53 protein-coding genes, 20 tRNA genes, 2 pseudogenes and 1 riboswitch (1 of these 76 running past the window's edge) are annotated in these 57,671 nt (G+C 36.4%); of the genes and pseudogenes, 8 read left to right on the top strand and 67 right to left on the bottom strand.

What is annotated here, in order from left to right; genetic code table 11:
* From CRG87_RS00380 to CRG87_RS00330, 11 genes are all read right to left on the bottom strand, one after another.
* A protein-coding gene (locus tag CRG87_RS00380) for an ABC transporter ATP-binding protein (protein WP_074425664.1) crosses the window boundary here: on the bottom strand, window positions 1-1,057 show its 5' portion. It extends 23 nt beyond the left edge of the window; the window shows 1,057 of its 1,080 coding nt (coding positions 1-1,057); it begins with the start codon at window positions 1,055-1,057; its stop codon lies beyond the left edge, outside the window.
* 8 nt (window positions 1,058-1,065) lie between these two features.
* Window positions 1,066-1,974 (bottom strand): ABC transporter permease, encoded by a 909-nt coding sequence (locus tag CRG87_RS00375; RefSeq protein WP_074425665.1) that lies wholly within the window; start codon window positions 1,972-1,974, stop codon window positions 1,066-1,068.
* Window position 1,975: 1 nt separating this feature from the next.
* A complete protein-coding gene (locus tag CRG87_RS00370) occupies window positions 1,976-2,908 on the bottom strand; it encodes an ABC transporter permease (RefSeq protein ID WP_074425666.1) in 933 nt (310 codons plus the stop codon).
* Between the two features lie 68 nt (window positions 2,909-2,976).
* Complete coding sequence (locus CRG87_RS00365) at window positions 2,977-4,599, bottom strand: peptide ABC transporter substrate-binding protein (protein ID WP_074425667.1); 1,623 nt, start codon at window positions 4,597-4,599, stop codon at window positions 2,977-2,979.
* 286 nt (window positions 4,600-4,885) lie between these two features.
* Complete coding sequence (locus CRG87_RS00360) at window positions 4,886-6,508, bottom strand: peptide ABC transporter substrate-binding protein (RefSeq protein WP_165775953.1); 1,623 nt, start codon at window positions 6,506-6,508, stop codon at window positions 4,886-4,888.
* Between the two features lie 15 nt (window positions 6,509-6,523).
* Window positions 6,524-7,339, bottom strand: a complete 816-nt coding sequence (locus CRG87_RS00355) for a PfkB family carbohydrate kinase (RefSeq protein WP_074425669.1) — start codon at window positions 7,337-7,339, stop codon at window positions 6,524-6,526.
* A 10-nt stretch (window positions 7,340-7,349) separates the two neighbouring features.
* Entirely contained in the window at window positions 7,350-8,327 is a 978-nt protein-coding gene (locus tag CRG87_RS00350) for an SIS domain-containing protein (protein WP_074425670.1), read from the bottom strand.
* 215 nt (window positions 8,328-8,542) lie between these two features.
* Window positions 8,543-9,196, bottom strand: a complete 654-nt coding sequence (locus tag CRG87_RS00345; protein ID WP_046306301.1) for an amino acid ABC transporter permease — start codon at window positions 9,194-9,196, stop codon at window positions 8,543-8,545.
* A 16-nt stretch (window positions 9,197-9,212) separates the two neighbouring features.
* On the bottom strand, window positions 9,213-9,851 hold the full coding sequence (locus CRG87_RS00340; RefSeq protein WP_074425671.1) for an amino acid ABC transporter permease: 639 nt from the start codon (window positions 9,849-9,851) through the stop codon (window positions 9,213-9,215).
* A complete protein-coding gene (locus CRG87_RS00335; RefSeq protein WP_074425672.1) occupies window positions 9,848-10,663 on the bottom strand; it encodes a glutamate ABC transporter substrate-binding protein in 816 nt (271 codons plus the stop codon). Before CRG87_RS00335 ends, CRG87_RS00340 begins: the two co-directional genes overlap by 4 nt.
* 11 nt (window positions 10,664-10,674) lie before the next feature.
* Window positions 10,675-11,412 carry an amino acid ABC transporter ATP-binding protein gene (locus tag CRG87_RS00330; protein WP_046306293.1) on the bottom strand — a complete coding sequence of 246 codons (738 nt, stop codon included), beginning with the start codon at window positions 11,410-11,412 and terminating at the stop codon, window positions 10,675-10,677.
* A 329-nt stretch (window positions 11,413-11,741) separates the two neighbouring features.
* Between CRG87_RS00330 and CRG87_RS00325 the strand changes: the two genes are divergently transcribed.
* Window positions 11,742-12,185 (top strand): GAF domain-containing protein, encoded by a 444-nt coding sequence (locus CRG87_RS00325; RefSeq protein ID WP_074425673.1) that lies wholly within the window; start codon window positions 11,742-11,744, stop codon window positions 12,183-12,185.
* A gap of 97 nt (window positions 12,186-12,282) precedes the next feature.
* Here the strand turns inward: CRG87_RS00325 and CRG87_RS00320 are convergent, their stop codons facing one another.
* The 3 genes from CRG87_RS00320 to CRG87_RS00310 form a co-directional block, all read right to left on the bottom strand.
* Window positions 12,283-14,952, bottom strand: coding sequence for a calcium-translocating P-type ATPase, PMCA-type (locus CRG87_RS00320; protein ID WP_074425674.1), 2,670 nt, complete (start codon window positions 14,950-14,952; stop codon window positions 12,283-12,285).
* Between the two features lie 178 nt (window positions 14,953-15,130).
* Window positions 15,131-16,303, bottom strand: a complete 1,173-nt coding sequence (locus CRG87_RS00315; RefSeq protein ID WP_074425675.1) for a nucleoside transporter C-terminal domain-containing protein — start codon at window positions 16,301-16,303, stop codon at window positions 15,131-15,133.
* Between the two features lie 10 nt (window positions 16,304-16,313).
* On the bottom strand, window positions 16,314-17,507 hold the full coding sequence (locus CRG87_RS00310; protein WP_074425676.1) for a bifunctional metallophosphatase/5'-nucleotidase: 1,194 nt from the start codon (window positions 17,505-17,507) through the stop codon (window positions 16,314-16,316).
* Between the two features lie 207 nt (window positions 17,508-17,714).
* Here CRG87_RS00310 and CRG87_RS00305 point away from each other — a divergent pair, with 207 nt between their 5' ends.
* Window positions 17,715-19,073, top strand: coding sequence for a PTS transporter subunit EIIC (locus CRG87_RS00305; RefSeq protein ID WP_074425677.1), 1,359 nt, complete (start codon window positions 17,715-17,717; stop codon window positions 19,071-19,073).
* 78 nt (window positions 19,074-19,151) lie between these two features.
* On the opposite strand, the gene CRG87_RS00300 is transcribed toward CRG87_RS00305, so the two are convergent.
* Window positions 19,152-21,554, bottom strand: a complete 2,403-nt coding sequence (locus CRG87_RS00300) for a phosphoketolase family protein (protein ID WP_074425678.1) — start codon at window positions 21,552-21,554, stop codon at window positions 19,152-19,154.
* A 285-nt stretch (window positions 21,555-21,839) separates the two neighbouring features.
* Between CRG87_RS00300 and CRG87_RS00295 the strand changes: the two genes are divergently transcribed.
* Both CRG87_RS00295 and CRG87_RS00290 read left to right on the top strand, forming a co-directional pair.
* A complete protein-coding gene (locus CRG87_RS00295) occupies window positions 21,840-22,604 on the top strand; it encodes a DeoR/GlpR family DNA-binding transcription regulator (protein WP_074425679.1) in 765 nt (254 codons plus the stop codon).
* Between the two features lie 4 nt (window positions 22,605-22,608).
* Window positions 22,609-22,985: pseudogene (locus CRG87_RS00290) on the top strand (bacteriocin immunity protein).
* A gap of 60 nt (window positions 22,986-23,045) precedes the next feature.
* Here the strand turns inward: CRG87_RS00290 and CRG87_RS00285 are convergent.
* The 6 genes from CRG87_RS00285 to CRG87_RS00260 form a co-directional block, all read right to left on the bottom strand.
* Entirely contained in the window at window positions 23,046-23,771 is a 726-nt protein-coding gene (locus CRG87_RS00285) for a GntR family transcriptional regulator (protein ID WP_074425681.1), read from the bottom strand.
* 12 nt (window positions 23,772-23,783) lie between these two features.
* A complete protein-coding gene (locus CRG87_RS00280; protein WP_074425682.1) occupies window positions 23,784-24,704 on the bottom strand; it encodes a nucleoside hydrolase in 921 nt (306 codons plus the stop codon).
* Window positions 24,705-24,767: 63 nt separating this feature from the next.
* On the bottom strand, window positions 24,768-25,463 hold the full coding sequence (gene rpiA, locus CRG87_RS00275) for a ribose-5-phosphate isomerase RpiA (RefSeq protein ID WP_074425683.1): 696 nt from the start codon (window positions 25,461-25,463) through the stop codon (window positions 24,768-24,770).
* Window positions 25,464-25,588: 125 nt separating this feature from the next.
* Window positions 25,589-26,059, bottom strand: coding sequence for a Dps family protein (locus CRG87_RS00270; protein WP_046306275.1), 471 nt, complete (start codon window positions 26,057-26,059; stop codon window positions 25,589-25,591).
* Window positions 26,060-26,164: 105 nt separating this feature from the next.
* Window positions 26,165-26,749: a hypothetical protein gene (locus tag CRG87_RS00265; protein ID WP_074425684.1), complete on the bottom strand. Its 585-nt coding sequence runs from the start codon at window positions 26,747-26,749 to the stop codon at window positions 26,165-26,167.
* Between the two features lie 109 nt (window positions 26,750-26,858).
* Window positions 26,859-27,476 (bottom strand): nitroreductase family protein, encoded by a 618-nt coding sequence (locus CRG87_RS00260; RefSeq protein WP_074425685.1) that lies wholly within the window; start codon window positions 27,474-27,476, stop codon window positions 26,859-26,861.
* Window positions 27,477-27,574: 98 nt separating this feature from the next.
* On the opposite strand from CRG87_RS00260, the gene CRG87_RS00255 reads away from it, so the two are divergent.
* Window positions 27,575-27,889 (top strand): winged helix-turn-helix transcriptional regulator, encoded by a 315-nt coding sequence (locus CRG87_RS00255; RefSeq protein ID WP_074425686.1) that lies wholly within the window; start codon window positions 27,575-27,577, stop codon window positions 27,887-27,889.
* Window positions 27,890-27,975: 86 nt separating this feature from the next.
* On the opposite strand, the gene celB is transcribed toward CRG87_RS00255, so the two are convergent.
* Entirely contained in the window at window positions 27,976-29,337 is a 1,362-nt protein-coding gene (celB, locus tag CRG87_RS00250) for a PTS cellobiose transporter subunit IIC (protein ID WP_046306266.1), read from the bottom strand.
* Window positions 29,338-29,422: 85 nt separating this feature from the next.
* On the bottom strand, window positions 29,423-29,923 hold the full coding sequence (locus CRG87_RS00245) for a PTS cellobiose transporter subunit IIA (RefSeq protein WP_228150039.1): 501 nt from the start codon (window positions 29,921-29,923) through the stop codon (window positions 29,423-29,425).
* Between the two features lie 152 nt (window positions 29,924-30,075).
* Between CRG87_RS00245 and CRG87_RS00240 the strand changes: the two genes are divergently transcribed.
* The gene (locus CRG87_RS00240; RefSeq protein WP_074425688.1) at window positions 30,076-31,521 is read left to right on the top strand and encodes a 6-phospho-beta-glucosidase; all 1,446 of its coding nucleotides are present in this window, start codon (window positions 30,076-30,078) and stop codon (window positions 31,519-31,521) included.
* Between the two features lie 180 nt (window positions 31,522-31,701).
* Here the strand turns inward: CRG87_RS00240 and CRG87_RS00235 are convergent, their stop codons facing one another.
* From CRG87_RS00235 to CRG87_RS00180, 11 genes and pseudogenes are all read right to left on the bottom strand, one after another.
* The gene (locus tag CRG87_RS00235) at window positions 31,702-32,061 is read right to left on the bottom strand and encodes a PTS lactose/cellobiose transporter subunit IIA (protein WP_046306262.1); all 360 of its coding nucleotides are present in this window, start codon (window positions 32,059-32,061) and stop codon (window positions 31,702-31,704) included.
* 14 nt (window positions 32,062-32,075) lie between these two features.
* Window positions 32,076-32,411 carry a PTS sugar transporter subunit IIB gene (locus tag CRG87_RS00230; RefSeq protein ID WP_046306261.1) on the bottom strand — a complete coding sequence of 112 codons (336 nt, stop codon included), beginning with the start codon at window positions 32,409-32,411 and terminating at the stop codon, window positions 32,076-32,078.
* Between the two features lie 127 nt (window positions 32,412-32,538).
* Window positions 32,539-32,775 carry a hypothetical protein gene (locus tag CRG87_RS00225; protein ID WP_074425689.1) on the bottom strand — a complete coding sequence of 79 codons (237 nt, stop codon included), beginning with the start codon at window positions 32,773-32,775 and terminating at the stop codon, window positions 32,539-32,541.
* Window positions 32,776-32,974: 199 nt separating this feature from the next.
* A complete protein-coding gene (locus CRG87_RS00220; RefSeq protein WP_074425690.1) occupies window positions 32,975-33,388 on the bottom strand; it encodes a PTS sugar transporter subunit IIA in 414 nt (137 codons plus the stop codon).
* Window positions 33,389-33,406: 18 nt separating this feature from the next.
* On the bottom strand, window positions 33,407-34,402 hold the full coding sequence (locus CRG87_RS00215) for an SIS domain-containing protein (RefSeq protein ID WP_074425691.1): 996 nt from the start codon (window positions 34,400-34,402) through the stop codon (window positions 33,407-33,409).
* A 28-nt stretch (window positions 34,403-34,430) separates the two neighbouring features.
* A complete protein-coding gene (locus tag CRG87_RS00210) occupies window positions 34,431-35,501 on the bottom strand; it encodes an SIS domain-containing protein (RefSeq protein ID WP_074425692.1) in 1,071 nt (356 codons plus the stop codon).
* Window positions 35,502-35,520: 19 nt separating this feature from the next.
* Entirely contained in the window at window positions 35,521-36,342 is an 822-nt protein-coding gene (locus CRG87_RS00205; protein WP_074425693.1) for a PTS system mannose/fructose/sorbose family transporter subunit IID, read from the bottom strand.
* Window positions 36,323-37,239: pseudogene (locus tag CRG87_RS00200) on the bottom strand (PTS mannose/fructose/sorbose/N-acetylgalactosamine transporter subunit IIC). Before CRG87_RS00200 ends, CRG87_RS00205 begins: the two are co-directional and overlap by 20 nt.
* A gap of 10 nt (window positions 37,240-37,249) precedes the next feature.
* A complete protein-coding gene (locus tag CRG87_RS00190; protein ID WP_074425695.1) occupies window positions 37,250-37,717 on the bottom strand; it encodes a PTS sugar transporter subunit IIB in 468 nt (155 codons plus the stop codon).
* A 13-nt stretch (window positions 37,718-37,730) separates the two neighbouring features.
* Complete coding sequence (locus CRG87_RS00185; protein WP_074425696.1) at window positions 37,731-38,420, bottom strand: GntR family transcriptional regulator; 690 nt, start codon at window positions 38,418-38,420, stop codon at window positions 37,731-37,733.
* Window positions 38,420-39,142, bottom strand: coding sequence for a GntR family transcriptional regulator (locus CRG87_RS00180; protein ID WP_074425697.1), 723 nt, complete (start codon window positions 39,140-39,142; stop codon window positions 38,420-38,422). Before CRG87_RS00180 ends, CRG87_RS00185 begins: the two co-directional genes overlap by 1 nt.
* 322 nt (window positions 39,143-39,464) lie before the next feature.
* Here CRG87_RS00180 and udk point away from each other — a divergent pair, with 322 nt between their 5' ends.
* Window positions 39,465-40,106 carry a uridine kinase gene (gene udk / locus CRG87_RS00175; protein WP_074425698.1) on the top strand — a complete coding sequence of 214 codons (642 nt, stop codon included), beginning with the start codon at window positions 39,465-39,467 and terminating at the stop codon, window positions 40,104-40,106.
* A 42-nt stretch (window positions 40,107-40,148) separates the two neighbouring features.
* Here udk and CRG87_RS00170 read toward each other — a convergent pair whose 3' ends face one another.
* The 4 genes from CRG87_RS00170 to CRG87_RS00155 all read right to left on the bottom strand — a co-directional run bounded on the left by CRG87_RS00170 (window position 40,149) and on the right by CRG87_RS00155 (window position 43,415).
* Window positions 40,149-40,655, bottom strand: coding sequence for a cupin domain-containing protein (locus CRG87_RS00170; RefSeq protein WP_308777023.1), 507 nt, complete (start codon window positions 40,653-40,655; stop codon window positions 40,149-40,151).
* A 24-nt stretch (window positions 40,656-40,679) separates the two neighbouring features.
* A complete protein-coding gene (locus tag CRG87_RS00165; RefSeq protein ID WP_074425700.1) occupies window positions 40,680-41,426 on the bottom strand; it encodes a tyrosine-protein phosphatase in 747 nt (248 codons plus the stop codon).
* A 128-nt stretch (window positions 41,427-41,554) separates the two neighbouring features.
* The gene (locus CRG87_RS00160) at window positions 41,555-42,133 is read right to left on the bottom strand and encodes an ECF transporter S component (protein ID WP_074425701.1); all 579 of its coding nucleotides are present in this window, start codon (window positions 42,131-42,133) and stop codon (window positions 41,555-41,557) included.
* 45 nt (window positions 42,134-42,178) lie between these two features.
* Window positions 42,179-42,270, bottom strand: a riboswitch (TPP riboswitch).
* Window positions 42,271-42,332: 62 nt separating this feature from the next.
* Window positions 42,333-43,415 (bottom strand): M42 family metallopeptidase, encoded by a 1,083-nt coding sequence (locus CRG87_RS00155; protein ID WP_074425702.1) that lies wholly within the window; start codon window positions 43,413-43,415, stop codon window positions 42,333-42,335.
* 243 nt (window positions 43,416-43,658) lie between these two features.
* Here CRG87_RS00155 and hpt point away from each other — a divergent pair, with 243 nt between their 5' ends.
* Entirely contained in the window at window positions 43,659-44,225 is a 567-nt protein-coding gene (hpt, locus tag CRG87_RS00150; protein WP_074425703.1) for a hypoxanthine phosphoribosyltransferase, read from the top strand.
* Window positions 44,226-44,279: 54 nt separating this feature from the next.
* Here hpt and CRG87_RS00145 read toward each other — a convergent pair whose 3' ends face one another.
* From CRG87_RS00145 to CRG87_RS00005, 29 genes are all read right to left on the bottom strand, one after another.
* Window positions 44,280-45,629 (bottom strand): hemolysin family protein, encoded by a 1,350-nt coding sequence (locus CRG87_RS00145; protein WP_074425704.1) that lies wholly within the window; start codon window positions 45,627-45,629, stop codon window positions 44,280-44,282.
* Between the two features lie 76 nt (window positions 45,630-45,705).
* On the bottom strand, window positions 45,706-46,362 hold the full coding sequence (locus CRG87_RS00140) for a nitroreductase (protein WP_074425705.1): 657 nt from the start codon (window positions 46,360-46,362) through the stop codon (window positions 45,706-45,708).
* A 386-nt stretch (window positions 46,363-46,748) separates the two neighbouring features.
* Complete coding sequence (gene smpB / locus CRG87_RS00135; RefSeq protein ID WP_074425706.1) at window positions 46,749-47,207, bottom strand: SsrA-binding protein SmpB; 459 nt, start codon at window positions 47,205-47,207, stop codon at window positions 46,749-46,751.
* A gap of 9 nt (window positions 47,208-47,216) precedes the next feature.
* On the bottom strand, window positions 47,217-49,547 hold the full coding sequence (gene rnr / locus CRG87_RS00130; RefSeq protein WP_074425707.1) for a ribonuclease R: 2,331 nt from the start codon (window positions 49,545-49,547) through the stop codon (window positions 47,217-47,219).
* Window positions 49,548-49,617: 70 nt separating this feature from the next.
* Window positions 49,618-49,851 (bottom strand): preprotein translocase subunit SecG, encoded by a 234-nt coding sequence (gene secG / locus CRG87_RS00125; RefSeq protein WP_046306231.1) that lies wholly within the window; start codon window positions 49,849-49,851, stop codon window positions 49,618-49,620.
* Between the two features lie 70 nt (window positions 49,852-49,921).
* Window positions 49,922-51,985 carry an LTA synthase family protein gene (locus CRG87_RS00120; RefSeq protein ID WP_074425708.1) on the bottom strand — a complete coding sequence of 688 codons (2,064 nt, stop codon included), beginning with the start codon at window positions 51,983-51,985 and terminating at the stop codon, window positions 49,922-49,924.
* 69 nt (window positions 51,986-52,054) lie between these two features.
* Complete coding sequence (locus tag CRG87_RS00115; RefSeq protein WP_074425709.1) at window positions 52,055-53,080, bottom strand: lysylphosphatidylglycerol synthase transmembrane domain-containing protein; 1,026 nt, start codon at window positions 53,078-53,080, stop codon at window positions 52,055-52,057.
* Window positions 53,080-54,123: a glycosyltransferase family 4 protein gene (locus tag CRG87_RS00110; RefSeq protein WP_074425710.1), complete on the bottom strand. Its 1,044-nt coding sequence runs from the start codon at window positions 54,121-54,123 to the stop codon at window positions 53,080-53,082. Before CRG87_RS00110 ends, CRG87_RS00115 begins: the two co-directional genes overlap by 1 nt.
* A complete protein-coding gene (locus CRG87_RS00105) occupies window positions 54,116-55,291 on the bottom strand; it encodes a glycosyltransferase family 4 protein (protein ID WP_074425711.1) in 1,176 nt (391 codons plus the stop codon). The genes CRG87_RS00110 and CRG87_RS00105 overlap by 8 nt, the downstream gene beginning before the upstream one ends.
* Window positions 55,292-55,408: 117 nt before the next feature.
* Window positions 55,409-55,493: transfer RNA gene (locus CRG87_RS00100), tRNA-Leu, on the bottom strand.
* Between the two features lie 43 nt (window positions 55,494-55,536).
* Window positions 55,537-55,607, bottom strand: a tRNA-Cys gene (locus tag CRG87_RS00095).
* A 21-nt stretch (window positions 55,608-55,628) separates the two neighbouring features.
* A tRNA-Gln gene (locus tag CRG87_RS00090) sits at window positions 55,629-55,700 on the bottom strand.
* A gap of 7 nt (window positions 55,701-55,707) precedes the next feature.
* Window positions 55,708-55,780 (bottom strand) — tRNA-His (locus CRG87_RS00085).
* Between the two features lie 13 nt (window positions 55,781-55,793).
* Window positions 55,794-55,864, bottom strand: a tRNA-Trp gene (locus CRG87_RS00080).
* 4 nt (window positions 55,865-55,868) lie between these two features.
* Window positions 55,869-55,950: transfer RNA gene (locus CRG87_RS00075), tRNA-Tyr, on the bottom strand.
* Window positions 55,951-55,957: 7 nt separating this feature from the next.
* Window positions 55,958-56,030: transfer RNA gene (locus CRG87_RS00070), tRNA-Phe, on the bottom strand.
* A gap of 6 nt (window positions 56,031-56,036) precedes the next feature.
* Window positions 56,037-56,110 (bottom strand) — tRNA-Asp (locus CRG87_RS00065).
* Window positions 56,111-56,113: 3 nt separating this feature from the next.
* A tRNA-Met gene (locus CRG87_RS00060) sits at window positions 56,114-56,187 on the bottom strand.
* An 11-nt stretch (window positions 56,188-56,198) separates the two neighbouring features.
* A tRNA-Ser gene (locus tag CRG87_RS00055) sits at window positions 56,199-56,285 on the bottom strand.
* A 29-nt stretch (window positions 56,286-56,314) separates the two neighbouring features.
* Window positions 56,315-56,386: transfer RNA gene (locus tag CRG87_RS00050), tRNA-Glu, on the bottom strand.
* A 429-nt stretch (window positions 56,387-56,815) separates the two neighbouring features.
* Window positions 56,816-56,905: transfer RNA gene (locus CRG87_RS00045), tRNA-Ser, on the bottom strand.
* Window positions 56,906-56,917: 12 nt separating this feature from the next.
* Window positions 56,918-56,991 (bottom strand) — tRNA-Ile (locus tag CRG87_RS00040).
* A gap of 4 nt (window positions 56,992-56,995) precedes the next feature.
* A tRNA-Gly gene (locus tag CRG87_RS00035) sits at window positions 56,996-57,066 on the bottom strand.
* 20 nt (window positions 57,067-57,086) lie between these two features.
* Window positions 57,087-57,159 (bottom strand) — tRNA-Phe (locus CRG87_RS00030).
* Window positions 57,160-57,165: 6 nt separating this feature from the next.
* Window positions 57,166-57,239: transfer RNA gene (locus CRG87_RS00025), tRNA-Asp, on the bottom strand.
* 3 nt (window positions 57,240-57,242) lie between these two features.
* Window positions 57,243-57,316, bottom strand: a tRNA-Met gene (locus CRG87_RS00020).
* Between the two features lie 37 nt (window positions 57,317-57,353).
* Window positions 57,354-57,427 (bottom strand) — tRNA-Ile (locus CRG87_RS00015).
* A 13-nt stretch (window positions 57,428-57,440) separates the two neighbouring features.
* Window positions 57,441-57,514, bottom strand: a tRNA-Met gene (locus CRG87_RS00010).
* 30 nt (window positions 57,515-57,544) lie between these two features.
* Window positions 57,545-57,618: transfer RNA gene (locus CRG87_RS00005), tRNA-Pro, on the bottom strand.
* Window positions 57,619-57,671 lie beyond the last annotated feature (53 nt).

The following is a 57,671-nucleotide window of genomic DNA, read 5'->3' as shown; positions in this document are numbered from 1 at the left end:
CTTTCTTCATTTTTTCAATTCTCCTTTTAAGTACCGTTGGTATTTCTACCTTAGGTGCTCTTTTATCGAGAAGCCAAGTAGCAGCATAATGATGATCATTAACTTCAAACATTGGGGGTTGTTCTTTAAAGTCAATATTTAATGCATACTTGTTTCGTGGTGCAAAAGCATCACCAACAACTGGTTGGGTTAAATCTGGAATTGTCCCAGCAATTGTTGGCAACTCTTTAACCGCTTCATTTACATCAGGTACTGATTCAAGTAGACCCCAAGTGTATGGGTGACGCGGATCAAAGAAAATATCTTCAGTCGTACCAGTTTCGACAATCTTACCAGCATACATAACATTAACATTAGTAGCAATATTGGCCACAACACCTAGGTTGTGTGTAATAAAAATTACTGATAACTTACGGCTTTTTTGAATATCTTTAATTAAATTCAAAATTTTAGCTTGAATTGTAACATCAAGGCCTGTTGTCGGTTCATCACAAATCAATAAACTAGGATTCCCCGACAATGCAATCGCAATAACAATTCTTTGCCGCATCCCTCCTGACAGTTGATGTGGATACTGTTTCTTTACCACGTCAGCATTTTGAATTCCGACTGTCTCAATTAATTCTAGAACACGTTTATTTAATTGTTCCTTATTAATTTGGGGACTCGATGCTTTTACTGCCTCGGCAATCTGCTTTTCAATTTTCATTGTTGGATCAAGTGAAGTCATTGGGTCTTGAAAGACCATGGCAATTTCCTTACCCTTAATCTGACTTTGGACTTCTTTAGGACTTATCTTTAAAAGGTCAACTGTCTTTTGTCCATTTTCAGTTTGGTAGGTAAAGTTAATTTCACCTGATTTAATTACTTGATTGGCTTCCTTTTCACCCATAATCGGTTTAACGCTAGCTGACTTCCCACAACCAGATTCACCAACTAAAGCAACAGTTTCCCCTTTATTTACCTTGTAGTTAATCCCTCTAACTGCTTGTACATCACCGTGTTCGGTATGATACTCAACTTGTAAGTTTTTTATTTCTAGAACTGTTTCAGTCATGGTTTCACCTAGCTTCCTTCAATCGCATCACGTAAGCCATCAGCAATAATATTGAAACTTAACATGATTAGGGCCAAAAATAAGACTGGGAAGAATACCATGTAAGGGTAAACGATTGCCTGCGTATAACCATCATTAATCATTGTTCCCAATGAGGCTAGTGGAGCAGGAACGCCTAAACCAATAAAGGCCAAGAATGCTTCCAAGAAGATTGCATTTGGAATTGATAGCATGAACGTTGTAATAATCTGACCAAGTGTGTTGGGCAAAATTTGCGAGAAAATAATCTTAAAATTAGATTCCCCCATTGTTCTGGCCGACAAAACATATTCACGTGACTTCAATTCAAGTACTTGGGCCCGAACTATTCTACTCATGTTAATCCAACCAACAATCATCATCGCCGTAATAATACTAATTAGACCTGGTTTCATTACCAAAACTAAAAGCGTAACGATAATAATCATTGGAATTGTACTTAAAATTTCAGTAATTCGTTGCATGAATAAATCAATCTTGCCACCAAAATATCCTGAAATAAGTCCGTAGCTCGTACCTATTACTAAGTCGATAGCCATCGCAACCAAGGCAACTCGTAATGAAACGGAGGTTCCGGCTGCTACCCTAACAAAAATATCTCTCCCCAAATTGTCTGTACCAAACCAATGGCCATTTGTACCTGGAGCTAAATTTGATTGATTTGGATAAGGTGTAGTTGGAGAAAACTGGCTAAAATGCGGTGCCAAAAAGGCAATTAACGTAATAATAACCAGTACCACAACACTGACAACTGCTCCCTTATTTCTTAAAAAGCGATGCCAAATTAATTGACCGTATGAATATGACTTACCCGAATAATGGTCCTCGACTTCGGGATTTTGGGCAAATTCAAAATCATTGTTTTTATTATCTGTCATCTTATTCACCCTCATCTAATCTAATCCGTGGATCAATTAAACCGTATAAAATGTCAACAACTAGCATGATACCAATGAACAAAACTGCATAGAAAAATGTGATTCCTAAAACAACATTGTAATCATTAGCTTGAATTGCACTGATGTACAAAGTACCTAAGCCAGGAATAGCAAAGGCTTTTTCAATAACCATACTACCGGCAATTAAATCGATCATTAATGGTGCTAACACAGTAATTACGGAAATCAAAGTGTTCCTAATTACATGGTGCATAATTAATTGATACTTCTTAATTCCCTTTGAATCTGCTAATCGATAATAGTCTGAATCCATAATCGTAATCATGTCATTACGGACATATCGTTCGATACTTGCCATTGTAAATGTACTCAATGCAATTGTTGGCAAAATACTTGAAACAAACGGTTGAGTTTGTTGGTAAGTTCCAGGTAAAACCATTAATTTGTATGAGAAGATTAGCGAGATAATCAAGGCCACAACGAAGTTGGGTAAACTAATTCCTAATACCGAGATTCCTGTCATTAGGTTATCCCAGATGGTGCCTTTTTTAACTGCTGCAAGAACACCCATAAAGAAACCAATAATTGAGCCTAATATAGTTGCTTGTAAACCAATTTGTAATGAAATCTTGAAGTGTTGAAAAATCATTGTTGTTACCGGAGTGTTTACTTGAACTGTGTATGAAACACCAAAATCACCAGTAATCATATTTTTCAAATAATTAAAGAACTGTAGCCAAATAGGTCCATCTAGCCCGTATTTACGGTAAAGGGCAGCAACTTGAGCGTGTGACATTTTTTCATCATTAAATGGAGAACCTGGCATCGCCTTTTCCATTACAAATAAAATTAATGTAATTAAGAATAAGGTTACTACCGCGATTAAAAGTCTTTTTAAGACATATTTCTTCAAGTTCTTCCCTCCCTTTCATCTAATCAAACAGAGCTGAGATTAAATCCCAGTTCTATTTGTTTTCTAATTTATTTTATATATACATATTTAAAGACTAGTGGAACACCAGAGATATGCATTGGCATATCTTTAATGTTTGTTCGTCTTAAGACTGGTGCACCTGCTTGATATAATGGTGGACAAGCTGCGCTATCAACTAAAATATTATTTGCTTTTAATAGTAGTTGATATCTCTTAGAAAGATCAGTTTCTTTGTTTGCTTGTGCAATCAAACGATCGTATTCCGGATCTGACCATTTCGCATAGTTGCTAGCGTTACCAGTAACATACATATTTAATACTGCTGATATATCACCATAGTCTGGTGCCCAACGAGAAATACCCACATCAAAGTTAGATTTGGCCATTTTATCTAACCTAGTTTTCTTTGAAACCTGCTGTAAGTTTACCTTCATTCCAGGTAAGTTTTTCTCAACTTGAGCTTTAATATAAGCAGCAACATTTGAATATGACGGATCACTATCATCATAAAGCAAAGTGAATGATCTTAATTTAGTTTCTGATTTAGCCTTATTCCAATACTTTTTAGCGTCAGCTGGGGAATACTGTGATAAATTAGTTGTTGATTCATCAGCAAAGTCTTTACCAGTTTTTGGATTTTTGCCAAGTTTTCTCATTACCATCGAATGAACAGGAACTGAACCATCTTTCAAAATATGAGTAGTAATTTCTTTCCTATTAAGGCTAACTGAAATTGCTTTACGCAAATTAGCATTATTTATGCCAGGTTCTTTCATATTAAATATTAAGTAGTGGTTGAAGTTGCTAATCTCATCAACAAAGTTCTTATCTTTATGATATTTTGAAACCAGTTGGCCACTCAGACGTACATAGTCAGCATTACCGTTCTCAAAAGCAATCGCTGCTTTTTCTGGATCGGTTATTACATCAAGCTTAATTTCTTTAACCTTAACATTTTTAGCGTCCCAGTATTTTGGATTCTTTACAAGCTGTACTGTATTGTCTCCTAGCTTCCAGTCTTTAATTTTATATGGTCCTGTTGCAATCACGTGACTTGAATCTTGACCAAATTTTTTACCTGTTTTTTCAAAATACTTTTGATTAACAGGAGCAAATGGTGCAAATGCTAAAATTCTGCTCAAAAACGGAACCGGATGATCAAGTTCAACAACCAAAGTCTTTGGTCCGGTAGCTCTCACACCTAAATCACTTGTAGGCTTCTTACCTAGAGTAATTGCATCAGCATTTTTAATTCCCGCAGCACCTAGTTCAAAGTTATATGGTGACGCATTTTTAGGATCTGAAAATCTCCGCCAACCAAATACAAAATCGTTAGCTGTCACTGGATCACCATTTGACCACTTAGCATCTTCACGAATTGTAAATGTTTTTGTCAAACCGTGATTACTTGTTTTAACTTTGGATGCTAATCCAAATTGTGGCTTATCATGTGCATCCATTGTATATAAGCCTTCAGTTGTGTTAGCTACGGTAACGATAGCTGACTCTTGATATGCTACTGCGGGATCCAGAGAATCAACAGGAGTATTTTCTACCACCGTAATTTTACTTTGATTTTGTGTGCCTGAATTCGAACTCTTCTGACAACCAGTCAGTAACATTCCAACGCAGGCAATTGCAGTTGAAACGATTGCTGCACTTCTTTTCATAAATTTCACTCTTTTCTAAATGCTTCAAACTAGGGAGAATTACTTAAAACCAAATGACTTTAATTTGATCAGTTTCAAAGAAATAAAGATCTCTTTTAAATCTACCCAAGATCTTAGTAATTGTTCAGCGCCTTATATGATAAGATAATAAGATATTTTTAATCTGTCAACCTTGTTTCTTAAAATAATTTAATATGTTTATTATATTAGTTGGTGAGAACTAATTATCTCGATCATATTTTGTGAGTAAAAAAGAGGCCTAGGCCTCTTTTTATAGTCATTCAATTTACTTAATCGATGCATACTTGAAGAAGTATGGAACACCCGCAATATGCATTGGTAAGTCTTGGATGTTAGCTCTCTTTAAGACTGGAGCACCATTTTGGTACAATGGCGGACAAGAAGCACTATCAATTAAAATATTATTTGCCTTTAGTAAAAGTTGATATCTTTTAGCTTGATCTGTTGTCTTGTTTGACTCTGCCATTAACTTATCAAATTCAGAGTTAGCCCATTTACCGTAGTTACTATCATTCTTACTTTGGTACATACTTAAAATTGCTGTTGGATCAGCATAATCTGGCCCCCAACGCGTAAGTGTGACGTCGTAAGTTGCTTTTGACATTTTATCAAGTCTAGTCTTCTTGGAAACTTGTTGTAAATCAACTTTCATTCCTGGAAGATTCTTTTCTACTTGTGCCTTCACATATGCAGCAACATTAGCATAAGCGGGATCACTATCGTCGTATAATAAAGTTATTGATCTTAAGTCAGTCTTGGACTTAGCTTTGTTCCAGTACTTCTTTGCATCAGCAGCTGAGTACTCTGACAAATCAGTCGTAGACTCATCGGCAAAGTCCTTACCATTTGAAGGATTCTTAACTAAATTTTTCATTACCATTGAATGAACTGGAATAGAACCGTCTTTCAAAATATGTTTGGTAATTTCCTTACGATTAATGCTACTAGAGATTGCCTTACGTAAATCCTCGTTATCAAGGCCAGGTTTCTTTACATTGAACATAAGGTATTGGGTAAAGTTACCAACTTCATTTTCGTAGTTTTTATCCTTACGGTACTTAGGAACAAGTTGTCCACTAAGGTGAACATAATCAGCACTACCGTTTTCAAAAGCAATGGCTGCTTTTTCAGGATCAATAATCACATCAAGTTTTACTTCGTTAAGCTTAACGTTTTTGGCATCCCAATATTTTGCGTTTTTCACTAATTGGATACTGTTATCACCAAGCTTCCAGTCCTTAATCTTATATGGACCTGAAGCAATCAAGTGATCTGAATCTTGAGCGAATTTTTTACCTGCTTTTTCGAAGTACTTTTGGTTGACTGGTGCAAAGTCACTAAATGCAAGCAGCTTGTTCATATAAGGTACTACATGGTCTAATTCAACAACTAAAGTCTTTTTACCTGTAGCTTTAACGCCTAATGAATTAACTGGTTTCTTTCCCGCGACGATGTCATCCGCATTTTTAATTCCAGCCGCACCTGGTTGGAAGTTGAAAGCTGAGGCGTTCTTAGGATTAGCCAAGCGGCGCCATGCAAAGACAAAATCATTTGCTGTAATTGGGTCGCCGTTTGACCACTTAGCATCTTCACGAATCGTAAAGGTCTTAGTCAAACCATGATTACTTGTCTTCACGTTTGAAGCCAAACCAAGTTGAGGCTTATCGTTTGCATCAATTGTATAAAGACCCTCAGTTGTGTTGGCTACAACTACAGACGAGCTGTTTGAATAGGCCAAGATTGGATCTAGCGAATCCACTGGGGCATTTTGTACAACTGTAATTTTTTCTTGCTTTTTTGAACTAGAATTGCCTTTGTTCTGACAACCAGTCAACAGCATCCCGAAGCATGCAACGGCTGCTGTAGCAAGTACTGCACCTTTTTTCATGTTCATCACTCTTTTCTAAAAAGATTTCTGGTGACCAAAGCCTCCAGATAATTGACAGGTAACTGCAGCGTTTTTGCTTGCAGCTTCTGCCGCTAATACTAAATTATTCTTATCTAAGTAAGAAACTAGAAAACCAGCAATAAAACTGTCACCTGCACCCATCGTGTCGACAACTTTTATTTTTTGCGGTTCTTGGTAATAAGATTCTTGTGAAGTTAGCAAAAATGCAGGTCTTTCTCCCCTTGTAATAACAATAACTTCTGGACCTAAGGTTAAATATTTTTTGGCAAATTCTACAGCTTGGTCATCACTCATGTCTGACCCAGAGAAAAATGCAAAATCAACATTAGGAAGTGTCTTTTTAAAGTAGTCCTTATCCCGAGAAATGGAAAAGTCAAAGGAAACTTTTACTCGTTTATGTAATTCTGGTAGATACTCATCAATTCCAGAATCAATTCCTGCATGAACAACATCGAAACCATCGATTGTTGTAAAGTCATCAGGAGTTAATCGTAAGTTTAATAAGTGTAAGCCTGAATTCTTCGGACCTGCTTCAAAGGTTCGATCCCCTTCAGCAGTTAGGAAAACTCGCGGCTGCGCCGTAGGAGCATAAACTTTACGACAGTTAACTAATTCAACCTGCTCTTCTTTTAATGATTCTTCAATATGGCTAGCACGATCGTCATTACCTAAAATGCCGAGATAAGCAGAAACTTCTGCTCCAGCTTTTTTTGCATCAACAGCAACATTGACACAATTTCCACCAGGAAAATAAACTCTCTGCTTAACATAGGTGTCAGCTACATTATCTCCAATTGAAATTATTTTCATTGGACTAACACTAATAATCTAAATGCCACATGTAACGACGAGCTTCTAGAGAATGACCTCTTTCATATGAAAAGCTTTCAGCAAGTTGACGGAAGACTACACCTGAAAGAATCTGTGAATAATATTCTTTAAAGTCGTCGTCAATTTCGTGCATATCAAAGTCTGCATTATCAATTACATAAACTTTCTCGCTGTGCTTCTTAGCAAAGTCAACCGCACGTTGGTCCATCTTGCGAGTAACACCCATTCCTTCACAGATAATGAAAGGAACATCAAAGTCGGTAATTTCAAAAGGACCATGGAAATATTCAGCTGAATCAATGCAGCTACTGTTAATCCATTGCATTTCTTGGAGCCAGCACGCTGAAAATGAGTATGTCTCACCCAAGTTAATGCCTGAGCCAATTGCGTAAATCAACTTCTCACGCTTTAATTCACTGGTCCACTTCTTAGTTGTATCACCGAATTGTTGGCGAGTTCTTTCAGCAATTGCTTCCAAGTCGTCAAGTGCTTTCAAGCCCTTGTCATACTTAGCATCACCAGTCACAGCCTTTAACAGACCAAAAATAAAGCCATAAAGTACACCGGTGTTTAAATCAGAAGCGTCTGTACCTTTTCCCCAACTGTAATGCAAAGTATAGTCAGAGTTCTTCTCCAAGTCTGAATCAGGTGTGAAGGCAATTCCAATTGTTAAAGCGCCTTTTTCTTTAGCAAATTTGGCAGCTTCATTAGTTTCTGGAGTACTACCTGAGTGAGAACAAGTTACAACTACACTATGCTCGCCCAAGTCATGAGGATCACGTGTGGTAAATTCACGTGATGGCAAAATAGTTGCAGGAATGTCGCACTCGCGGTTAATAATGTACTCTGCTGGTTGCATGAAAGCCATTGAACCACCACATGCCGCAAAATAAATATGATTGATGCCGTCAATCTTTTGACAGGCTTTAATCGCATTTGTTATTTCGTCTTGATATTGTTTCTTCATTGTTTACCTCTTATCTATTAATTGTTATATGATGTTATATAATAAGATAAGTGTATATTTTTAATCTGTCAATACTTTTTCTAAAAAAAATCTAATTAATTGTTTATTTACAATCGGATACTCAGTCATAAAAAGCTTTATATCAACAAAAACACACAAAAAAGGATTTCACAGTGTGAAATCCTTTTTAAGAAAATAAATCAAAATATTTAATTTTAAGTCAAATGTTTTCCAATTACGTTGCCAATCACTGAAAGTGTAAAGCAGACGATGAAGTATAGTACTGCTAAAGCAGCAAACATTGGCAAAATATAATTAGAATTTTGTCCATAAATAACTTGTGCATGCTGCATCATTTCTGGAACAACGATAATTGTTGCTAACGAAGTATCCTTAATTAGCGAAACAAATTGACTAATAATTGTTGGAATCATGTTCTTATATGCCTGTGGCAATACAACATGCCATAATGCTTGAACAAAGGACATTCCCGTTGATCTTGCACCTTCCATTTGTCCGGTAGAAACTGATTGAATTCCTGAACGAACAATTTCTGCAATCATGCTTGATTCAAAGACCGTCATTGCAATAACTGCTGCTGGAATCGTTTCTGGTCTCAACCCAAAGTTTGGCAAGCCAAAGTAGGTAAAGAAGATAATCAAAAGTAACGGTACGTTACGGATAATATCAATTATAAAACCAACGATTTTTGAAACAAACTTGATTTTTGAATATCTAATAATTCCCAAAATTGAGCCAATAATGAAACTCAAAATAACTGAAATTACTGAAATATAGATAGTAACCCAAAGGCCCATTAATAGAAAGTGCACGTTTAGCCATGAAAAGGCGCTAATCCAATTTTGCATTTCACTGAACCTCCTCTCAGGCTAATTTCTTTTCCAAATACTGCATGTAGTAGCTAAGTGGTAATGTAATAATTAAATACAAAACCCCAACTACTAAATAGCTGTTAATCTGGTCAAAAGTAGTCGAAGCAATTGAGTTTGCTTGATACATCAAATCAAATCCTGCAACAAAGGCAAGAACCGATGAGTTTTTGACTAAGTTAACAAACTGGTTTCCAAGTGGTGGAATAACGATCTTGAATGCTTGTGGCAAAATAATGTAACGCATTGCTTGCCAATAAGTCATACCTGTAGAACGAGCACCTTCCATTTGTCCACCAGAAACAGATTGGATACCTGAACGAATCGTTTCAGCAATAAATGCAGAAGTATAAAGCGTTAAACCAATTGTTCCTGCAGTAAAACCATTAATCTTCATCACATATTTTGGAATAACAAGATAGAAGAACATCGTAATTACCAGCAGTGGAATGTTACGCAATATTTCTACGTATGCACGTCCAATAAAGCGAGCTATTTTACTAGGAACAACTTCCATAATTGCAAACACAGTTCCTATAATCAAACTGAAGAATAATGCAATCACACTTGAAAGTATCGTCCAGCCCAAACCAACAAATAATTGACCACTGAATTTTGTAAAAATATCAATCATCGGCGATACAGCTCCTTGTACTTAAATCCTGGAACATCGCCAAACCACTTTTTAATTAAGCGATTGTATTCACCATCATGCTGCATCTCAAGAACTGCCTTGTCAACAGCCTTAGTAAATCCGGTTTGTCCCTTATTAACCGCAACACCATAAGGTTCAACGGTGAAGGTGCCACCACGAACTTCATAGCCTGGGTTCTGAACTGCTAACCCAAATAAGATACCATTGTCAGTAGTCAAAGCATCACCTTGACCTGATTTCAGTGCGTTCATAGCTTGAGCATAGTCTTGAAGTTCAATCACTTTTGCTCTAGGAGCTATCTTTTTAATGTTTTCTACTGAGTTAGCACCAACTACCCCAATAACAGTCTTACCATTTAAATCTTTGGCACTTTTAATTGAGGAATTTTTAGCAACTAATATTGACTGACCAGCATCAAAGTATGAGTGTGAAAATGAAATAATCTTTTTACGCTCTGGAGTAATCGTCATCGTAGCAATTATTGCATCGACATTACCATTCTTCAGAAGCGGTATTCTTGATTGTGACGTAGTTGTGACAAATTCTGCCTTGCCTTTGGGCCCTAAGATACGCTTAGTAATTGCTTTGGCCATGTCAACATCAAAACCTTTTTGTTGACCATCGCGGACATCAATCAAGCCAAAAAGTTTAACATCACCTTTAACACCCCAAGTAATCGTATTAGACTCTTTAACATTATCTAAAACAGATTGATCACTTAGGCTCTTACCACATCCAGTCAGCATCAATACACATGCTAGTAAAGGAAGCAACCAAAATTTCTTTTTCATAATCGGCCTCCTTAGTGAGAGATGATCTTACTCAAGAATTGTTGTGCCCGTACTGTCTTAGGTTGTTCAAAGAAACTTGCGCTATTCTCATCTTCAACAATTTGACCTTGGTCCATGAAGATAACTCGGTTGGCAACCTCTTTAGCAAAGCCCATTTCGTGGGTAACAATCAAGGATGTCATTCCGCTCTCATTTGTAACTTTCTTAATAACTTGCAAAACATCATCAATCATTTCTGGGTCAAGCGCACTAGTTGGTTCATCGTAAAGAATAAGCTTAGGACGCATGGCCAATGTTCGAGCAATGGCAACACGCTGTTTTTGACCACCTGAAATTTGTGAAGGCATATTGTGTGCCCATTTTTCCAGACCAACCATTTCGAGCAGTTCCATTGCTCGTTTTTTGTTTTCTTCTTCTGGAATATGGCTAACAATTCTTGGTGCCAACATAATATTTTCAAGTACATCTTTATTTTTGTACAGATTGAAGTGCTGGAAAACCATCCCAACATCACTTCTAAGAATGTTAAGGTTAGTCTTTGGATCAGACAAATCATGACCGTTAACAATCAATTGACCTTTTTGGATTGTTTCAAGGCCGTTCACGGTACGTACTAAAGTACTCTTACCTGAACCTGATGGTCCAATTAAAACCACCGTCTCCCCTTCATCAATTTCCAAATTAATGTCGTGCAGTGCATGAAAATGGCCATAATATTTTTGCACGTCATGGAACTCTATCATCGACATTGTTATCGCCCCTTTCATTATCTTGCAATAAAATAAGTCATTGAGACCATTTTACTATAGCCGTTAAGATTTTTAAAAATTATACACCTTTTTTAATGAAAATTTATACAATTTTGTGATTTATTTCTTACAAATCACAAAGTTTCTTAGGTACCAAATCATTGCTAAATCTTATGTTAGCAATGATTTTAGCGCTATCACACATTTCATTATAGCTTCTTTTTAACGGCTTGTTCAAGCTTACACATTTGAAATCAAAAAGTAAATACTTTGTTTGACTTTTAAAAGCTACCCACTTAGTTTAGACTTATTCAAAAAGGAGAAAGCAAATGGACAAACTTGAACGTTATCAACTGCTACTTAAGCAAGCACAAAGCCTACTTGAAGATGAGCACGATTTGATTGCCAATATGAGTAATATTAGTGCTCTATTGTTTAATAATTTGCCTAATGTCAGTTACGCTGGTTTTTATCGTTATCAAAATCATGAATTAATTTTGGGACCTTTTCAGGGTCCTGTTGCTTGCATGCACATTGCACTAGGCAAAGGTGTTTGCGGTACGGCCGCTAAAACAAGAGAAACGCAAATTGTTCCTAATGTTCATGAGTTCGCTGGCCATATTGCTTGCGATGCTGCTACTAATTCAGAAATTGTTATCCCAATTATGAAAAATGAAGATTTGATTGCTGTCTTAGACCTTGATAGCAAGGTCTTTGCACGTTTTGATGACATTGATTCCGAATACCTAACTAAAATTGCCAACTGTATTTAAACTAACTTTTTAAAATTAATAAATGCCAAAAGAAAACTGGTAAACTACTACTTTTATAGCGTAATTTACCAGTTTTTCAGTTATATTATTTGCTATTTTATTTTTGTCCAGCTTGACGTTGGAAGAATTTAACAATTTCAACAATGATAATCATACAAGTTCCTGCACCTAAGACAATTAACCATTGCATGCCATTTAATTCTGTAACATCAAAGAACTTAGTCATAAATGGTAATTCTACTGCGGCCATTACTATTGCTGAAATAAGGATAGCCCAGTTAAACCATTTATTTGTAAGTGTATGCTTAGAAAAGATTGATTGATGGATATATTTTGAGTTAATCGCATGGAATAATTGGATTAATCCTAAAGTCAAGAATGCCATAGTCAACGCATCCGCATGCTGTAAGTTAGCACTGTTAACATGAGGACCAAATTTCAAGCCTAATTGATAAGTTGCTAAAACTAAAATACCTTCCAAAATTCCTTGGTAGACGATTGAACTAGAAACGCCACCACTAAAGAAATTGGATTTCCGACCACGTGGTGCCCTCTTCATGATACCTTTTTCCACTGGTTCAAGTCCAAGCGCAATAGCTGGTAGTGTATCAGTAACGAGGTTAATCCAAAGAAGTTGAACGGGTGCTAAAATGTCCCAACCAAGCATTGTCATCATAAACACTGTCAAGACCTCACCAACATTACAACTCATCAAGTACAGAATTGCCTTTTGAATATTGCTGAAAACTTTACGACCTTGCTTAACAGCTTCAACGATTGTGGCAAAGTTATCGTCGGCCAAAATCATATCGCTGGCACCCTTGGAAACTTCAGTACCTGTGATACCCATACCGATACCAATATCAGCTTGCTTCAAACTAGGGGCATCATTAACACCGTCACCGGTCATCGCAACAATTTTACCACGGGCTTGCCATGCCTTAACAATTCGAACCTTGTGCTCTGGCGAAACACGAGCATAAACGCTGTAATCAGGTACATGTTCTTGCAAATACTCATCGCTAACTTCATCAAGTTGAGCACCAGTAACCACGCGTTCATCTTGGCCTGGTTTTAGAATTCCAAGTCGCTCAGCGATTGCTTGTGCAGTCACTTGGAAGTCTCCGGTAATCATAACTGTTCTGATTCCTGCATCATGTGCTTCTGCGATTGCCTTTTTAGCTTCAGGTCTTTCTGGATCAATCATCCCAACCAAGCCAACAAAAATTAAATCTTGTTCAACGTTATCAGTAGAAGGAGCATCGTATAGCTGATCAACTGTCTTATACGCTAACCCTAAGACTCTCAAGGCTCTTCTTGCCATTTTTTGGTTAGAAAGTAAAATTTCTTCTTTTTGTTCAGCAGAAATCGGTTCTACCTTGCCATTAACTTCGATTTTAGTAACTCGTTTAAGTAATTGGTCAGGTGCTCCCTTAACAGCAACAAAATATTGTCCACCATTTTCATTAACCGTACTCATCAACTTACGGCCAGAATCAAAAGGAACTTCTTGAATTCGTTTATGCTGTTCAAGTAACTGATGAACATCAATCTCTTGATCTAAGGCATATTGAATAAGTGCAGTCTCAGTTGGATCTCCCAACAATCTATTTGTGTCATCAAGCTTAGAGTCGTTAGCTAAAACCATTGACAACAACGTAGGGTTATCTTCAGAAATCTTCTGGTCTGCTTGATGAGCTTCATTGTCATAGTAGACCTGCTCAACTGTCATTTTATTTTGAGTTAATGTACCAGTTTTATCTGAACAGATAATATCAGTTGCACCTAAAGTTTCAACTGCAGGCAATTTACGCACAATCGAATTGTGCTTAGCCATTACTTGCGTTCCCAGCGCCAAAATAATGGTAACAATTGCAGGTAATCCTTCTGGGATTGCAGCAACTGCTAACGAAACTGCAACTAAGAACATATCAATTGCTAATTTTTGTGTCGGCTCTGTACCCTGCTTGGTAAAGAAACCGACAACGAAAACAACCGCACAAATCAGCAAGATCATAATTGTTAATGTCTTACCTAATTGGTTAAGGTTGCGCTTAAGTGGTGTATCCGTTTCATCGGTATTATTAAGCATGGTGGCAATTTTACCGACTTCAGTATTCATCCCAATTTCAGTGACAATCCCTTCACCACGACCATAGGTAACGTTGGTGTTGGCAAACGCCATATTATCCTGATCGGCTAAAGCAACTTTATCTTCATTAATTTGGTCGTGCTCTTTATCAACAGGTACTGATTCCCCAGTTAATGCAGACTCCTCAATCTTCAAGCTTTCAGTGATTGTCAAACGCAAGTCTGCGGGAACGACATCTCCAGCTTCAAGTAAAACAATATCACCTTGCACTAATTCGGTACTTGGAATCTCAACCACTTGCCCATTTCTTCGCACATGCGCATTCGGCGTGGCCATTTTTTTCAGAGCATTAATTGCTTCTTCAGAACGAGTTTCTTGGAAAACACCCAAAACAGCGTTCAGGATAACAACAACCATGATAATCGCAGCGTCTGTCCACTCTTGAGCGACAAAACCTGATAAAAGCGCAGCAATGATCAAAACAATGATCATAAAGTCTTTAAATTGTGCAATAAAGCGTTGCAACATACTGGTTTTCTTCTTAGCAGCAAGACTATTAGGACCATATTTTTCCTGAAGCTGCTTTACTTGCTCCGAATTTAAACCATTTTCACGAGATGTTGAAAGCTCTTTTTCAATATCTTTAATTGATTGATTATAAAAATTTTGGGGCATTTTTTCCTCCTAAAAATAAAAAAGAGACTTATATGCTTAACACACACAAGTCTCACTAATTAAGATAAGTCCAGAAGTATATCTTCGGTTGTTGGGCTTATCGCAGGTAATTGCTGTTACTCCCTTATGATGTTTTTATTATAAATAAAAATCTTCAAATTAACAAGGAGAAAGCTAATTAAAATGAATAAAATAGACCAGCCAATGCTCCATTAAGAATGCTGACGGCTGTTGCCACCAAAAATAGTCTTAATGCATGACTTGCAATAGCTTCACCATGCTCTTCATCAACCATTGTATGCATGATACCTAATGTAGTACCCAAGTTTGGTAAGTTAGCAAAAGAAATCAAGAAAACACTAACGATTGCTTGCGTCTTAAGCGGAACTGCGTGCATATTAATTTGGTTTATTGCGACAAAGATATTGGTGAATGCTTTAGTAGCCAGAACTGTACCAGCACTAACAATTGAATGTGGATCTACTCCCATGATAAAAGCTACAGGAGCACAAACATAACCAATTAAGGCCGTTAAGGTTTTACCACAAACTGATTTGAAAATAATGTTGACAAAAGTAATTAACGAAACAAAACCAATAATTGAGATTGAAATGTTAATTGCTAGTTTAAATCCAAGGTTCATGCTGTCAATCAAACGCGTAATCAATGACTTTTGATTAGTGTTCTTAGTCGAAATTTCATAATTAACTTGCGAAATATCGTATGGTGCAACTATTTTAGCAACAATAATCGAAGTGAAGAGGTTAAGTATCAAAGCAACAATAATAAATTCAGATTTAATAATATGCATATATGAAGCAATCATTGTTACTGTAGTATTTGATAAAGTATAAATTGATAGTGTAAATAATTGATTTGGTGACATGTCTTTCATTTGATCCTTGAAAGGAACAAAAACACCATTACTTACAAAAGGATAACTTAAAATCGTAAACGCATTAATTTCATCAATATGGAACAGCTTTTTCAGAACTTTACCAACATATTTAATAATAAAAGGTAAAATACGCAAATACTGCAACAATTCAATCAATGCGCAAATGAAAATCAGCGGTAATAAGACATTTAAGAAAAATTGTGAAGTAGCACCGGGATTTTTTAAATCACCGAAAACGAAGTTTACACCCTTACTACTAGACTGACTGATAATATTTAAACTACCGGATAATCCCTTAATGATCCAGTTACCAATTGTTGTTTTTAAAATCAAAAACAGGATTACTAATTCTGTTACAAAAAGATAAATAAGTGATTTGTAGTCGATGTGCTTGCGATCAAAACTCACCAGATAAAGTAGACCCAACACTATAATAATTCCAATTACTCCCATTACTTTCTCCCTAATTGCGCTGCGTTAAATAGTATGAATATTCATCAAAAATATTATCAACAAATTGGTCCGTCAACCGATATTCTGGTACTTCATAAGAATTCGTCAGAACCAAAAAGTCGTGAGCATTAGAATCATAATTTTCTTGCTTAAGGGCCCAATCTTGTTGACTGAAAACCTGATATTCGGACGAAGTCAGGCGATAAATTCTAACACCATATGGAATGGTAAAAGAATCTATTACTTGCTGCCTAGTTTTCCCTTTTAAGCTAATAAAAATTCCTAAATGTTCGCGAGCAAATTTTTGTTTTAAAAACTCTACTAAATGACTGAGATCAAAATCTTCTGCAAGCCAATTTTGATAATCTTCTTCTGAATAAAAATCGCCTGTTTTGGCTGGCAGAGTCTCAGTTAAGACGATTTCTTCTTGACGTTTTACAATTTTATTTTGATCATTAAATTCAAACGTCATGTGACCAAAGCAATTACCTCGGTATCCACCTTGAACAACAAGGGTATCACCTATTTGACCATGATTAATACGATGCTGGTGACCACAGCTAAAACCATCAATGCCTGGTGTTTGCGATACTAATTTAAAAGTTTCGTCCTCACCCGTTGCATAGTTAGTTTCAGCGTGTGTCTTCAAATCCCGTTCAATTCCACCGTGATAGCCGACTAAAATTAAATCGACTTGATCGCGTAAAGCTGCTACCTGTTTTTGTAATTCAGGTAATGCTTCCTTAACTACTACTCCAGTGGTTACATCAAAGTCACTGATCATTGACATTCTACTTGTCAGTAAACCAATTACTCCCACTTTGATGCCATCAATTTCTTTAATGGTAGACGGTGAAAAAATCCAATTTCCCTCTTCATCAAAAACATTACAACAAACATAGTCAGCATTTAAATGGCTAACCTGACGCTTTAAATAATTCAATCCATGATCAAAATCATGGTTCCCAGGTACCATGACATCAAACCCGACTTTATTGGCATAATCTACCATTGGAGATACTTGCATTTGATCACAAAAATAAGTGGTCAAAGGGTTGCCAACAAAGAAGTCTCCACTATCCATTAACAGAGAGTTAGGATATTTTTCCTTTATTCCTTGCAACGCCAAGGCAGGTGGCTGCCCCTCATTAGAAATAAAGCCATGGATATCTGTCGTAGTTAACACATTTACTAGTTTATTCACTGTTTCCTCCTTTTTTAAATTTGTTAAAAATTGCCAACAATTTAATTTTATACTAAAGGATTTATAAATGGCAATATACTTCTAAAATGTTCTTTTTAAGTTCATTGACAATTGCTATAAAGTTAAATTATAATATTGCTTATTTTTTAAAATATAATGAGATAATCCAAAAGTTATTCTCATTAATTTTTATAAGTGGGAGAATGTATGAATAATATTAATGGTGAATCAGAGGCAATTTTAAAATATGTTGGCGGACCAGATAACGTCAATAATTTGGTCCATTGCGTAACTAGATTGCGCTTTGACTTAAAAGACGATAGTAAAGTCGATAAAGACAAATTGAATTCCTTGCCTTGCGTTTTAAGTGTCGTTAAAAGTGGCGGTCAAGAGCAGGTCGTAATTGGTACTAATGTGGCAGATTATTATGACGTCATTCAGAAAAAACTGAGTGATAACAAGACAGCTAACTCTAAAGAAGAAAAAACAGATAAAAAAGCTAAGTTGTCAATAACTAAAACTATTTCCGGGGCTTTTATGCCACTTCTTTCAGTAATGGCTGGCGCCGGAATGGTAAAGGCTGTTCTAACAGTTTTAGCTAATTTGCATTGGTTATCTGAAACTAGTACAGCCTATCTTGTCTTATCTGCAGCTGGCAACTCAGTATTTTACTTCCTACCTATTTTCGTCGGCATTACTTTAGCTAAAGAATTTAAAGCAGACCCATTTGTCGGTGGAGCTTTGGGGGCAGCACTGTTAGAACCAAATTTTACTCAATTGGTTGGAAAGCACGGTCTTAGTCTTTTTGGCATGCCATTAGACGCAATTGACTATTCCACAACAGTATTCCCAATTTTTGTCATTATCGGGGTTTACGTTTTACTTGACCGCTTATTGAAAAAGATTATTCCACAACAAATTCAGATTTTCCTAAATTCAATGATTTGTTTAATTATCTTAGTACCAGCAACCGTACTAATTTTTGGTCCATTTGGTGACACTGTAGGTAAATGGATTTCAGCTATTATTATGTGGCTATTCGGTAAAAGCAGATTAGTTGCTGGCTTGCTGCTAGGCATGGTCTATCCTTTCTTAACCGTACTTGGTTTACACTGGGGCCTAGTGCCAATCACATTGCAAAACCTCAAAATGTACGGTGGTGATGTAATTGGTGGTGTTGCAGTTGCAGCCGTTTGGGCGCAAATCGGTGTTTCTCTCGGTATCTTTTTATACAGTTTACTCAAAAAGAAAGATGCCAAACTCAAGGGACTATCAGGATCTGTTACAATTACAGGTATTTTTGCCGGTGTAACTGAACCTATTTTGTACGGTTTAATTATGCCCTCAAAGAGATTAATGATCATCACAGCAATTGCAGGTGGAATTGGTGGTGCCATTAATGCCTCACTTCACGTAGTTGTTCGAGCATTCCAAATTGACAACATTTTCTCAATCTTGATGCTAATGTATAAGCCAATTGGCTTTATGATTTTAGGCTCCGCAATATCTCTAATTACGGCAGCAATATTAACCTTCTTTTGGGGAATCGATCCAAAAGATCAATAATAATTTTCAAAGCAAAAAACGTGGTTCCGGGTGGAATCACGTTTTTTATTTATAAGTAAAATGAGATGTACACTTAATTTATTTTAAGCCTGTCCATTTCCATTCTGTTACTTCTGGCATATCTTTACCATTGTCACGAATGTATTGGTGGTGCTTAGCTAATAAGCGATCCATTTCTGCAACAAAGCCTGCGCTCTTTTCAGCGTATTCTGGCATACTCAAGACTGCATCCTTTGCTAAATGGAAACGATCAAGTTCATTAACAACTCTCATGTCAAATGGAGTAGTAATGTCGCCTTCTTCTTCATAGCAGTGAATATGAACATTGCTACGATTACGACCAAACCAGATTGATTGCATCATTGCCTTGTAGCCGTGCCATGCAAAAATTACTGGCACATCAGCAGGGAATAATTCTCCATATTCCTTGTCGGAAATTGCTTCTGGATTATCTGTTGTATTCATTAACTTCATTACATCAATGACGTTAATGTAACGAATTTTCATTTCTGGGAAATTCTTATGCAAAATATCAATAGCAGCTAAAGACTCCATAGTTGGCTCAGTTTCAGTTGAAGCAAAGACAACATCAGGCTTAGCAGTTTGATCAGTTGAAGCCCAATCAATATATGATAAACCATGGTTAGCAATCTTAGTTGCTTCATCGATTGAGAACCATTGTGGACGTTCTTGCTTAGAAGTAACCAAAACGTTGATACATTCACGATCAGTAAATGCTTTTTGAGATACTGCTAATAAAGAGTTCGTATCAGCTGGTAAGTACTCGTGAATCAAATCTGGACGATTCTTTTCATATAAGTGAGTTAAGATACCAGGATCTTGGTGAGTATAACCATTGTGATCTTGTTGGAAAACAGTTGAAGTTGCAACAAAGTTCAAAGATGGGTAATCCTTACGCCAATATTGTTCCTTGGCTTTTCTTAACCACTTCATGTGCTGGGTTAACATTGAGTCAACAACACGTCCAAATGATTCGTAAGTTGCAAAGAAACCATGACGACCAGATAAAACGTAGCCTTCAAGCCAACCTTCGTCTTGGTGCTCGGATAATTGAGAATCAATTAAACGACCACTTGGTGCCAAGTTCTCATCGTTTGGTGTATGAACTGAACCTTCCCATTGACGCTTTTGCTCATCAATAAATTTAAACAAACGATTTGATTTGGTTTCATCAGGTCCAAAGCCACGGAAATTGTCTGGGTTAAGTTCTGCAATTTCATTCAAATATTTTGCCCATTCAGTCATATCTTCTGCTTCAACTGAACCAGGTTGATCAAATTCTAAGGCATATTTACGATAATCTGGAAGGTTGAGGCGCTTAGCTTTGTCGCCACCACCATTTGTAATTGGGTTGACTGCCATTCTGCTATCACCAGTAACATTATCAGCAGTTACCAATTCAGTTGGTACACCATTTTCATCAAACAGTTCTGCTGGTTTATAACTTTCAAGCCAATCAACCAACATATCTTTATGTTCCATGTCATCTTGAGCAACAGGAATTGGAATTTGGTGTGCTCTAAATGAGTTTTCAATAGGATTACCGTCAAGATCAGTTGTAGGTCCTGTCCATCCCTTTGGAACGCGGAAGATAATCATTGGCCAATGTGGTAAAGTCTCATCATTATTTTCACGAGCATTCTTTTGAATGGCTTTAATTTCTTCAATTACAGTATCCATTAATTTTGCCATTTCTTCGTGAACTTGCATGTGATCTTTATAGCCGTCAAATTCACCACCATTATATGCAGAAATAATGTAAGGATGCCAACCCATACCTTCAAAGTACTTGGTTAGTTCTTCATCTGACATTCTTGAAACAATGGTTGGGTTAGAAATTTTAAAACCGTTAATTTGTAAAATTGGTAGTACAGCACCATCTTTGATTGGGTTAATGAACTTATCACTAAACCAACTTGCAGCTAGTGGGCCAGTCTCAGCTTCACCATCACCGATTTCAACTGCTGCAATCACATCAGGATTGTCTAAAATTGCACCGGTACCATGTGAAAGTGAGTAGCCAAGCTCGCCGCCTTCATGCATTGAACCTGGAGTTTCAGGAGCAGCGTGAGAAGCAGAACCACCAGGAAAACTAAAGCGTTTGAATAACTTAGCCATTCCCTTTTCATCTTGTTGAATTTCTGGGTAAAGCTCACTGTATGAACCGTCAAGATATGAGTTAGAAACCATTACTTGACCACCGTGACCGGAGCCTTCGATATAAAACATATCCAAGCCATACTTCTTAATGACACGGTTTAAATGTGCATAAATAAAGTTTTGTGGTGAGATTGTTCCCCAGTGTCCGATTGGTTTAGGCTTAACTTCACTTGCTTTAAGGTCATGCTTTAAAAGTGGGTTGTCCATCAAAAAGAGTTGACCAACTGACAAATAGTTAGCTGCACGCCAATGGGCATCTACGCTCTTTAAAAATTCCTTTGAATCATAATCTACTGCCATATTATTTCTCCTATTTAGAAATTATTTACTTAAACTTTCTTTATACGGTTATTATACCAATTTTATATTCAATATCAACCATTTTAAAAATTGGTTCGTTCCAATTTTAAATAAGCATTTAAGCAAATTCCTTTTTTTAAAATATTGATTTACCAGTCTTTTTAACTTTAAACTTCAGTATAATTTTAGTTAAACACAAACAAACACATAAAATCCAATATGAAATACTGACTATTTGATTCTTAAAAAAATAAAAAATGCTAGATTATTTTTAGGAGAAATATTATGACTCAAGAAGAACGAATTCGCGAAATAAAAAAATTATTAGAACAAAAACATCACTTAGTTACAAAAGATTTAGCAGACTACTTTAATGTTTCGTTTGATACAGCCCGGCGAGATGTTCTTAGATTAACTTCCACAGGTCAAGCGATTCGAGTTCACGGTGGATTACTGGCTAACAGTCACGACAACGTACCTAATTTCATTACCAGGAATCACATCGACTCCCCTATTAAAACGAAAATGGCACAGATGGCTCTCCGCTTTGTTCATCCAAATCAATACGATTTTATTGGTGCTTCAACTACACTGAAAAAGCTATGCGAATTAATTTGTGGTATGGATTTGCAGATTGTGACAAATTCAATTGATAATTCCCTGGAATTGATGCAATCAAGACTACCCGACGTTCGTCTATTAGGTGGAAAAATCGACAAAGAACATCGCTTTAATTATTCAGTCACATCGATTGATACTTTAAAGCGAATGAGCTTTAATACAGCATTTTTTGGCACATCAAACGTCAAAGAAGATGGTGCTTATCTCACAAAGATGAGTGATGCAGAATTAACTCGCGTCGCTGCTTCGAGGGCAAAACAAGTTGTGGTAATCGCAGAAAATTATAAGTTCAACAGTCAAAATACTTCTCCGTTTATGTCAATCCCCTTGAGTCAGATCGATGTACTTATTACTGATGATCCGTTACCCCAAGAACTAAAAGAAAAATTTGCGCCTAAAACACAAATTATTTCTGTACTAAGGAAGTGATGTAATGAGTGTTCACTTAATCGGTGCTTCATCTCCAAAAGAAAAAAAGCTGATTAATGAAACATACAAAGAATTAAATCAATTTTATCGTAGTTTTTTAATAATATTTATAACGAATTAAATATTGCAAAATATCGGCCAATTCGAGATGCAATCGGACTAGTTATGCAAAAATTCGAGTCAAATGATCATCCACTACAATATACTGGTAAATTAGTGCTGTATATTCAGGCTAACATTGCGCTTAATCATTTGCGCTTAACTAATTTTCAGCAAAAGCTCCTACATAGTTTAAGTGACAAAACCAAACAGATAAGTTTAAATTTTGTTTACACTAGTCCCATCACGGACATAAGCCAATTTAAACTTAGTAATATTTAATTTCCTTCTTTTAAATAGAATGTATCCCAAAAAGAGCTAAGCAGTTGCTTAGCTCTTTTTCTATTTATTTAAATTTACGAACGTGTTGAACTTCATGTATTGGTAATGAATACGCATCGTTGATACCTCAAATGGTGTACCGTCATCCAAAAAGAAAATACCCTCAATTACTCCAACAGGCTCTGTTTCTTTTAACTTTAGTTTCTCTTGATCCTCATTACTTGAAGGTTCAACTGTAATATTGAGAAAGGCTTTAGTAACAACCTTATTCTGTGAATCCTCTAAGTAATTAAACAGAGATTTTTTCAAATGTTCAGACTTTAATTCAGGAACAATTTTAATCGGAAGGTAGCCTGTCTCAATTAAAAATGGTTGTTCATCGAGAAATCTTAATCTCTTAAACTCATAAACAAAATCATCTTCATTTAAAAACAGGTCTTGCCGGATCGCTTCAGGAGCTTTGATGACATTATAGTCTAGTAATTTAATGCTCTGCTTTTTGCCAGGGACTTTTAGACTATCGGTTAACCCTAAATTAGAGCCCTCATAGCGAAATAAGGATTGGTTCTTTAAATATAAAGGATTAATGAAAGTCCCACTTCCCCTTTTTTTAAAAACAATTCCTTGCTGAGATAGAAGTTCCATTGCTCGTTTCATTGAAGAACGACTAACCTGATAATGTTCAGCAAGACTTCGCTCGTCTGGGAGACGCATCCCTTCATATTTGTTATCCAATATATTTTGTTTTATATCGTGCATTACTGTGCGATAAACGAAATCTGCCATTTGCTACCTCAATTACTTTGCCTTTTTAATTGCACTAATAAACCAGTCTTCAAAAGCTTGACGATCAACTTTCACACCGACTTCTGCATTAGCAGGCTGATGATAAAAATCGTCAAAATCAATTAGTGAAGCTCCATAAGAGTACATGCTTTTGGTGTCAACTGCAACATATGCAGACTTAAAGGTGTACATTTCTGGCTTGATTAACATTCCAGCTGCAAGGGCATCATATATTTCGCGTCCATCACCTTCTGTTTCATCATGTAGATCAGTCAAGATTTGATATAACATTTCCCCTGTCTGATTCAACGTTTTAATTTGCTTTAGCGTATCAGGTGTAATAAAAGCTTGATGCCCTAGTTCTAGCGGTGCAAGCAAAATTTTTAATCCACTAGAAAAAACAATCTGCGCTGCTTCAGGATCACCAGCAACATTGTACTCACTATACGGACTCCAATTGCCGCGACCTATTGCGCCACCCATTATTACCAGCTGCTCAATATTAGCTAAATCCTCTGGATATTGTCTGAAATACAAGGCAAAATCAGTTGCTGGTCCAATTTGCATTAAAGTTACTTTTTCACTGCTATTTGCAACTACCTCATGAATGGCATCTGCCGCAATCCCAGCTTTTAATAGCGACATATCCGGTTCAGGAAATTCATAGCCACCTAAGCCGCTTTTACCATGAACATCTGAAGCATCAATTTGTTGTCTCAGAAGTGGACATGAAGCGCCTGAAACTACAGGCACATTCGTATTCAAAAAAGCCTCTAATTTCAATGTATTAGTCAATGTTTTTTTTAGTGGCACATTGCCCCAAGTTGCGGCAATTAGCTTAACATCAAGCATATCTGAAAACAGAGCAATTATAATTGCTGCAACATCGTCAATACCAGGATCAGTACTGATAATTAATGGTTTTTTAGTCATTAAAATCCTCTTCTTTAAAGCGAACGCAATTCATCATGCGTAATATGCAGAATTTCACTACATTTACTGCTTCTTTCGATCTTCAATTTGGCCGTTTGAATGCGCAATAATCACTTCATCACACACCTCAAGGAAAAGCCCGTTTTCAACTACACCAACAACTTTATCTAGGTAATCCGCTAAACCGTATGGGTCTGGAATTGGATCAATATTCAAATCAATGATGTAGTTACCATAATGAGTAACAAATCGCTTTTCGCCATTCATACGCCATTGTGGCTTCAAGCCATCTTCTTTAAACAAACGGAAATTCTGCTCGCAAGAAATTGGCAAAACTTCGACAGGTAATGGAAAATCACCCAATTGATCAACGAGTTTTGATTCATCCACAATCCACATGTTTCTTTCCGAATTAACGGCAACGTTTTTTTCTAGTGTCAGTGCACCACCGCCACCCTTAATTCCATCGAAATTACTTGCAAATCGGTCAGCCCCATCAATTGTTAAGTCAAGATGGTCAACTTCAGCCAGTTCACTAACTTTAAAACCACAGCTCTCCAATTGTTTCTTGCTTCTACTTGAAGTTGTCACTACTGTGGCTATGTTTAGACCTTCTTGGTCCTTACGTTTTCCAAGCTCTTCAATCAAAAAGGCAACAGTCGAACCTGTTCCAACGCCTAATTTCATTCCATTTTCTACTAAACTAGCTGCCTTTTCGGCTGCTTTTTGCTTTAATTTGTCCTGTTCCTGCTTATCCATTGTTTTTTGCTTTCTTTTCATCAACTATTTGTCATTGAGTAAGTTAATTTCATTATAGCAAAAATAATTTTAAAAGAAGACAACAAAAAAGGCAGTTCACAAAAACTGCCTTTTAAAACTGTTTTTTATTCGGGATCAATTTCAGGTGCCTTATTTATTTCTCCTGACATCATCCAAATCCGTTTTTCAACATCAGCAAGGAAACCTGTTAGTAAATCATTTGTCGCATAGTCGCCTTCTTCATCACTAACCTTTATTCCTTCACGATAAAGATTTTCAAGGTAGTGGTAGCCATCGATGATTTTAGCGTAACGCTCATCAATTGTTTCATCCCAGTTTCCTTTTTCATCCTTAATATTTGTTTTTGCTGCGATCTCACTTAAAGTAGATACTGGCGAACCGTCTAACGTGATTAAACGTTCAGAAACTTCATCCAGTTGATCTGCTAATTCATCCATTACCTTATCTAAATATGGGTGCAATTTCAAAAAGCGGTTGCCACGCATATACCAATGATGTTGATGAACAATCATGTGTAATTGTGTCAAATCAGCAACTAATTGATTTAAAACTTCTTTAGTCTTTGGATATTTCATATAAAAGTGCCTCCCAAATCTAATAAATTTGTTACACCTTTATTATATCGAGTACACCTTGTTAATACTAAAATATTGATTGTAAATCGTGTTAAAGCAAAAATATTAAGCTAATTGCCTGCCATAGATGCTCTTTTGAATCAAGTCCAGTGCTGCCTTAGTCTTAGCAGTACAAGTTTGCTTGTCATAAACCTTATCACGAGCAGATGAAATATATTTCTTTTGCCCACTATCAAGTTCCAATTCAATTCCATAAGGGTTTTTAATAACAGAAACTTTTGTCAGGAACGGTAAAAAAATAATTGGATCAAACAAAGCAACAGAAGGTAGCTTTTCTACACCACTTTCACCAAAAGTTTTTGCATCTTCAACTTCATCCATGTTTAAGCTCTTCATTGGGGTATTAGGTCCTAAAAAAATCATCTCAAACTTTTTCAGCCGAGTACTAAAGTCATAGTATCTAATTTGGTTAGCAGAAATTTCATAATAACTGTAATCATATTGAAGTGCTGTTGGGTAATAAATCCCTGAAACAAATAGAAAGACTGCCATCGAAACACCTAAAGACCAAATAACTGCATTAACACCAGTTGTCTGGAAAAGAATTAATGCAAATGGAAATACAAAAAGTGCCCAAAAAATTGAGAAAAACAATGGCCAGTAATTCATCTTTTTACCAAAAGTGATCATATAAATCGCTCCCTTCTATTAATTTACCAGTATTCTAGTCCCATTTAATAGAAAGTTAAAGCAGTATAGCAACTTTTTTAAAATAATCCCTATATGTTCTTCAAGGCGATTAAATTATAAACCTAGTAAACTCAGCAACAGGTTTGCGAACCTTTGGCCTTCCAGGCTCATTTGCTTTTCCAAATGGAATAATTAATATTGGCACCCAATCATCAGGAATAGATAAAAGCTCCTTAATTCCAGAAAAGTTTACACCTCTCATTGGGGCGCCATCATAGCCATATGCACGAATGGCGGATAATAAGTTCATTGAGAATAAGCCACAATCTAATTTAAGCGCTTCTGGGCCTTTTTCGATTGGGGACATTTCATAAAATTTCGTCATTTTTTCTTTGAATTTTTCTATTTCTTCAGGAGATAAATGCTCATTACGCGCTTTATAATCTGCTAAATGCTCTACATCATATTCAAGTGGATCACCAAAAACGATAAATATTGCTGCTGCATCTTCAATCTGACTTTGATTAAAAGATAGGGGTACCAATTGTTTTTGTACTTCCTTGTTCATAACTGTAACAACCTTCCAAGGCTGTGTGTTATTTCCTGACGGCGCTGTTGCCGCCAAAGACAGTATTTCTTCTATTTCCTGCTTTGAAATACGATGACTAGTATCAAATTTTCTAATTGATTTTCTCTCAGCTAAAAAATCAATAAAATCTTTCTTCATAGTTTATTCTCCTTATATTCTTTGATATAGTAACTTTAAACTACAGTAAAAAATAAGCAAGTACTAATCTTTTTGTTACTGTAAATGGAGGAATACTAATGAATCAAGTTTCACAGACCAGTTGTGGCATTTCCAAAGTAATGAGTCAGTTAGGTGGAAAATGGAAATTTTTGATAATCTGGCGAATTCATCAGAATGAAGGAATTAGATTTAATCAATTACAACGAGATACTAACGGAATCACTAATGTAATGCTCAATAGATGTCTAAAAGAACTTACTCAAGACGGTTTCGTATTAAGAAAAGACTTTCATTCCGTACCACCACATGTGGAATATTACCTTACCAAACAAGGAAAGAGTTTCATTAAGATAATGGAGACTATGAATGATTGGGGTGAAAATAATCTTTAATAGACTTTGGACTTTTTGATATATCTTTACACACAAAAAACACTCTATTTCATTAAATAGAGTGTTTCTATTAGTTAATATTAATTTTATTCAGCGGTAGCAGTAGCTCCTTCTTTTTCTTGTTTTAGTAAGACATTATCATAGTGTTTAATGAATGGGTACCAAACAAGGAAAGCAACTATCGCACAGACAATTGAAAGGACCCCACCTTGCCAACTAGTTGTTGCAATAAAGCCGCCCAGACCAACAGGTGTTGGCCAAGGTTGTTGAACTCTAATTACAGGTACCAAGTGGGATGCAATTCCAAGGTAAGCCACAATTCCTGAAGCAAGTGGCGCACAGATAAATGGAATCATCAAATTAATATTGTAAACAATTGGCAAACCAAAAATTAACGGTTCATTGATATTGAAGATAGCTGGCACTATTTCAACCTTACCAAGTTCTTTCAATTGAGTAGATCTAGCCCGAAGAACTAACCAAATTGCAACACCAAGCATTGCTCCCGAACCACCAATAGTAATAAATGAGTTTGTTGGGTCTCCTGCAAAGAAGTGTTGTCCACCTCTTTGAGCATTGTCAGCCATATTAGCTAAAACGATTGGAGTCGTAAATGAGCTAATAATAGTCGCGCCATGGATTCCAAACCACCATAAGAAGTGAATTAAGAAGACAATAATCAAGAAGCCCCACCATGTGTCTGCAATATTGCTAATGAATGAGAATGGAATAAACAGCAAATTGAACATGTCAGTGCCGGCCAAGACTAAAGCACCATTAATTGCAGCAACTACAACAGCTACACAAAATGCTGGAATCAAAGCACTAAAAGAGTTTGCGACTCCTGCTGGAACTGAATCTGGCATCTTGATTTGCCAGTTATGCTTAACGGTATAGCGGTAAATTTGAACCGTTAGCCAAGCTATTACCAAACCAACAAAGATACCAACAGCACCTATTCTGTATATACCTGCTGTTGAAGCTTGATAACCACCAACTATCATCTTAGTCTTGGTGATAGATTGCAAAAATTGCATTCTTCCATCTTTCCAGACTAATTGAGCAACGGTGATGAAAAAGCCCATTAAGAACATCATTAATCCGTTCATTGGAACCAAATTGATTTGCTCTTCATCACGATAAATTTTTGTATATGAAAATGCAAAGGTTCCTGAGAAAACTAATGCAATAATACCCATTGTCGCATTATAAACAGACTGAAATAAGTCAGTAAAACGCCCAATTGTATTAGCATAAAAGCTAATAAAGCCATCAACACGAATAACTTGCGGTAACACCGTCAAGATTAAGAAAAATGCACCAACAATTGAAAACGAGATAACACTGTATCCAGCGTCCATGATTGCCCGAACAAATCTTGTAGCAGCAAATTTGCCGGCAACTTCAGCAAACCGATCCTTCAACGGTTTTTTTGTCGTTTCTGCCATAATAATATAACTCCCCTCTATTTCTTAGTTTGTATCCTAACTAAGTTAATATTATTGTAAGCCTTTTCAAAAACAAAATAAATACTTATTTTGTTTTTTTGTATGTTTCAATAAGTTTTTTATACTTATCTTTGCCTATTATAATATTGTGTACTCTTCTTTCGCAAATGTAGGCAAGAATTATTTCTGCAAATAAGAAAGCTAGCATCAAATAAAGCGAGTCTGCATTGGTAACAAATGGAAAAAGTTGTTTTTTTATTGGCATAAATAAACACAACACTAAAATTACATTTAAACCAATTTGTGTCCAAAAATAGTAACGTGTCACTGGAACATCTAGTTTGCGATTATGCATCTTCGTTAGCTGCTCAATTCCAGCTGCAGCCGAAAAAAGCGTTACTAGGCCTGATAACAGAATACCAACCCATGTCCGATACTGAATTAGGATTAAAAACCAAAACAAATTCACGAATAAGAATATAACTACACTATACCGTAGCATTAAATACCGACTAAAATAGAGATATTTAATGCTATCTGCGTGTTTCTTTTGCTCAACCGTTTTTGGTTGCGAATTATCTGACATTACTTTCTCCTTAGATATGCAATATATTCTGTATTATTATAACGCTAAAAAATAAAAAATGATTACATTCATAATAACTTGATTGGATTACCTTATTTGTTTAAAATATATTTGTTAAGCGCTATCAGAAGAATATTAAAAAGGAGATTCAAATGTACTCAGCAAAAATGCCAGATGGCTTTTTATGGGGCGGCGCTGTTGCTGCTCATCAATTAGAAGGTGCTTGGGACGTTGACGGCAAAGGTATGTCAGTTGCCGATGTTATGACTGTTGGTTCAGCCACTAAGCCTCGTGAAATTACAGATGGAGTAATTCCAGGTAAAAACTATCCTAACCACAGTGCCATTGATTTTTATCACCACTACGAAGAAGATATTAAGCTAATGGCTGAAATGGGCTTTAAAGCCTTCAGAACTTCAATTGCTTGGACAAGAATTTTTCCAAACGGTGATGACGAAAAGCCAAATGAAGCAGGTTTGAAGTTTTATGATGATTTATTTGCTACTTGCCATCACTATGGCATCGAGCCGGTTATCACCCTTTCTCACTTTGAAATCCCATACAATTTAGTAAAGAAATATCATGGCTTTACTAACCGCAAGTTGATTGATTACTTTGTACGCTTTGCAACAGTTTGCTTTAACCGCTACAAAGACAGCGTTAAGTACTGGATGACTTTTAACGAAATTGATAATCAAGCAGCCTATAATGAAGACTTCTTAATGGCTACTAACTCAGGACTTATCCTTGATGGTATGACTGATCAAGAAAAAGAAGCAGCAATGTACCAAGCAGCTCATTATGAATTGGTTGCTTCAGCCTTAGCTGTCAAAATCGGACATAAGATTAATCCTGATTTCCAAATTGGCTGTATGATTAATTACTCACCAGTTCGTCCACTAACTCCTTCATCAGATGATGTATTATTAGCTGACAAGTTTGAGCAAAGACGTGACTGGTTCTCAGATGTTCATGTTTTCGGTGAATATCCAAAAGAAGTTGAAGCATACATTACTCGTAATGGTTACCGTCCAGACATCACTGATGAAGATCGTGTTGTTTTAAAAGAAGGTACAGTTGATTACGTTGGCTTCAGCTACTACCAGACAACTACTGTATCGGCCGAAAAGGTTAAACCTGATAAATTAAACGATTTATCAAAAGCAATCGCTAAGAATCCAACTTTGGAACGTAGTGACTGGGGCTGGGAAATTGACCCAGAGGGACTTAGAATTGCATTAAACCACTTAACTGATCGTTACCACATCCCACTATTCATTGTTGAAAATGGCTTGGGTGCATATGATAAAGTTGAAGAAGATGGCTCAATTCATGATGATTACCGTGTTGATTACATGAGAAAGCATATTTCCGAAATGGAAAAAGCCGTTGAAATTGACGGTGTTGACCTGATGGGTTATCTTCCATGGGGACCAATTGACCTAGTTTCTGCAGGAACTGGACAAATGGACAAGCGTTACGGCTTTATCTATGTTGACAAAAATGATGCTGGTGAAGGAACATTGAAGCGTTCACGCAAAGATTCCTTTAACTGGTATAAAAAAGTTATTAGTTCAAATGGTGAAGATCTAGACTAGTAAATTTAAAAATCAATCAAAAAAGCGAAGTTTTTAATAACTTCGCTTTTTTGTATCTTACAAAATAGGGAAAATATTTTTTAGAACTCGATTACTGTTTAATTAAAATAAAAACCAGATAACCTTATTTAAAGGTTATCTGGTTTTTAGAAGATATAAAAGTTTTACTCTTTAGTTATCTTATTTTTTCAAAGTACCGTTTTCATACAATTTTTCGTACAAGTCAACCATTTCACCGGCTAAATCTCTGAAAGTAATTGCATTCATTAAATGGTCTTGTGAGTGAACTACTAACAAGGTGACTTTAGTATGGCCTCCCTGAGCTTCCTTGGTAAGCATACCAGTTTGAGAATTGTGAGCTTCATTTAATGACTCATCTGATTCCTTTAATTTTGCTCTAGCACCTTCAATGTCACCAGTTTTAGCCAAGCGAATTGCTTCAAAAGCTAAACTCTTTGCATTACCACCATTGGCAATTAAACCCATTGCTGATTCTAAAGTAGCTTGTTCTTCTTGTTCAGGTGTCATATTTTCTGCCATCGTATTCCTCCGTTTTAACCGTTAATTAAATCTTCTGCTTGTTGTAAAACTTTTACGCCATCCATCATACCATAAGCGCGCATATCAATTACGGCAAAAGGAATGTCTTTACCATCTTTACCTTGACCTTGTACTTTGTTCTTGAAATCACTTTCCATGTAACGAATTTGTGGCCCAAGTAAAATACAATCTGGATGATCCTGCTCAATATGTTGAGTAGCTTCTGAAGCTGGACAAGCAAAAATATTTGCATCAATTCCTTGATCTTTAGCAGCTTGTTGCATCTTTGTTACTAGTAATGATGTGCTCATTCCTGCACTACAATTCAGCATAATAGTTTGTTCTGCCATAATAATTATTTCCTCCTAAAATGTATCCATAATTTAATCACATTATAACACTTTTAGGTTAGCGCTTACTATCAAAAAGATAATATTTAATTCTCTTTTAGTCTTTAATAAAAAATTGGTTTACTACTTAAAAAGTGGCAACAGCAACACAAATCCCTACAACTAATAAAATCAACCCAAAGAATAACGAAAAGGCCATTGAAGCAGGTGCAAAGCCATTGTTAGTACCATTTTTAATTATTCCCTTGCTATATCTTAGGCTGAAGAGCAATTCAACTACACCTAAGATAATTAAAACAATTCCAACTAAGCGACCAGTAACATTGCCCTTTAATAAGGTTGCCAAACTAGAAGTTAAAAGCATGATTCTGTCCTCCTCAATTAAGTAAGTATCTTTATCTTTAGTAAAAGATTAGTAATTGAAAGTTATTAGACTTGCACTGTCTTTTTCTAAGGAGTGGTACTACATCTATTTATACTTTTATGATAGCACTTCCAGCAAATAATGGCTCATTTTTAGCAAAAAAAAAGCAAAGCATTCATTAGCTTTGCTTTTTGTAATTTTAAAACTCTTCTTCATCGCCTGTTGGCACTACTTCTTGATAATGATAGACACCACTTTTGCCTGCTTCAATTACCATCTTAATCAATTCCTTAGGTGCTAACTGGTTCCGGCTCATAAATAACTCGAGTAACATTGGAATATTGACACCTGTAATGATTTCGATAGCCGGATATTTTTCTTTTAATCCGATTAATGTATTAAAAGGAGTGCCACCTTTCAAATCGACTAAACAAATTACTGTTCCGGACAGGGAAGCAATTTTTTGGTCCATTTCTGCTTTTAGTTCTTCAAGCGCTTCGCCCATTTTAAAAGCGACTGTTTGACAATTATCTTGTTTACCACAGATCATTTCTGCTGTTTTTAATAGTTCTGGGGCAGAATTACCGTGGGTACATATTAAAACTCCTGTCATTGTCTTACACACATCTCTTTAATAGTCTAAAGCACGGTAGTAACGACGAATGTCCATTGGGTGACGATTAATATGTTCAATATGAACATCAATTCGATTATTAATTGCATGAAAAACAAATGGTGACAAAGTGCCGCGGTATTTTTCAGAAAAGCCAGGTAAAGCATAATCCTTGGAGTCAATAATAGTATAATTGCCACAGATTTCTGGTAAAAACTTAGCAACACGCTCACTTAATGGACGTTGACTATCTTCTCCAACATAAACTGTTACAGGAGTATCTCTGTCAACTACCTCAAACATTCCGTGGAAGAATTCACCAGCCTCAATTGCACGTGTTCTAATCCAGTGCTGCTCTTCCCAGTAGCACATTGCATATGAATAAGTTGCTCCCCACTGGTTTCCTGCTCCAACAAAATAATGTATTTCATCATCATGGTGTTTTTCTGCGAATTCCTTAGCAAACTCATCTGAGCCTTCTTCAATATCCGCAATGTCTTGAGCAAAATGCTGGTCCATTTCTTTATAAAAGTCATCGTAATCAGGAAATTCACCGTTCAAGTACATCAAACGATCTCCTACCATGAAAAATTTCAGTTGTTCATTTTCAGGATATGAAATGCAGTAAGTTAAACTTGAAGCAAGCTTTGCTTTAGGGTCATCCATAAAGCCTAAAATAGTAGCTCCTACTTCATTTAACTTTGCAACTGCATCAACCATTTCTTTAGTATTTCCAGTTACAGAAGAAATTACCACTAATGTTTTATCGGTAATTCGTTTGTTTCCAGTAACGTTATATTCAGCTGCATTTTGATAAAAAGTTTCTAACGCACTTTTTTCCTTCATATGAATGTTTGCTTGCATCCCTGAAGCGTAGGTACCACCAATTCCTAACCAGCAAATGTTAGAAATGCCCTTCTTAAATAATGGGTCAATAACATCATTGATTTGACCACGCAGCTTAAGTGCACCATTCATACTATCAATTAATTTTTCTTTATTAAATTTACGCATTTTTTCTTCCTCAGTTTCTTTAAAATCTTTATATCTTTGACGACGTTATTTGATCAAAATCTGGATAGGCAGAGTGTTCTAAATCATGCCCTTTTTCCTTAGACAGACGATAAGCCAGCAAATGAACCGGAATTGTCATATATAGGGCGGCAAATAACTCATCTGCCTCAACTTCAAGACTCAAATCATGCTCTTTTTTACTTTTCGCATCATCAGCATAAATCGTATAAACATGCTCAACATGCTTGTCTAAAAACCTTTTTAATAAATCCTGTCGTTGTTGCAGTTTACCATTTGGTTCTATACAAATAACATAGTCATCTTGCATAAGCCCCAAATATGGGCCATGCATGTACTCTTCCAGCTCTTTGCCCCATGAACTAATTCTTACTGCTTCAGTGGTCTTAGTTTCACCTTCACGGCTAACACCATAAGCTGCACCATAACCAATAAACATAATTCTTTTTGCCTGTGAAAAAGTAGGTAAATTACCTGTCACCCATTTTTCAGCGCGCTCAATTACATCAGGCAGAATCTTTACTATTTCCTCAAGTTGCACAAGGTACTGATCATATTCTTGCTTTGAGATTTTTTGTTCTTTTTTTGCAATTACTAAAGCAATTAAAATCAAGTCTAATATTTCCACACTATAGCCTGCACTAACATAGGGCATTTCTTCAATAGGCATCCCCATAGCTAAAATATTGTCACTTACTTTTGCTACTGGGCTATCAGGTTCACTAGTAAGAGTGAACACAGTATGACCATACTTTTGCAATCGTTCAACTAGTTTAACAACAGAATAACTATGTCCACCTTGAGAAATAGCCAGGCAAAGTGTACTGCCTTTTACGTTTAACAAATAGTTTTCAGAAATTGATGGTTCTTCCACTTGAACTGGCATTTGTAGAACTTTACTCATAAAAGGTAAAGCGCCATAGGCAGCATTTGAACTTGAACCTGTTGCATAAATTATCACGTTATCAATTTTTTCGGTCGAAATTTGGACCAAAGGATTATCAAATAAGTTTTGATAATTATTTAGAACATTTTGATAATATTGCGGCTCTAATTGCACATAATCTTCTATACTCTTCAATAAGTATCTCCTTAAACTTTTAACCAAGTATTCCTGACCAAGCTCCGAAAATACCAATGGCAGCAATTAACAGTAAAATGTATTGTGACTTCCAGCCTTTGCGATCTAGCCAAAATACAAAGAATGTGAATAGCAACGGTAAAATTCCTGGTACAATTCCATCACAAATTTTTTGAACGGTTGTTGCTTCTGCGCCACTGCCAATTTTTAAAGGTATTTTAATTGTAACCATTGAGGCTACCATTGCTCCAACTACAGCTAGTCCTAAGACTGATGCACCATAAGTTAACTTATCCATCAGTCCGGTTTTTTGTACCTTGTCAATAAATGATGACCCTATGTTATATCCAACAAATAGGCCATAATATCTAGCTAATAGTGCTGGAATATTAAAAATCAGCAAGAATAAAATTGGTCCTAAAATATTACCTTGTAATGCCAAGGAGGTACCAATACCTGTTGCAATGACGCGAAGTGTGCCCCAGAAAAATGAATCACCAATTCCACTTAGTGGTCCCATTAAAGCAACTTTAATATTATTAATTGAAGATGAATCAAATTCGGGATCAAGCTCATTTTGCTCTTCCATAGCGATAGAAATTCCCAATGGAAATGTGCTTAGCCAAGGTGTAACATTATAAAATTCGAGATGACGCTTATATGCTTCTCTTAGTTTTTCCTTGTTGTTTCCATAAATTTTCTTTAACGCTGGAACCATTGAATAAGCGTATCCTAGGTTCATTTGCCGTTCATAGTTCCAAGCCCACTCCATTGTGAATGAACGCCAGAAGGTTTTCATTAAATCCTTTTTAGACAGTAATTTAGAATTCTTCATCTTCATAGTCGATTCCTCCATCTTCTGCTTTTGTTTCTGCAGTATTGGCTGTTGTACTTACTATTGGCTTGCCATTAAAGGCAGAGTAACCTGTCAATATTAAAGCTAGGCACGCGCCAAAGATTGCGACACCAGTGACAGAAATCTTTAAATATACTGCTAAAGCAAATCCAATAATGAAAAAAGTTACGTTCTTCTTATTAATCATCATTTTCATTAAAAGTGCAAAACCATATGCTGGTAATAACCCCGTTGCAATACCTAATCCTTTAATTATGAATTGCGGAATTACAGCCAAAATAGCCTTGATTACTGGACTCCCTAGTACATAAGAAATACCTACAACTAATCCAATTGGCAAGTTAATTGAGAAAAATCCTCCCAAAACGTTCATTCTACTTACACCACTGCCATCACCAGCTTCTGCATATTGATCAGCACGGTGAACAAAATACGGCAAAATAAAGAGGAAACACAAATTTTTGATTACTAAAACTAGAGATGCAATCGGTATTCCTAGAGTCAAAGCTACTGCAGTACTTTTTCCTGCTCCAATCGCAAAAGCAGTTCCTAAAACACTTCCAGAAATAATTTNGATGCAATCGGTATTCCTAGAGTCAAAGCTACTGCAGTACTTTTTCCTGCTCCAATCGCAAAAGCAGTTCCTAAAACACTTCCAGAAATAATTTCTGGTGGAATAGCAGCTCCAATTGAAAAGGAACCCACAAAAGCAAGTTCAAGCGTTGCTCCCATAATAATTCCTTGCTGCACATTTCCCAAAACAAGTCCTGTTAACGTACAAGTTACTAATGGTCTAGATAACATTGAAGAGCCTAAGAAATACTCTCCATTTCCTAACATTGCAATTAAAGCTAAAAAAATTGCAGTTATGTATACATTCATAATTTAGCTCCTATTTCTGAAACTCCTGTCGCTCTTCACTAGGTACCTGCTGAATCCAAACTTCCACACCTTTATTTTGTAAATCAGCTAATTTAGTTGCTTCTTCATCTGTTAAATTAATCGTCTTTGAATAATTTTTTGTATTTTCTCGTGGTTTAGTTCCGCCTAGATTCAATCCCTTAATCTTATCGCCTGTGTTGTTGATAAGCTTGACGGCATCATCCACTGATTCAACTACTACCAACATCTTATATTTATCAGTAACACCAGAATTAATTGCCTTAATGCTGTCATCGACTGATTTCATTACTAATTTTGAATTCTCTGGTTTGGCCAAGCGAATAGCTGACTTTCTAAAATCATCCTTTGCCACGTCGTCGTTAACAACAAAAATCGTATTGACATCTAAACTATTAAACCAAGAAACGGCTACCTGCCCATGAACAAGGCGATGATCCACTCGTACAAGTTTAATCATTATTTTTCCTCCATTAACTAAAATCTACTGAGTACCTGGTTGTTAAAGCATCTTGTAGCCTGTACTCAACAGCTACAACTTTGCTATCTTTTGTAGAAAACAAGTTTGTCGTCTTAAATACTGGAACATTCTTTTCAATTTGTAGTTGTTTACTAACCTCTTCTGTTGCTTCAACTAATTGAAAATTCTGAAATAAATCAACTGGTTTTTCTTTTCCAGATTTTACTGCTTCAATAATTGGTACCACTTTTAGACAACTTGCATCAAAATCGGGAAAATTATATAAAGGAAGCAGAACCTGCTCTAATGTCCGTTTCCCCTTTATTGAAGCAATAAACGAGATATTATATAGCAACTCTTGCGGACTAATATCGAAGATTAGTGAATAATACGAGCCAACTAATCTAAAATAACTATCCTTGATCTTGACCATATCCGATGCTGCTAAGTAGGAGGGCTTAATAACTCCTGTCATTTCTAAAATATTTTGCTTTGAAATCTTAGGAGCAATGAATAATCCACTTCCCTTTTTTCTTATCACCTTACCCTGACTTACTAATTGATCAACTGCTTTCCGAATAGTTGTTCTACTCACTTGATACTGACTCTGCAATTCTGCTTCAGTAGGCAAACTAGTTCCCGGTGGATAGTGCCCACCTGATATTTTTGAATCCAAGTCTTTAGATATTTCCTTGAATAACATTACTGTTCCTCACGATAATCATATATATTTTTTGCATTAAAATGATATTTAAATTGACTTCCTACAAGATATTGCGTCGTAGTCTCTAGAGGGATGTCATCGTTATAATAATTAAAGCTTTGTACTCGATAAAGTGGCGTATTTGGTGCTATTTTTAAAATTTTGCTTTGCTTTTCATCAGCTAGGCAACATGAAATGCTTTCTCTACCATAGGTTGGCTCAATCTTATATTGCTTTTCTAAAAACTGATATAAAGGCTTATTAGTAAAATCAATCTCTTCAAGTTGTGGAAACTGATTCTGATCAAAATAAACTACTTCATAGGTTAAAGGAATATTTTGATTTATACGCACACGCCTAATTTTAATTAGTTTAGTAGAAGATGAATTAAAAAAATCATTCAATTCACTTGGCTTAGTAATAACTTCTGTACTCAAATGCTTGATATCAATAGATTTATCTTTTAATTCCGCAGTCATTGACTGCATGTTCAACATATTAATATCGATCTTCGAATTAGGAACAATTCCAGTTCGTTCCTTTACTGAAACAAGTTTTTCACTTTTTAAGCGTTCCAGTGCATGCATTACGGCATTACGGCTAATGTGCAATTGTTCCGCAAGCTCCCGTTGTGATGGTATAGCCTGTTCACTTTTAATTTGTATTAGATATTGCAAATATTCCTGTGCTTTTACTGCAGCAGATCTTTCCTTAAATTCCATCTTATCCTTGGCTCTTTTTATTTTAAAATTATCTTTTTTTAGCTAACAAAATAGCTAAATACAGTGGTAAATTTCTTTATTTGATTATAAATTTAATATTTTTAGTACCAGATAAATAGTAATCGCTTTCATAAAATGTGTCAATACCTAAAATTTAAAAAAAATTACTTTTAGCAAAACATTACGTATAACTTCTTTACAATATTTTTCATATTAAGCAATATTACAAGCTATTTGGAACTAAATTTGATTTTTCCCTTAAGTATTGGTAATTCAAGGAAAAGTAAAGTAAAATGTTTATTGATAAAAAAGGAGTAGCTCTATGTCTAAACTTGAAAAACCTGTTGTGATTGGAATTACTGGTGGTTCTGGTAGTGGAAAAACAACAATTGCCCATAAAATTGTTGATCAAATGCAAGAAAATGAACATGTCTTGATTATGACGCAAGATTCCTACTACAAAGACAACACAGGCATCCCAATGGATATCAGACAGAACATTAATTATGATCATCCCGATGCCTTTGATGTTCCCCTTCTAGAAGAGCAAATTGGTTGTTTGTTAAAGCATCAACCAATTGAGATGCCTGTTTATGATTTTAAGGAACATACAAGAAGCAAGGAAACAATCCATACGGAACCTGTGGATATTATCATTTTGGAAGGTATTCTTGTATTAGCTAGCAAGGAAATCCGCGACTTAATGGATATTAAAGTATATGTTGATACTGATGACGATATTCGTTTTATTAGGCGTCTAGAGCGCGATATTAAGGAACGTGGTCGTTCAATTGATTCAGTAATTGAACAATACCTTGATACTGTTAAGCCGATGTACCACCAATTTATTGAACCAACGAAACGCTATGCGGATATTATCATCCCTGAGGGTGGCGAAAACGACGTTGCAATTGATATGTTGACTACGAAAGTCCATTCAGTCTTAAGTCAAAACACTAAATAACTGTCTAAAAAAGACCAAGTTCATTCGAACTTGGTCTTTTATTTAGTCAATTGCTAGACGTTCAATTACTTCGGCATATTTTGGATATTGCGTTAGCAAGTCTTTTTTCTTAAGCATTTCAAAGTCATGGTAATCAAAACCCGGTGAAACAACACAACTTACTAAACAAAAACTGTCAGGTTTAGTTACTTCAGAAGCAAAAATCGTTTCTTTAGGTACTTTAAATTGCATCACTTCACCCTTGGTAACATCCTTACCTAGTCTAACAGCTTGATACTCTCCTTCTGGTGAAATACAGTGGATGGTGATTGGTTCCCCATCATGGTAATACCACAGTTCATCGTGATTTAAACGGTGAAAATGAGAACAACTGGTATCATCTAGTAAGAAATAAATTGAAGTGTAGTAATAGCGATCGCCTTTACTATCTTCAGCATAAAACTGCTCATCACTAGTATAAATTTGACGAAACCAGCCACCCTCTTGGTGGGGTTCAAGATTTAAATTCTTGATATAATCTTCGCGATTCATTTTTTCTCTTTTCTTCAAATACTATTTATTACAGGCAAAAAACTAAACTAAGTAAATCTTTTGCATCTGCTCCTTAAAATCAGCTGGCAAGTCGAGGCCTTCCACAAAGTATCGGTCAAAGTCACCATAGTTCTTTTTAACTGTTTCAAAGTAACGTTCCAAGTACTGACGTTCAACCGTTAAGGCAATCGCAACATCTTTGATATTTTTAGGATCCATTTTGTCTTTTAAGTAATCCAAAATTTCTTGGTTTGCTTCTTTACGAGCCTCAATTGTTTTCAAGTAATCTTCAAAAATTTGGTCTTCGCTAACATCCAAACTCTTCAAGATTAATGCTGCTGCAACACCAGTCCTGTCTTTCCCAGCAAAACAATGAAATGCAACTGGTACAGGATCGTTAATTAAATCCATTAAAAAGTGGTGATAACCTTCACGTGCAGAATTTGATAAGGCTAACTCTTCGTATGTCTTGAGCATATCAGATTCCACATGACTGTTAGCTGAAACAATTTCATCTACACTTGCCTGATTTGTCCCTGAATCTTTTAAAACATCTAAAATCACATAATCAAGACCTGGCCAAACATAGTCTGGGTATTCTTTTCGTTCATCATCACCACGTAAATCAACAAGTCTCTTAAGTTGATAATGATTTTGAACCAAATCTTTTTGCTCGTCGGTTAAATCAAATAACTGGCCACAACGAAAAAGCATCCCCTCTTTAACCTTTTTACCTTCGGCACCAACATAGCCACCCAATGAACGCCAATTTGTGATATTCTCTGCCATAATTCTCCTTATAGTATCTTTGCACTCTACTTACTCATATAAATATTAATTATAATTTTTCTTCACAATTTAGTCCATTGCTTTTGTAGCATTAAAAAAACGCTAATTATTATTAGCGTTTACCTTATTTAGTCAATCTTAGGCTTTAGTGCTCTATCAAATAAGTTGGTAATTAGTTTAACCAATACCCCATCAAAAAGCAGCGCCGATAGCAGCATTGTCACAAACATAATAATTTGCAGTTTAACGCTGAATTTACTCCAGCCATATAAAAAGTATGTTGGTATAAAACTACCTAGCCCTGCAAAAAAGGCACCCGTCAAAACACTTTGCCAAGAAAATTTTTGATATCTTTCTTTTTTAGGGAAAAAGCCAATTTCATTAGTAGCGCCTTGAATTAGTCCAGAAAGGACCGTTGTAGCGCCCCATTGACCACCAATCACCATTTCCACAATTGCAGCCAAAGTTTCACCAACAACACCAGAGCCTGCTGTAGGTACAAAGTACATTGCAAGTGGTCCTGCAAGTAACCAGAGACCAGAAAAGACTGCATCAGTCACTGGTGCATAACCTGTTGGCAATAACAACATTTTTACTAGGTTAAATGCCCAGTTAAATCCATAGGTATAAATTACCCCTAAAATAATTCCAATTAACGCAAGTAGAATAATCGATTTAACATTCCATTTTGAAGATCTTGTAAACATAAAAATACTCCTAACAAACTTCAACAGTCATTAGGAGCACATGAAAAATCTATTTCAACACTTCCCTAGCGCAGGTATTATCCCGTTCAGGTTCAGAGGGTATTTCTCAGCTAAATGTGGCACCCCTAGTGACTTTATTTTTCCTATTATAACATAGCCAAGTATGCTTGACTTAAAAGATTAGTAATCAACCTTGAATTTAAAATTGACTAAAACTAGCTAATTTCTCTTTGGTTAAATCACGGATAATAGCAACAGTTAAATCAACTGATGCCTTGAAGTCCTGATATGCACTAAAGCAATATGGTGAGTGCTCATAACGTACAGGAATTCCAATAACAATTGTTGGAGCACCATTTTCGTAATAAATTGCTGCACCATCTTGTCCACCACCAGTACGAACTGAACGAGTGTAAGGAATATTGTTTTTATCAGCTATATCACAGGCATATTGTTGGAATTTAGGATTAGGTAAAAACGATGTATCCATGTCACGAAGCATTGGTCCACGCTTTAATCCAGTTTGAGATAACCATTCTGGAGTAAAGGTATCATCAGCGGGACATGATTCAAGAACGATTGCCAAATCAGGCTTAACAGTCTTAGCAGTAACATATGCCCCTCTTAAACCAACCTCTTCTTGACTAGATAAGGCCGCAACTACGTTAAAGTCAACTTGCTCACCATTTAAATTGTCAAGTACATCAGCCATTGCAGCAGCACCAAAACGATCGTCAAAATCTTTACCAAAGAAAAGACCAGTTTTTTCATTGTACTCGCATTTTACATCGACAAAGATTGGGCAGCCAGTATCAATTTGATAATCATTAATCGTTTCTTCACGTGAACTTGAACCAACGTCAATTGACATATCGGCAACATCGGGAGCATTATTACGTTCTTCTTCAGTCATAAAGTGAGGCGGTTTAGTTGCAACAACACCAGGAACATATTCACCAGCACGATTTAAAATTTTAACCCGTAAAGCTGGAATATTATATTTTACCCAACCACCAAGTGGGACAAACTTAATCATTCCGTTTGGTCGAACAGCCTGAGTGATAAAGCCAACGGAATCTGAGTGCGCATCAAGCTGAATAATTGGACGATCTGGTTGATTCTCCTTTTTTGAAGCATATACGTTCAACATTCCATCCACTTTAACATCGGCAATGTCTTTAACAGTTTCAGTAAATAATTTTACAAACTCTTCTTCAAAGCCAGAAGTTGAATTGGCATCTGAAAAAGCCTTTAGCATTTTGATTTCTTGCTCTTTTTTCATACTTTTAATACCTTTCGCTTGATCTAATTACTTCTTCCATTGTAGCAAAAACTGTTAGCCCATAACCATTAAATTAAAAAGCATTTTTAATAATCTTACTATTTTTCATTTAATTTAACTTTTTGTACGTAAAATAGGCAATAAACTGTGAAAAAGTCTAATTTACAGTACTTTTTTATATGAAAAATGATATAATCGGTTTTATCAAGTAATTTTGAGTTTATTTAAGTGAAGGGTAGATAAATGCCGAAAAACGACAATATTGATAATATTATTGATCACAAACTATTTTCTGAAGATGATATTCATCAAATGTGTGTAAGACTAGGTCAACAACTAACTGAAGATTACGCTGGAAAGAATCCATTAATTGTTGGAGCACTTAAAGGTGCAATTTTCTTTTTAACTGATTTGGTTCGTGAAATGGACGTAAAAGAACAAATCGATTTTATGGATGTTTCAAGTTATGGTGATGGGCTTGAGTCTTCAGGCAAAGTTGAGATTGTTTCTGACTTAGCAACTGATGTAAAAGATCGCGATGTCTTAATTGTTGAAGATATTGTTGATACAGGTTTAACTTTACAATTTATGAAGGACTTACTCAAAAAACGTGGCGCTAAAAGCGTAAAATGCTGTGTTCTACTAAATAAGGAAGCTAACCGTAAAAATGATATTAAGATTGAATACTATGGTTCCAAGGTTGGTAATGAGTTTGTAGTCGGCTATGGTCTCGATTTTATGAGCTTTTACCGTAACCTGAGTTACATTGGTGTTTTAAAGCCTGAGGTTATCAAATTAGCTCAAAAATAATTATTTTAAGCACTTAGAAAGGACTTATCTTTTAAGAGATAAGTCCTTTTCTTTTTATTCTTGTTTTTCTTCTGACTTTTGCTTTTTATCTAACTGCTTAACCACAAACCAGCGCATAAAACCTTGCTCAATACTCTCAAGTTTAAATTTAAAGTTTTCTAATTCAACAGTTTCATTCTTCTTCAAATCAGGATAATGTTCCATCATATATCCACCTATAGTGATGATATCACTGTTCTGAAAACTCTTTAAGTCCTTGTGGAAATATCGCGCAAAATCGTATAACGTGGTTTTGCCGGAAACATGAATATTATCATGCTTATCCTTGATAATATAATCATCTGAAACATCGTCAATTTCATCTTTAACCGTTCCAAACAACTCTTCATAAATATCTTTATCAGTTACAATTCCACTAGTTCCACCGTATTCATCCACAATCAGCACAATTGGTGTGTGCTTCTTGATCATCAGATGCAAAATGTCTTGAATCGGCATTGATTCTGGAACAGTAATCATCGTCCTAATAATCCGCGTAACTGGAACATTTTCATCAATTTGACTTTGTTGTACCACGTCGAAGGCATAAATATAGCCAACCACTTCGTCTTTATCATTATCACGAACAACTGGAATTCGGCTAGAGCCTTCATCAAGATACATTTTTAACGCTTGCTTAATCGTGTCTTTAGAATTAATGACAACTAGCCTTGTTCGGTCAGTCATAATATCTTTGGCGACTTTATCATTTAACTCAAAAGCACGTTGCATGTAAGTCAAATCATTCTTGTCAAGCGCACCACCGTGAACAGCCTTACGAGAAAGCTTAATAATCTCCGATTGCGAATAAACTTGATTTTCTTCATCAGCCTGATCAAAACCAAGCAGTTTTAATAAGCCATTAGAACTGGTATTAAGTAACCAAACAAATGGATAGACCAGTGTATGGAAAAGCTGAAGCGGTGTACAAATTGCTAGTAAGATTTTTACCGGCATATCAATTGCGATATTCTTAGGAACAATTTCTGTTACTACCACTTCTAAATATGTTAAGAAAATCACTCCCAAAAGTGCACTAATAGAACGCACAAGAGAACGATTTAGTTGGGTTAAATTGAATAATCTAAAAAATAAAGCCGCAAACGTATCAGCTGAAAACCAACCTAAAACAACACCGACAAGTGTAGTTCCCACCTGTGTTGTTGATAAATACTCATTTAGATTGTGAGTCATATGTAAAGCGCGCTTAACTTTACGCTTGCTTCCCACGTTATTACCCAACATGTCTTCAAGTTGGCTTGATCTCGATTGGACTAAAGCAAATTCTGCAGCAACAAAGAAAGCTGCAAAAACAAAAATTACTAAAGTTGCTATTAAATTAGTAATTATTTGGGTTGTACTCAAAATTTATATCACCTTTTTAAAAATCCTTTGATATATATTTTAGCATTAATAGCACTTTATTTTTGCAAAAGAAGATTTATTTTACAAGTTTATAAATCTTTTCAAATGGTAAGCGGTCTGGAATAAACTTTGGATCATTAATTTCTGCGGTTTTGTCGGAATATCCTAACCCAATAGCCATACCGACCAATTCATTTTCTGGAATTTGAGCATATTTTCTAACCAGTTCAGGATATGAAACCATTGAGTGTGCCGGCATGACTGCCAGGCCTTCATCAATTGCTAAAAGCATAATGCTTTGAGAAAAGATACCAAGGTCATATACAGACCATGCAGGAGAAGCTGTTGGAATTGTTAAAAACACAACATCTTGAGCGTTAAACATTGTATCATTCGCTTTTGTGAATAAATCCATTTTATTATGAAAAAAAAACGGCTGTGATGCTCCAACAACAGCCATACTCTGACTAGGATATGCATCCCATTGAAGAGATAGCATTCGAGCAAAATCTTCATGAGGTTCTGCTCCCTCATCTATTTGCTTTTTAACATCTTTTTTCAGACATTTAAGTGGTTCACCCGTTAGAGCATATGCCTTCCACGGTTGCGAATTAAGTAATGAAGGGGATTGCTGCGCTTTCTTAATAATTTTAGCAAGTAGCTTTTCATTAACTTTTCGGTTTGTAAACTTGCGAGTTACTCGTTCTCGGTCATATACATCGTTAAATTCCATTACAGTTTCAATCCTTACACACTTTATTCTGTGCTGAGCACATATTTCTTTAGTTTAAATAACAAAACTAAACACAAGGCAAAAAGTACAGTTAAAATAGCTTTATTGCTATCCTTGGCTATTATTGCTTCATCTCAATAGTTTATCTTTATATTAATAATATAATAAATATCAGTAAACATTTCAATGCTTAACGCAAAAGAAGTTTAATAAAACACCGCGTTAAAATCACTAAGTAACAATATAGCAGGATTCAAATATAGTAAGGACTGACTGTTTAAAATATACTAAACAACAAAACTTTTAGTACATATCTGAAACAATTTAAAGTAATAAAATACCTAACAAAAAAACAGTTTAATTGGGTAACCAATTAAACTGTTCTTCTAAAATTTATATTGTCGTCGTAATTCACGTTCCTGGTCACGTTTCTTAATCGTTTCACGTTTGTCATACTTTTTCTTTCCCTGGCCCACACCAATAAGAACCTTGGCAAAGCCATGCTTAAGATAGACTTTGAGCGGAATTATTGCAATACCACGCTCTGCTTGTTCTTTAGCCAAGCGTGCAATTTCTTTTTTGTGTAAAAGTAATTGCCTTCTGCGCAGCGGTTCATGATTATAACGATTACCTTCTTTGTATTCACTGATGTGAACATTTTCTAGGTATGCAGAGCCATTAATAATTTGAACATAGCCATCACGAAGATTTATTCGCCTAGCACGTACTGATTTAATTTCTGTACCAGTTAATGCAATACCTGCTTCGAATGTCTCTTTAACGAAATAGTCATGATGCGCTTTTTTGTTTTGAGCAATTAAATTTTCTTGCTTTTCTTTTTTCAATTTTCCGTCCTAATGATTATATTTACTTATATGTGGATGATTACCATTTTTCCGAAAATTGCTACGATTTCTATCATTATTGCGCCGACCGTGGTCATTGTGAAAGCCGCGACTTCCTCGACGACGATTGTTGTTACCACGATCATCGTGTGCCTTTTTAGGTGCGTTAGGGTCATAAATTTCAAAGTCTAGCTGGTGCTGTTCAACATTTGCGTTGGTTAAAGTTACCTTGATTGGCATCCCAACGTGGTACTGCTTATGCGTACCGCGACCAGTTAATGTCATACTCTTTTCATTAAAACTGTAAAAATCATCAGTTAAATTAGAAATATGAATTAAACCTTCAACAGTGTTAGGTAATTGAATGAACATCCCAAAGCTAGTCACAGAAGAAACAACTGCGTCAAAATGTTGACCAACTTGATCAGCCATATATTCGGTCATCTTTAGATCATTAGTTTCACGCTCAGTATCGATTGAGACACGTTCCTGTGTCGAAGTTTGTTCTGCAACATCAGGCAAGCAATTTGCAAAATGATCTCTGACTTCCTTATCAGTTCCTTCTTCAGCGTATGCATGAATCATTCGGTGTACCATTAAGTCAGAATATCTTCTGATTGGAGAAGTAAAATGCGTATAGAATTTAGCGGCAATACCAAAGTGCCCTAGTGGCTCTTCCGAATAATGAGCTTGCTTTAAGCTACGCAACATCATCATTTGCACAACAGCTTCTTCGGGAGTGCCTGTAGTTTTTGATACCACCTTTTGTAAATCGAGTGGCTTAACATGGTTTGGATCTGCAGTAATATTCAGACCGAATGCGCTACAAAATTCGAAGAAGCTCTTAATTCTTTCGCCGTCCGGAGTTTCGTGCACACGGTAAAGAAATGGTACGTGCTTTTTATAGAAGGCTTCAGCAACTGTCTCGTTAGCAAGCAACATGAAAGATTCAATCATTTTTTCTGCTGTACCACGATCATGCAAGACAATATCGGTTGGTTTACCTTGATCGTCTACAATGATTTTTGCTTCTGGCTCTTCAAAGTCAATTGCACCACGTTGATGACGCTTTTTATAGAGTGCGTTATGCAATTCAGCCATTTCTTTTAACATTGGCGCTAACTCAACGTACTTTTCTTCCAATTCATCATTATTGTCAGGGTCTAATACCTTGTTAACATTATTATACGTCAAACGGCCATGTGAGCGCATGACTGACGGATGAATATCGTAGCTAACTCGATCACCTTCAGGAGTTAATTCCATCTCACACGAAAGCACTAGACGATCAACACCCTCATTTAATGAACAGATACCATTTGAAAGTCGAAACGGCAACATCGGAATCACGCGATCAACTAGGTAAGTACTATTACCACGTGTATATGCTTCTTTATCCAGTGGGGTATTCTCTTTAACATAATGCGCAACATCAGCAATATGAACACCTAAATGATAATTTCCGTTTGGCAGTTGCCATAAAACGACAGCATCATCAAAGTCCTTAGAATCGTCCCCATCGATAGTAACAGTTGGTTGGTCACGAATATCTTCGCGATTAGCCATATCCTCTGGTGTAACATGATCAGGAATATTGTTTGATTGCTCTAGTGCATCCTCATTCCATTCGGTTTTAACATCATGAGCTGACACAATTGCCATTATGTCAACGCCCGGCAAACTCTTGTTACCAATGACCTGAATTACCACACCGGTCATTGAATCAGGATTATCTTGGTCAGGATAATTGCTAATTGAAACCTTGACCATATCACCTTTTTGCGGTTTAAGCCCGTTTTCACCAATGTAAACACGGTAATTTGCTAACTTTTTGTTTGTACTTACTACGTAACCGATAAAGTGACTTGTCTCGACTTGCTCATCCGTCATTGGGTGGAATTCACCAACTAGTGACGTTAAATTACGTTCAATAATTTCCTGAACTTGTCCTTCTGGACCTTTTCCATTCCAAGGATTGCCACCAGCGGTGATTTTCACGCGGACCTGATCGCCATCAACTGCGTATGCAGTATAATCTTTGGCAACAAAAATATCGTCAGTTTCTTCGTCTTCAACTCTGACAAAGCCGAAGCCCTTGCTATTAGACTTAAAAATTCCGTCGACTATTGTATTTTCTTGAGCCAGTTGATAATGTCCGTTACCATCTGTGATAAGTTTCTTTTCTTGCTCAAGAAATGACAGAGCCTTGACGATATCAGAAAAGTTACCTAAACGGTCTCGTTTAAGCATTCGATCAATCTGCTCTACTTGATATTGTTTTTTAGGGTTGCAGCGAAAGATTTCTAAAACATTAGCGAGAATTTTTTCGTTCTGTGCCATTCACTTAAGCTCCATTCTTTGATAAAAAGATAAAAAAATCCTCCCATCGTTTGATCGGGAGGAACCATTACTATTTTGAAGACAAATAAGCTAATACAATAGCAAAAATGAAAAAGAGAGCTAGTAATACTGATGTCACTTTCTCCATAAATGCTTCAAAACCACGTTTCTTCGTTTGACCACTAAATACTGCACCGCCGGATAAGGCATTTAATGCATCTTGTTGCTTCTGCGGCTGCATCATTGTTGCAATGATAATTAAAATTGAAACAATAATTAGTAGCGTCATAAATAAATTGTACAATACGCTGCCTCCAATATACAGATACGATTACTGATAAATTTTAGCACAAAATATGTTTTATTTCGAGCTTTTATTTTTCTAACTCTGGCGCATCAGTTTTGAACTGCTTCTGAGTTGTTTTCTTGTGATTTTGATACCACAAAGATGTTTTAGTTTTAGAAGAGTATAGCTGTTTAAGTGCCTTTTTTTCATTATAGTCATAATCATGTGGATTTACTTTTTTGAAGCCTTTAGGCTTATAAAAACGTAGTAAATCACCCGCAATGACACGATCAGACAATGACAATTGAGTAGTTACCTTATTTGAAATTGCTACCAGCTTAGTCTTAAGCTTTTTGTCTGGTTTCTCAATCTCTTCACCGGTTTTGGTGTAGTAAAAGGTACCGCCCACCTTAGCATATTCAGGCGTAATAAAGTCACCATTACGCTGGGCAACAATCTGCGGTGCCTTTGAGCTAAGCAAGTCGTGCCCGAATTGAATGGTGTCCTTGTCGTTAATGCCAAGCAAGTTTAACAACGTTGGCAAAACATCTATTTCGCCACCATAGGTGTCCTTTATGCCACCCTTTAGTCCCTTCATATGGAACATTAAAGGTACACGTTGGAACTTCAAATTGTCAAAATTGGTGAACTCGTCTTGCTTAAGTAATTCGGCACTGGCCTTATGGTGATTTCCAGAAATACCGTAGTGGTCACCATAAAGAACAAGTATTGTCTTCTTATCAAGACCAGTTTTCTTCATCCATTGTAAAAATTCACCAATTGCCTGATCCAGATAATGCGCCGTTTGAACATAACCGTCAACAGTTTCATCCCCAGTGTCAGTTGGATCAATTGACTGATTCTTTTTATCCAAATCATATGGATAATGATTAGTGACAGTAATTAACTTAAGATAAAACGGTTGAGGCAAACGCTCAATATACTTGATTGATTGCGATAAAAAGATTTTATCCTTTAGACCGTAACCAATATAGTACTTTGGCTTGTTCTCGTAATAAGACAGTGGCATAAAGTAATGGTAGCCGAATTGCTTATAGGCATTATTTCGATTCCAAAATGATCCTGCACCACCGTGCATTACAGCAGTAGTATAGCCTCCAGCTTGATTTAAAATTGCTGGTGCACTTTCAAATGTGTTTGAAGTACCATAACTCGACATTGCTGAACCTGATTGCAGCCCATATAAAGAGTTCTCTAGCATCATCTCAGCGTCAGAAGTCTTACCTTGACCAACCTGGTTATAGAAATTGGAGAAACTCAAAGTATTCTTCGAATGATACAGCTTATTTAGGTTAGGTGTTACTTCCTTACCCTTCCATTTATAGCCAATCAAAAACTGTTGGAAACTCTCCAAGTGAATTACAATTACGTTTTTACCTTTAGCTACACCGGCATATTCAGGATTAGGTTTAACATAATTAACTTTCAAGTACTTTTTAACAGAACTTAAATCAGAAACATTTGCCTTGGCCATCTGTTCACTTGTCTGTGCTGTTTTAAAGGCATCATACACAGCATATTGATTCATCCCTAGATACTTAACAATATAGCTGTTATCAAACGTTCTAGTCAAAAGCCCTGAGCGATCTTTTTGCGCCATCATCAGATTAACGCCGATTAAAGCCACGGCTAATCCTTCAAGTAAAAGATTAAATTTCAGCTTTAAAGGCCTTAAATCGTATTTGATAACTTTACTTGCCATCAAACCTATAATGACTGCTACATCAAGAAAAGTTAAAAAATCACTTATTTTTGTTATGCCAACAATACTTTTACCTAGATTATCTGCAGTTGAACCAGACGTCTTAATAATTGAAAGTGACAAAAAATTGGAAAATTCACGGTAATATAAAATATTCGCAAATAACCATGTACTAAGGATTAGATCAATTGCAATAATAATCCAATACGATTTTCGTCCTTTGAAGAAAAGACCTATCCCTAGTAGCAATAGTGCAGCAGGCAGTGGGTTAATGAACAAAAGAAAGTTTTGCATCGCTCCGACTGCACCGAGATTGAATTTAGTTAAATAAATCAAATACGTTTTTAGCCAAAACGTTATCAAGACAATGGTGAAAAAACCTAGCTTATTAGTAACTAACCATTGAAAGAAAGACTTAATCCGTGTCATTCCATTCTCCTCTCACTATGATAATATAGTACCCTTTAGGCCAATTATGCATAGTGGTTTTAGTAAAAATTAATCATTTGGTGTATTAGTGATTTTCTTCGGCTTAAAAATCCAACCAAAAATTCCCAGAATCATTCCTAAAAAGTAGGTTACAAACCGCCATAAGAACATCCCTAAAACTAGCGCTCCTTTTGAAGAAACAAAAGTCGCAAACAAAGTCTGGAAGCTGTATTCAGCTCCACCAGAAGCTCCAGGAATTGGAATAATTGCCATAAACATGATAATCATAATGTTCATTTGCGTTACACTTGCCCAACTTGCAGGCACACCTAAGGTAACTAATACCATGTAAGGAACTGAGTAAAAACACAAAAGCTGTAAAATAGTCAAAAGCCCACTAAGAAACAATTTCTTTTTCTCGCGCTTGAGTTTTTGACTTTCAGTATAGAAAGTATCAATTTTATCAACTGTATTCTTTCGCCATACTTCAACGCGATCTGTTGAAATAAACTTTGCTAATAAATCCATTATCCAATTAGCAGCTTTTTTGGTCCAGTTATAGGCAAATAAAATAGCTAATAAAAAGACAATCGAGCTCACATGAATTAAAAAGCCAATTCCAATAAAGAATGCCAGACCAGCAAACTTTGTTGCAACCATCTTAAAGCCTGTGATTATTGTTACCACATAAGCGAGAAAAACCACGATTTGATAAATAATGAACTTCATTAAAAGAAGCGATGTTGCTCGGCCACCCTCAATTCCCATTTGAACCATTGCTGCAAGCTGAGAAGGTTGTCCGCCAGTTGACATTGGCGTAATAGCATTGAACAGAGCCTGAATGATAGGAATTCGAAAAAAGGACCATTTTGAACGTTTTGGTTCATCTTTGCGATGAGCTAAAACTGCTAAAATGCTTGCTTCAAACACATAAGAAAGTATCATCAATGCAAATACTAAAATTAACGCACCGTAATTGATTCCATGAGCTGCATTAGCCAGCTGCGTAACTGGAGTATCCTTAAGATCAACGTACAATACACCGCAGCTGATTAATAAAACAATGGCAATGCCCCATAAATGTTTCTTATTCATTAGTGAATTTGTCCTAGTCTTCTGCCAATTTCATATTGCTCATGATAAAAATCATTCCAAATCTTGGCTAAATTATCTTCTGAATATTTTTCACTGGCCATATTTGATAAGTTAGCGTACTTATTTAGCAATGTCTTATCATACGCTACTCGATGCAGTTGCTCATTCATTTCCTCAAAGTTTTCGCCCTTCATGTAGTAGCCATCGATAATTGCTTTATATAAATCAAGATCTCTCAGTAGCACCGGCGTACCACAGCTAAAAGCTTCAAGAACTGACATCGGAAATAGTTCATCAAAAGATGGTAAAACGAATAAATCTGCAATATTTAAATAATCAACTAATTTTTGCCGATCAATTATTCCTGTGAAAGTCAGGTTTTGTGGTGGATTATCGACTAGCTCTTTAAAGTGATCATAGCCATCCGTAATTTTTCCAAAAGAAAAGCCACCAGCCCAGATGAACTGAATTTCCGGATTCGCTTCAGCCATCTTTGCAAAGTCATCGACACCTTTTCTAGCTTGAACTTGGCCGTCACCAAAAACAACAAATTTATCTAATGGAATTCCCAATTGATTTCGAAAGGCATTTTTTTCAGCCTGTTGTTCAGGATAAAACTCTTCTTTTGAAACGAAGTTAGGAATATATTTTACCTTTTCGCGTCTAATGCCATACTTAACTAATTTATCAATAAAAATAGGATTAACGACAACGATTTGGTCCATTCTCTTATAGAAGTCTATTACGTAATTATAAAAGACTTTTTTAGCTGGAGCGGGTAACTTGATTGAGCCTTCAAGTGTTTCAGGTAGAAAGTGAACATAACCAATTTTTCGCCCACGTGCTGGAGAAAAACTATTAGCATAATAAGTTGGGTTAATTGTATGATAGTGCGTTAAATCACTTCGACCATACTTATTATTCGTAACATAAAATTCTTCTACTAAATGCGTTCTTAATAAGCTAATTAATTCATTGTAAGCAGAACCGACTCCCTGGCCTTTAACTGAATCAGCTTGCGAAAACATATTGATTCTAATCATTGGTATCCTCTTCTTCGAGATCCTCTTGGTAATTTTCAATTACCTCTTCATAAAATTGATGAACATCACTACCAAAACGTTTAGCGGAAATTTGATCTAGCTTTTTAGCTAGCTTATCAGCTGGAATTTCGCTTGGACCTTCTCTTAAGTAATCTAAAATTTCATCACGCATCTCACTTGGTCGTGTGAAAACTTCACCAAAACATTTATCATCAAATACCCGTTCAGTGTAATCAGTGTCATAAACAACACACCTAGTGCCCGAAGCAAGAGCTTCAATATAAGTTAGTCCTTGTGTTTCAGTATCACTAGCAGAAACAAATAAGTCTGCCATTTTGTAGAATGAACCAACATCTTCATGAGGAACATCTCCTGCAAAAATGACATTATCTTCTAGTGTCAAACGCTCAACCTGCTCTTGTAGGACTTCTAAATCAGGACCGTCACCTGCAATTACTAAACATGCTTTTGGAAATTCATCTACAATTTCCGGCAAAACATTCAATATCCGGTTAATTTTCTTTTCTCCAGCAATTCTGCTTAGGGTCAAAAGTACTTGTGCGTCCGGTTCAATTCCTAAATCGTGACGAACATCGTTAGTAATAGGCTGATTTAGGCTCTCAATGTCCACTCCCGTTGGAATTACCTTCATAGGGATAGTTACCTTATAGCGCTTTAAAAGCTTCTCTACGCGCTCGCTAGGGGCAATAACGCCATCCATATTTTTGAGGTAGACATTGGTAAATTGCTTAACATGGTATGGGCGCAAAAGATGACCATTGAGCACATAATGTAAATAGTCTTCATACATCGTATGATACGTGTGAATGGCCGGAATCTTTAATTGATGCGCAACATATTTCCCAATCATTCCCAGTGCAAACTCCGTCTGCGTGTGAACAATATCAAGTTTTACTTCACGCGCAACCTTAGTTGCTTCAAAAAAACCTCTAAAAGCTACACGTCGATCAGTAAAAGAAATAAACGGTACACTACTGAAGCGAAAAACATTTGCTTCAACTGCTCCCTTTTGTACATGTGGATCAGTAGTCGTAAAAATAAAAACATTATGCCCCTGTTTTTCAAGGGCATCCTTTAATGTTTTGATTGATGTTGCTACACCACTAATTTGCGGAAAATACGTATCGGTAAAAATACCAATATTCATTTGAATACCTCCATAAAAGGTATTATAAAGATTACACCCTGCATGTGCAATTTTTATAAAAACAAAAGCAAAAAAATATAAAAGAAAAGCAGCTTCTAGTAAGAAGCTGCCATATAATAGCGGTGATCGGGGTCGAACCGATACGTCCTAAACGGACACCAGATTTTGAGTCTGGCGCGTCTGCCAATTCCGCCACACCGCCATAGTAAAACAAAAAATAATAGTTCAATGGACTGAACCTTTAAAGGCGGGGATCGGATTTGAACCGACGATTAAGGTTTTGCAGACCTCTGCCTTACCACTTGGCTACACCGCCATTGAATATTCTCATAATAGATTGGGATAGCTGGATTCGAACCAGCGCATAATAGAGTCAAAGTCTAGTGCCTTACCGCTTGGCTATATCCCAATGCTAGGGCGGAATATGGGATTCGAACCCATGTATGCCGGATCCACAAACCGGTGTGTTAACCCCTTCACCAATTCCGCCATGAAGTTTTAACAGGGATAGTAGGAATTGAACCCACACTAGCGGTTTTGGAGACCGATGTACTACCTTTATACGATATCCCTATTATGGAGGAGGGTGGATTCGAACCGCCGAACTCAGAGAGAGCGGTTTTACAGACCGCCGCGTTTAGCCACTTCGCTACTCCTCCAGGCTGATGGCGCGGGACGGAATCGAACCGCCGACACAAGGAGCTTCAATCCTTTGCTCTACCAACTGAGCTACCGAGCCATCCTACGGTCCATATCAGATTTGAACTGATGATCTTCTCCGTGACAGGGAGACGAGATAAACCACTGCTCCAATGGACCATATTGCGGGAGGTGGATTTGAACCACCGGCCTTCGGGTTATGAGCCCGACGAGCTACCAGACTGCTCCATCCCGCGATTATTATTAAAGGAGGATGTGGGATTTGAACCCACGCACGGCAAGACCGTCTAACGGTTTTCAAAACCGTCCCCTTAAGCCACTTGGGTAATCCTCCAAATGTAAATATACCATAAAATGTGGTAATGACCCGTACGGGATTTGAACCCATGTTACCGCCGTGAAAGGGCGATGTCTTAACCACTTGACCAACGGGTCGAATTGTTGTCTAACGTCATAAGACGCTTAATTATAATACCGAATTTGTTTGTTAAAGTCAACTACTTTTTTTATTCGTTATTACTTGAGAACTCTCAGTTCTGTCAATCACAACGCTATTAATAATACAGGATTCTACACCATCTTGCAAGTTATTTTGTTAAAAAATTGAATATTTCACACTTATCTTAGTCTCCCAAGACTTTATTCTTACTTCTAGTGAGTTCCTTTCCGACACTCTATAGTGGAAAAAAGAACTTCCCTCAAACTAAGAATTAATTGTAATCATCAAACCATGTATCCAAATATCTCCTAACTTATTGTAATTACGTTTATTCAATTTCATCTATACGTTAAAAAGTTTAGCAACACTTCATAAAGCACACAAAAAAAGACTACTGACATTAATCAATAGTCTTTTATACAATACGGAGACTGAGGGATTCGAACTCTCGCACCGGAATAACCCGATCTACACCCTTAGCAGGGGCGCCTCTTCAGCCACTTGAGTAAGTCTCCATTATTTTATTATGGGCCTAAATGGACTTGAACCATCGACCTCACGCTTATCAGGCGTGCGCTCTAACCAGCTGAGCTATAGGCCCCAAAAGCGGGTAACGAGAATCGGACTCGCGACTAAAGCTTGGAAGGCTTTCGTTTTACCACTAAACCATACCCGCAAAACTTTGATAATAAAAAATGGCGCGGGACGGAATCGAACCGCCGACACAAGGAGCTTCAATCCTTTGCTCTACCGACTGAGCTACCGAGCCATTTAACGGTCCATATCAGATTTGAACTGATGATCTTCTCCGTGACAGGGAGACGAGATAAACCACTGCTCCAATGGACCATATTGCGGGAGGTGGATTTGAACCACCGACCTTCGGGTTATGAGCCCGACGAGCTACCAGACTGCTCCATCCCGCGATTATAATAATAAATAAATGTACAAAACCCAGTTTAATGGACCTTGTAGGACTCGAACCTACGACAGGACGGTTATGAGCCGTCTGCTCTAACCAACTGAGCTAAAGGTCCGAGCTCTAGCAAATAGCGGCGGGGGGGATCGAACCCTCGACCTCCCGGGTATGAACCGGACGCTCTAGCCAGCTGAGCTACACCGCCAACAAAATGTAATCGTTATTCAATTACAAATCGGGAAGACAGGATTCGAACCTGCGACCCCCTGGTCCCAAACCAGGTGCTCTACCAAGCTGAGCCACTTCCCGGGATATGCGCCCTGAAGGATTTGAACCTTCAACCTTCTGATTCGTAGTCAGAC

This window comes from Lactobacillus apis, from assembly GCF_002837055.1.
Lineage (GTDB): Bacteria > Bacillota > Bacilli > Lactobacillales > Lactobacillaceae > Lactobacillus > Lactobacillus apis.
This window is presented reverse-complemented; position numbering and strand designations above follow the sequence as displayed.

Coding starts and splice junctions, on each gene's coding strand:
- CRG87_RS00375 (WP_074425665.1), bottom strand. CDS start 1,974: ATGACAGATAATAAAAACAATGATTTTGAATTTGCCCAAAATCCCGAA.
- CRG87_RS00365 (WP_074425667.1), bottom strand. CDS start 4,599: ATGAAAAGAAGTGCAGCAATCGTTTCAACTGCAATTGCCTGCGTTGGA.
- CRG87_RS00360 (WP_165775953.1), bottom strand. CDS start 6,508: ATGAAAAAAGGTGCAGTACTTGCTACAGCAGCCGTTGCATGCTTCGGG.
- CRG87_RS00355 (WP_074425669.1), bottom strand. CDS start 7,339: ATGAAAATAATTTCAATTGGAGATAATGTAGCTGACACCTATGTTAAG.
- CRG87_RS00350 (WP_074425670.1), bottom strand. CDS start 8,327: ATGAAGAAACAATATCAAGACGAAATAACAAATGCGATTAAAGCCTGT.
- CRG87_RS00345 (WP_046306301.1), bottom strand. CDS start 9,196: ATGCAAAATTGGATTAGCGCCTTTTCATGGCTAAACGTGCACTTTCTA.
- CRG87_RS00340 (WP_074425671.1), bottom strand. CDS start 9,851: ATGATTGATATTTTTACAAAATTCAGTGGTCAATTATTTGTTGGTTTG.
- CRG87_RS00335 (WP_074425672.1), bottom strand. CDS start 10,663: ATGAAAAAGAAATTTTGGTTGCTTCCTTTACTAGCATGTGTATTGATG.
- CRG87_RS00330 (WP_046306293.1), bottom strand. CDS start 11,412: ATGTCGATGATAGAGTTCCATGACGTGCAAAAATATTATGGCCATTTT.
- CRG87_RS00325 (WP_074425673.1), top strand. CDS start 11,742: ATGGACAAACTTGAACGTTATCAACTGCTACTTAAGCAAGCACAAAGC.
- CRG87_RS00320 (WP_074425674.1), bottom strand. CDS start 14,952: ATGCCCCAAAATTTTTATAATCAATCAATTAAAGATATTGAAAAAGAG.
- CRG87_RS00315 (WP_074425675.1), bottom strand. CDS start 16,303: ATGGGAGTAATTGGAATTATTATAGTGTTGGGTCTACTTTATCTGGTG.
- CRG87_RS00305 (WP_074425677.1), top strand. CDS start 17,715: ATGAATAATATTAATGGTGAATCAGAGGCAATTTTAAAATATGTTGGC.
- CRG87_RS00300 (WP_074425678.1), bottom strand. CDS start 21,554: ATGGCAGTAGATTATGATTCAAAGGAATTTTTAAAGAGCGTAGATGCC.
- CRG87_RS00295 (WP_074425679.1), top strand. CDS start 21,840: ATGACTCAAGAAGAACGAATTCGCGAAATAAAAAAATTATTAGAACAA.
- CRG87_RS00285 (WP_074425681.1), bottom strand. CDS start 23,771: ATGGCAGATTTCGTTTATCGCACAGTAATGCACGATATAAAACAAAAT.
- CRG87_RS00280 (WP_074425682.1), bottom strand. CDS start 24,704: ATGACTAAAAAACCATTAATTATCAGTACTGATCCTGGTATTGACGAT.
- rpiA (WP_074425683.1), bottom strand. CDS start 25,463: ATGGATAAGCAGGAACAGGACAAATTAAAGCAAAAAGCAGCCGAAAAG.
- CRG87_RS00270 (WP_046306275.1), bottom strand. CDS start 26,059: ATGAAATATCCAAAGACTAAAGAAGTTTTAAATCAATTAGTTGCTGAT.
- CRG87_RS00265 (WP_074425684.1), bottom strand. CDS start 26,749: ATGATCACTTTTGGTAAAAAGATGAATTACTGGCCATTGTTTTTCTCA.
- CRG87_RS00260 (WP_074425685.1), bottom strand. CDS start 27,476: ATGAAGAAAGATTTTATTGATTTTTTAGCTGAGAGAAAATCAATTAGA.
- CRG87_RS00255 (WP_074425686.1), top strand. CDS start 27,575: ATGAATCAAGTTTCACAGACCAGTTGTGGCATTTCCAAAGTAATGAGT.
- celB (WP_046306266.1), bottom strand. CDS start 29,337: ATGGCAGAAACGACAAAAAAACCGTTGAAGGATCGGTTTGCTGAAGTT.
- CRG87_RS00245 (WP_228150039.1), bottom strand. CDS start 29,923: ATGTCAGATAATTCGCAACCAAAAACGGTTGAGCAAAAGAAACACGCA.
- CRG87_RS00240 (WP_074425688.1), top strand. CDS start 30,076: ATGTACTCAGCAAAAATGCCAGATGGCTTTTTATGGGGCGGCGCTGTT.
- CRG87_RS00235 (WP_046306262.1), bottom strand. CDS start 32,061: ATGGCAGAAAATATGACACCTGAACAAGAAGAACAAGCTACTTTAGAA.
- CRG87_RS00230 (WP_046306261.1), bottom strand. CDS start 32,411: ATGGCAGAACAAACTATTATGCTGAATTGTAGTGCAGGAATGAGCACA.
- CRG87_RS00225 (WP_074425689.1), bottom strand. CDS start 32,775: ATGCTTTTAACTTCTAGTTTGGCAACCTTATTAAAGGGCAATGTTACT.
- CRG87_RS00220 (WP_074425690.1), bottom strand. CDS start 33,388: ATGACAGGAGTTTTAATATGTACCCACGGTAATTCTGCCCCAGAACTA.
- CRG87_RS00215 (WP_074425691.1), bottom strand. CDS start 34,402: ATGCGTAAATTTAATAAAGAAAAATTAATTGATAGTATGAATGGTGCA.
- CRG87_RS00205 (WP_074425693.1), bottom strand. CDS start 36,342: ATGAAGATGAAGAATTCTAAATTACTGTCTAAAAAGGATTTAATGAAA.
- CRG87_RS00190 (WP_074425695.1), bottom strand. CDS start 37,717: ATGATTAAACTTGTACGAGTGGATCATCGCCTTGTTCATGGGCAGGTA.
- CRG87_RS00185 (WP_074425696.1), bottom strand. CDS start 38,420: ATGTTATTCAAGGAAATATCTAAAGACTTGGATTCAAAAATATCAGGT.
- CRG87_RS00180 (WP_074425697.1), bottom strand. CDS start 39,142: ATGGAATTTAAGGAAAGATCTGCTGCAGTAAAAGCACAGGAATATTTG.
- udk (WP_074425698.1), top strand. CDS start 39,465: ATGTCTAAACTTGAAAAACCTGTTGTGATTGGAATTACTGGTGGTTCT.
- CRG87_RS00165 (WP_074425700.1), bottom strand. CDS start 41,426: ATGGCAGAGAATATCACAAATTGGCGTTCATTGGGTGGCTATGTTGGT.
- CRG87_RS00160 (WP_074425701.1), bottom strand. CDS start 42,133: ATGTTTACAAGATCTTCAAAATGGAATGTTAAATCGATTATTCTACTT.
- CRG87_RS00155 (WP_074425702.1), bottom strand. CDS start 43,415: ATGAAAAAAGAGCAAGAAATCAAAATGCTAAAGGCTTTTTCAGATGCC.
- hpt (WP_074425703.1), top strand. CDS start 43,659: ATGCCGAAAAACGACAATATTGATAATATTATTGATCACAAACTATTT.
- CRG87_RS00140 (WP_074425705.1), bottom strand. CDS start 46,362: ATGGAATTTAACGATGTATATGACCGAGAACGAGTAACTCGCAAGTTT.
- rnr (WP_074425707.1), bottom strand. CDS start 49,547: ATGGCACAGAACGAAAAAATTCTCGCTAATGTTTTAGAAATCTTTCGC.
- CRG87_RS00120 (WP_074425708.1), bottom strand. CDS start 51,985: ATGACACGGATTAAGTCTTTCTTTCAATGGTTAGTTACTAATAAGCTA.
- CRG87_RS00115 (WP_074425709.1), bottom strand. CDS start 53,080: ATGAATAAGAAACATTTATGGGGCATTGCCATTGTTTTATTAATCAGC.
- CRG87_RS00110 (WP_074425710.1), bottom strand. CDS start 54,123: ATGATTAGAATCAATATGTTTTCGCAAGCTGATTCAGTTAAAGGCCAG.
- CRG87_RS00105 (WP_074425711.1), bottom strand. CDS start 55,291: ATGAATATTGGTATTTTTACCGATACGTATTTTCCGCAAATTAGTGGT.